This window comes from Paenibacillus sp. CB74, from assembly GCF_055687625.1.
The window spans coordinates 6,111,917-6,169,587 of record NZ_CM146009.1; the positions used below are offsets into that span (position 1 = coordinate 6,111,917).

Annotated in this window: 43 protein-coding genes (2 of these 43 running past the window's edge); 36 read left to right on the top strand and 7 right to left on the bottom strand. The window is 47.7% G+C overall.

Annotation, left to right across the window (positions count from 1 at the left end; all coding sequences use genetic code 11):
• From fliD to ACX9NY_RS26885, 8 genes are all read left to right on the top strand, one after another.
• On the top strand, positions 1–151 hold the 3' portion of the coding sequence (gene fliD / locus ACX9NY_RS26850) for a flagellar filament capping protein FliD (protein ID WP_472476118.1). The gene continues 1,331 nt to the left of window position 1, outside the view; only the last 151 of its 1,482 coding nucleotides appear in the window; its start codon lies beyond the left edge, outside the window; its stop codon occupies positions 149–151.
• A 23-nt stretch (positions 152–174) separates the two neighbouring features.
• Entirely contained in the window at positions 175–558 is a 384-nt protein-coding gene (gene fliS, locus ACX9NY_RS26855; RefSeq protein WP_472476120.1) for a flagellar export chaperone FliS, read from the top strand.
• The gene (locus ACX9NY_RS26860) at positions 555–914 is read left to right on the top strand and encodes a hypothetical protein (RefSeq protein WP_472476122.1); all 360 of its coding nucleotides are present in this window, start codon (positions 555–557) and stop codon (positions 912–914) included. The genes fliS and ACX9NY_RS26860 overlap by 4 nt, the downstream gene beginning before the upstream one ends.
• Before the next feature lie 292 nt (positions 915–1,206).
• Positions 1,207–1,404, top strand: a complete 198-nt coding sequence (locus ACX9NY_RS26865) for a cold shock domain-containing protein (protein WP_024631599.1) — start codon at positions 1,207–1,209, stop codon at positions 1,402–1,404.
• Positions 1,405–1,836: 432 nt separating this feature from the next.
• Complete coding sequence (gene hpf / locus ACX9NY_RS26870; RefSeq protein ID WP_124116500.1) at positions 1,837–2,400, top strand: ribosome hibernation-promoting factor, HPF/YfiA family; 564 nt, start codon at positions 1,837–1,839, stop codon at positions 2,398–2,400.
• Between the two features lie 786 nt (positions 2,401–3,186).
• Positions 3,187–5,691 (top strand): preprotein translocase subunit SecA, encoded by a 2,505-nt coding sequence (gene secA / locus ACX9NY_RS26875; RefSeq protein ID WP_339238115.1) that lies wholly within the window; start codon positions 3,187–3,189, stop codon positions 5,689–5,691.
• A 241-nt stretch (positions 5,692–5,932) separates the two neighbouring features.
• Positions 5,933–7,046, top strand: a protein-coding gene (prfB, locus tag ACX9NY_RS26880; RefSeq protein WP_339238113.1) for a peptide chain release factor 2 whose coding sequence is annotated in 2 segments (ribosomal slippage) — positions 5,933–6,004 and positions 6,006–7,046 — 1,113 coding nt in all. Because the reading frame shifts where the segments join, the coding sequence is not laid out codon by codon here.
• A 134-nt stretch (positions 7,047–7,180) separates the two neighbouring features.
• The gene (locus ACX9NY_RS26885; protein ID WP_339238111.1) at positions 7,181–8,089 is read left to right on the top strand and encodes a YitT family protein; all 909 of its coding nucleotides are present in this window, start codon (positions 7,181–7,183) and stop codon (positions 8,087–8,089) included.
• Between the two features lie 250 nt (positions 8,090–8,339).
• Here ACX9NY_RS26885 and cls read toward each other — a convergent pair whose 3' ends face one another.
• Complete coding sequence (gene cls, locus ACX9NY_RS26890; RefSeq protein WP_339238109.1) at positions 8,340–9,788, bottom strand: cardiolipin synthase; 1,449 nt, start codon at positions 9,786–9,788, stop codon at positions 8,340–8,342.
• Between the two features lie 330 nt (positions 9,789–10,118).
• Here cls and argC point away from each other — a divergent pair, with 330 nt between their 5' ends.
• From argC to argH, 8 genes are all read left to right on the top strand, one after another.
• Positions 10,119–11,168, top strand: a complete 1,050-nt coding sequence (gene argC / locus ACX9NY_RS26895) for an N-acetyl-gamma-glutamyl-phosphate reductase (protein WP_339257637.1) — start codon at positions 10,119–10,121, stop codon at positions 11,166–11,168.
• A 135-nt stretch (positions 11,169–11,303) separates the two neighbouring features.
• A complete protein-coding gene (gene argJ, locus ACX9NY_RS26900) occupies positions 11,304–12,542 on the top strand; it encodes a bifunctional glutamate N-acetyltransferase/amino-acid acetyltransferase ArgJ (RefSeq protein ID WP_342571166.1) in 1,239 nt (412 codons plus the stop codon).
• A 93-nt stretch (positions 12,543–12,635) separates the two neighbouring features.
• Complete coding sequence (locus ACX9NY_RS26905; protein WP_307541820.1) at positions 12,636–12,818, top strand: hypothetical protein; 183 nt, start codon at positions 12,636–12,638, stop codon at positions 12,816–12,818.
• A 44-nt stretch (positions 12,819–12,862) separates the two neighbouring features.
• Positions 12,863–13,702, top strand: coding sequence for an acetylglutamate kinase (gene argB, locus ACX9NY_RS26910; protein WP_472476127.1), 840 nt, complete (start codon positions 12,863–12,865; stop codon positions 13,700–13,702).
• A 396-nt stretch (positions 13,703–14,098) separates the two neighbouring features.
• Positions 14,099–15,352, top strand: coding sequence for an acetylornithine transaminase (locus ACX9NY_RS26915; protein WP_472476129.1), 1,254 nt, complete (start codon positions 14,099–14,101; stop codon positions 15,350–15,352).
• Positions 15,353–15,553: 201 nt separating this feature from the next.
• Entirely contained in the window at positions 15,554–16,519 is a 966-nt protein-coding gene (gene argF, locus ACX9NY_RS26920) for an ornithine carbamoyltransferase (RefSeq protein WP_472476131.1), read from the top strand.
• 158 nt (positions 16,520–16,677) lie between these two features.
• Positions 16,678–17,913 carry an argininosuccinate synthase gene (locus tag ACX9NY_RS26925; protein WP_145324334.1) on the top strand — a complete coding sequence of 412 codons (1,236 nt, stop codon included), beginning with the start codon at positions 16,678–16,680 and terminating at the stop codon, positions 17,911–17,913.
• 106 nt (positions 17,914–18,019) lie between these two features.
• On the top strand, positions 18,020–19,423 hold the full coding sequence (gene argH, locus ACX9NY_RS26930; protein ID WP_339261529.1) for an argininosuccinate lyase: 1,404 nt from the start codon (positions 18,020–18,022) through the stop codon (positions 19,421–19,423).
• 195 nt (positions 19,424–19,618) lie between these two features.
• Here the strand turns inward: argH and ACX9NY_RS26935 are convergent, their stop codons facing one another.
• On the bottom strand, positions 19,619–20,407 hold the full coding sequence (locus ACX9NY_RS26935) for an alpha/beta hydrolase (RefSeq protein ID WP_339238098.1): 789 nt from the start codon (positions 20,405–20,407) through the stop codon (positions 19,619–19,621).
• Positions 20,408–20,706: 299 nt separating this feature from the next.
• Here ACX9NY_RS26935 and ACX9NY_RS26940 point away from each other — a divergent pair, with 299 nt between their 5' ends.
• The 4 genes from ACX9NY_RS26940 to ACX9NY_RS26955 all read left to right on the top strand — a co-directional run bounded on the left by ACX9NY_RS26940 (position 20,707) and on the right by ACX9NY_RS26955 (position 24,416).
• Positions 20,707–21,330, top strand: a complete 624-nt coding sequence (locus tag ACX9NY_RS26940; RefSeq protein WP_339257623.1) for a YhbD family protein — start codon at positions 20,707–20,709, stop codon at positions 21,328–21,330.
• A gap of 13 nt (positions 21,331–21,343) precedes the next feature.
• Complete coding sequence (locus tag ACX9NY_RS26945) at positions 21,344–22,072, top strand: polymer-forming cytoskeletal protein (protein WP_339257622.1); 729 nt, start codon at positions 21,344–21,346, stop codon at positions 22,070–22,072.
• A gap of 34 nt (positions 22,073–22,106) precedes the next feature.
• Positions 22,107–22,790 carry a hypothetical protein gene (locus ACX9NY_RS26950; protein WP_472476134.1) on the top strand — a complete coding sequence of 228 codons (684 nt, stop codon included), beginning with the start codon at positions 22,107–22,109 and terminating at the stop codon, positions 22,788–22,790.
• Between the two features lie 72 nt (positions 22,791–22,862).
• Positions 22,863–24,416: an MFS transporter gene (locus ACX9NY_RS26955; RefSeq protein ID WP_339238090.1), complete on the top strand. Its 1,554-nt coding sequence runs from the start codon at positions 22,863–22,865 to the stop codon at positions 24,414–24,416.
• A gap of 231 nt (positions 24,417–24,647) precedes the next feature.
• On the opposite strand, the gene ACX9NY_RS26960 is transcribed toward ACX9NY_RS26955, so the two are convergent.
• Complete coding sequence (locus ACX9NY_RS26960) at positions 24,648–26,078, bottom strand: VanW family protein (RefSeq protein ID WP_472476136.1); 1,431 nt, start codon at positions 26,076–26,078, stop codon at positions 24,648–24,650.
• Between the two features lie 254 nt (positions 26,079–26,332).
• Between ACX9NY_RS26960 and ftsE the strand changes: the two genes are divergently transcribed.
• The 5 genes from ftsE (at position 26,333) to ACX9NY_RS26985 (ending at position 32,396) form a co-directional block, all read left to right on the top strand.
• Positions 26,333–27,019, top strand: coding sequence for a cell division ATP-binding protein FtsE (gene ftsE / locus ACX9NY_RS26965; RefSeq protein ID WP_024631580.1), 687 nt, complete (start codon positions 26,333–26,335; stop codon positions 27,017–27,019).
• A complete protein-coding gene (gene ftsX, locus ACX9NY_RS26970) occupies positions 27,009–27,926 on the top strand; it encodes a permease-like cell division protein FtsX (RefSeq protein ID WP_339238084.1) in 918 nt (305 codons plus the stop codon). The genes ftsE and ftsX overlap by 11 nt, the downstream gene beginning before the upstream one ends.
• A gap of 188 nt (positions 27,927–28,114) precedes the next feature.
• Complete coding sequence (locus ACX9NY_RS26975) at positions 28,115–29,395, top strand: murein hydrolase activator EnvC family protein (protein ID WP_339238082.1); 1,281 nt, start codon at positions 28,115–28,117, stop codon at positions 29,393–29,395.
• Positions 29,396–29,530: 135 nt separating this feature from the next.
• The gene (locus ACX9NY_RS26980) at positions 29,531–31,003 is read left to right on the top strand and encodes a S41 family peptidase (RefSeq protein WP_339238080.1); all 1,473 of its coding nucleotides are present in this window, start codon (positions 29,531–29,533) and stop codon (positions 31,001–31,003) included.
• A gap of 64 nt (positions 31,004–31,067) precedes the next feature.
• Entirely contained in the window at positions 31,068–32,396 is a 1,329-nt protein-coding gene (locus ACX9NY_RS26985; RefSeq protein ID WP_339257616.1) for a PDZ domain-containing protein, read from the top strand.
• Between the two features lie 89 nt (positions 32,397–32,485).
• Here ACX9NY_RS26985 and ACX9NY_RS26990 read toward each other — a convergent pair whose 3' ends face one another.
• Positions 32,486–33,175, bottom strand: coding sequence for a response regulator transcription factor (locus tag ACX9NY_RS26990; protein ID WP_472476139.1), 690 nt, complete (start codon positions 33,173–33,175; stop codon positions 32,486–32,488).
• A 21-nt stretch (positions 33,176–33,196) separates the two neighbouring features.
• Positions 33,197–34,408 carry a sensor histidine kinase gene (locus ACX9NY_RS26995; RefSeq protein ID WP_472476141.1) on the bottom strand — a complete coding sequence of 404 codons (1,212 nt, stop codon included), beginning with the start codon at positions 34,406–34,408 and terminating at the stop codon, positions 33,197–33,199.
• A 211-nt stretch (positions 34,409–34,619) separates the two neighbouring features.
• Here ACX9NY_RS26995 and ACX9NY_RS27000 point away from each other — a divergent pair, with 211 nt between their 5' ends.
• The 3 genes from ACX9NY_RS27000 to ACX9NY_RS27010 are packed head-to-tail and all read left to right on the top strand — an operon-like array spanning position 34,620 to position 37,935.
• A complete protein-coding gene (locus ACX9NY_RS27000) occupies positions 34,620–35,555 on the top strand; it encodes an ABC transporter ATP-binding protein (RefSeq protein WP_342571157.1) in 936 nt (311 codons plus the stop codon).
• Positions 35,556–35,567: 12 nt separating this feature from the next.
• Positions 35,568–36,764: an ABC transporter permease gene (locus ACX9NY_RS27005; RefSeq protein ID WP_472476143.1), complete on the top strand. Its 1,197-nt coding sequence runs from the start codon at positions 35,568–35,570 to the stop codon at positions 36,762–36,764.
• Entirely contained in the window at positions 36,757–37,935 is a 1,179-nt protein-coding gene (locus ACX9NY_RS27010; RefSeq protein ID WP_472476145.1) for an ABC transporter permease, read from the top strand. Before ACX9NY_RS27005 ends, ACX9NY_RS27010 begins: the two co-directional genes overlap by 8 nt.
• 174 nt (positions 37,936–38,109) lie before the next feature.
• Here the strand turns inward: ACX9NY_RS27010 and ACX9NY_RS27015 are convergent, their stop codons facing one another.
• Together ACX9NY_RS27015 and ACX9NY_RS27020 are read right to left on the bottom strand one after the other, a co-directional pair.
• Positions 38,110–38,952, bottom strand: coding sequence for a flagellar motor protein MotB (locus tag ACX9NY_RS27015; RefSeq protein ID WP_339257606.1), 843 nt, complete (start codon positions 38,950–38,952; stop codon positions 38,110–38,112).
• Positions 38,936–39,733: a flagellar motor protein gene (locus ACX9NY_RS27020; RefSeq protein ID WP_339238065.1), complete on the bottom strand. Its 798-nt coding sequence runs from the start codon at positions 39,731–39,733 to the stop codon at positions 38,936–38,938. Before ACX9NY_RS27020 ends, ACX9NY_RS27015 begins: the two co-directional genes overlap by 17 nt.
• Positions 39,734–39,902: 169 nt before the next feature.
• Here ACX9NY_RS27020 and uvrB point away from each other — a divergent pair, with 169 nt between their 5' ends.
• The 8 genes from uvrB to galU form a co-directional block, all read left to right on the top strand.
• On the top strand, positions 39,903–41,894 hold the full coding sequence (gene uvrB, locus ACX9NY_RS27025) for an excinuclease ABC subunit UvrB (RefSeq protein WP_342571153.1): 1,992 nt from the start codon (positions 39,903–39,905) through the stop codon (positions 41,892–41,894).
• 1,026 nt (positions 41,895–42,920) lie between these two features.
• Entirely contained in the window at positions 42,921–45,779 is a 2,859-nt protein-coding gene (uvrA, locus tag ACX9NY_RS27030; RefSeq protein WP_339257602.1) for an excinuclease ABC subunit UvrA, read from the top strand.
• Positions 45,780–46,116: 337 nt separating this feature from the next.
• A complete protein-coding gene (locus ACX9NY_RS27035; RefSeq protein ID WP_017692026.1) occupies positions 46,117–46,329 on the top strand; it encodes a hypothetical protein in 213 nt (70 codons plus the stop codon).
• 461 nt (positions 46,330–46,790) lie between these two features.
• On the top strand, positions 46,791–47,960 hold the full coding sequence (locus tag ACX9NY_RS27040) for a S1C family serine protease (RefSeq protein ID WP_472476149.1): 1,170 nt from the start codon (positions 46,791–46,793) through the stop codon (positions 47,958–47,960).
• A gap of 43 nt (positions 47,961–48,003) precedes the next feature.
• On the top strand, positions 48,004–49,899 hold the full coding sequence (locus ACX9NY_RS27045) for a stalk domain-containing protein (protein ID WP_472476151.1): 1,896 nt from the start codon (positions 48,004–48,006) through the stop codon (positions 49,897–49,899).
• A 502-nt stretch (positions 49,900–50,401) separates the two neighbouring features.
• Positions 50,402–52,915 (top strand): U32 family peptidase, encoded by a 2,514-nt coding sequence (locus tag ACX9NY_RS27050; protein WP_472476153.1) that lies wholly within the window; start codon positions 50,402–50,404, stop codon positions 52,913–52,915.
• 105 nt (positions 52,916–53,020) lie between these two features.
• On the top strand, positions 53,021–56,671 hold the full coding sequence (locus tag ACX9NY_RS27055; protein WP_472476155.1) for a DEAD/DEAH box helicase: 3,651 nt from the start codon (positions 53,021–53,023) through the stop codon (positions 56,669–56,671).
• Positions 56,672–57,006: 335 nt separating this feature from the next.
• Positions 57,007–57,671, top strand: partial view of a UTP--glucose-1-phosphate uridylyltransferase GalU gene (gene galU / locus ACX9NY_RS27060; RefSeq protein ID WP_472476157.1) — the 5' portion only. It continues 214 nt past the right edge of the window; 665 of the gene's 879 nt are visible here — the first part of the coding sequence; its start codon is at positions 57,007–57,009; the stop codon falls past the right edge of the window.

Here is a 57,671-nt window from a genome sequence, read left to right on the forward strand (position 1 = left end):
ACAATTGAAAAATTACAACAATAGAATTTCAGACTTGGATAGAAAAATGGTTACTTGGGAAACTCGATATTACAAACAGTTTGCCGCCATGGAAAAGGCAATGAGTCAATTTCAGTCACAGTCCTCGAGTCTAACAAGTTATTTCCAATAAAATAAAAGGGGGAATATTTTGGCATGATTACATCTCCTTATGACAAGTATAAGCAATCTTCAGTTCAAACATCTACTCCAGGGCAACTGGTAATAATGTTGTATGATGGTGCAATTCGATTTACAAAAATGGGCTTGGAAGGAATCAAAACCAAGGATTATGCTAAAGCGAATGTGAACCTCGGTAAAGCTCAAACGATTGTTAGCGAGCTAATGTCTACGTTGAATCTATCTTATCCCGTTTCTAAAGATTTGTTCTCGCTATACGAGTACATGAACCATTTGCTGATTCAAGCCAATATCAAAAAAGATATCAAGCATGGAGAAGAAGCTCTGGGATATTTCCAGGAACTGCGTGAGACCTGGGTTGTAGCGAGCAAACAAGCAATGGGAGCTTCAGCTCAATGATTAGTAGCAACAAGACTCTGATAGACATTCTTCTGAGCCAACTTTCTGAGCTTACGCAGAGTTTTATTAAAGACTTAGAAATTCAAGATTCTGATCATGTAGAACAATTTGTTCAAGAGCGTGAACTTCTAGTGCAGCAATTGCATGGTATTTTGGACGTTGAAGAGATGAATGATCTGCAAAAAGAAGCGCTGAAGAAAGTTTTGGCATACGACAAGATAATAGAGCAACGTATGTCATCACTTAAGAACGAAGCGCAGGAATGGTTGCTCCAACGCAATACTGCAAAAACACAACGCACGGTATATGAATCCAAATATGCTTCTGAAAGTTATCTTATGGATAAACGAAAGTAGTACCTATGTATCCTATAATTTTAACAAAACTCCGTACGGGTAAATACTTCGTACGGGGTTTTTCTTGCCATCATTAATACATCTAAAATAGACTTACCAACCTGCCAATTACCTGATATATTCAAGATATCCCACCATTCAACACAATCCCCAATTAATCTACAAAAAATTCCAAGAAAACATTTACTTTACCAATTGACAATGGATAACTTTGGATGGTATTATCTGAATTGTGGGCAGAGGTTAAGGCCGAAAGCTTCACTTCATTTGATGACGAAGGGAATGTTAGTGCATGCAAGGTAAAGTAAAATGGTTCAACGCAGAAAAAGGTTACGGTTTCATTGAGACTGAAGATGGCGGCGACGTATTCGTACATTTCTCCGCAATTCAATCCGAAGGATTCAAAACTTTGGAAGAAGGTCAATCCGTAGAATTCGACATCGTCGAAGGCGCGCGTGGACCGCAAGCAGCTAACGTAATCAAATTATAATCATCCGGACAATCCGACCTACATATATGGTTAGATGGTTACCAAATTGAATTATCGCTAGCATCAGACTCCGGTATGTTCCGGGGTCTTTTTTTGTTTCAATAGATTCGAGATTAAGATCATTCCGGGAACAGTATTTTTGTGAGTTTAATAGATTAAAGCAGTTGATCCAAGAGATAGATTAAAGTTCATTTTACATATTAGATTGAGGTGGCTCAAAAACGGTTAATTACATCATCAAGCGCCTAATAATTCATACCAACTAAATATTCGATTATGGCTGAATATGATGAAATATCGCGAAATATGGCGTTATGCCTATGTTGGCAGATGTGGCTTCAACAGATGTCATTATTCGGTCACCGGGAGTTTTTACATGGCGCTTACATTCGTGTTATAATGAAGTGGCAAAGGAAAAAGGAGGAGTGCCCTATGAATTTAAGTATTCGAGGTCAACAAATCGAGGTTACTGATGCTTTGAAGGATTATGTCGACAAAAAGTTGAGTAGACTCGAGAAGTATTTCGATGCACCCCTTAACTCTGACGGTGCTGTTACATTGAGCACGACGAGAGGTTTGCATACGGTAGAGGTGACGATCCCTTTGAAAGGCATTGTGCTCCGCGCTGAGGATGAGAGCGACGATATGTACGCATCCATTGACTCCGTGGTGGACAAGCTGGAACGTCAGATCCGCAAACACAAAACTAAAATTAACCGTAAGTTCCGCCAGGAAGGTAGCCTGAAAACACTCTTCGTTGAAGATCCAACAGGTACTGTAGCTACAGCTGAACTGGATGCGGACACGGATGAAGATGATTTGGAAGTTGTACGTACGAAACGCTTTATGCTGAAACCAATGGACGTGGAAGAGGCCATCCTCCAAATGAACATGGTTGGTCACAATTTCTTCGTATTCTCCAACATTGACAGTGAAGAAGTTAGCGTGGTTTATAAACGGAACGATGGTAAGTACGGTTTGATCGAACAAGGTTAATTTTAACGTACAGGATCATCGGAACAGAATAAGAATATCTAAATTTTAATAATGAACTCAGGAACTGTAGTTTCCTGGATTGAGTTAACAAGAGCTTCCATCCCTTAGGGGATGGGGCTCTTTTGTGCGTAGAGGGACGGGGAAATGACCTTTGGAAATAAAATGGTGAAACTATTCCCTATGCTGCTGCGTCTAATAGATAGTATGAAGAATCAATAATCGGTACAATTTAACCACCAGATTCCGATGCTTACGAAAATATTCGTACACCTAATATCGAGAACTTAATTTTGAGATTATCATCCAAATTTACCATCAACATTCGTTGACAGGGCAGTCTGCCTTGTAAAATGAAACAAGACAATCGAACGCTTCCGCTAACGACTATGATTTTTTGCACTTAAACTCCATTTGATATGTCTCAGAAGTTCAAAGAAGTGTGCCGTGGCGTGTTGCGGCGACCCTTACAAACTGTTACAATTTATGCAAAGAGAATCATTGTCCTGATGAGGAATTGTCAACGAATGATCGCTAATCATAATCAATGACAGGCACAGCACCATGAACATGATTCGCAAGGCGCGGGCTTCGGCTAGTTTCTAATAACCGAATCCGTCTGAACACCGAATCAGCTTCATGAGGAACCCTTGGCAAGCCTGGAGTTGATTCATCCATATTACTTTTTATATTGTTTGTCACCCCCGGGCAAGTGGAGCAACATCCATCCGATGGTGTCGCGTGGCGGCAACAGGGGGTCTATTCTGTTTTGCACGAAAGGGGTATACCATGCTAGGACTTGTCAAAAAGATCTTCGGCGACATGAATGAACGTGATGTTAAACGTCTGATGAAGACGGTCGATGTGATCAATAAACTGGAACCACAATTTCAGGCGTTGTCTGATGAACAACTGAAAGGTAAAACGGAGGAATACCGTGCTCGTATTGAAAAGGGAGAAACAACAGATGAGCTTCTTCCAGAGGCATTTGCAACTGTACGTGAGGCTTCACGCCGTGTGCTGGGCAAACGTCACTACGATGTACAAATGCTGGGCGGGATTGCGTTGCATGAAGGCCGTATTTCCGAGATGAAAACGGGTGAAGGTAAAACGCTGGTAGGAACACTTCCGGTATATCTGAACGCGTTGATGTCCAAAGGTGTCCACGTGGTCACGGTCAATGATTATTTGGCCCAGCGGGATAGCCAGGAAATGGGACAAATCTACGAATTCATGGGCATGACGGTAGGGGTTAACCTGAGCGGTATGGACCATGCGTTGAAACAGCATGCATATGCATGTGATATTACGTACGGAACGAACAATGAGTTTGGTTTTGACTATCTGCGTGACAACATGGTGCTATACAAAGAGCAAATGGTACAACGTCCATTGTTCTTCTGTATCATTGATGAGGTGGACTCCATCCTGGTCGATGAGGCGCGTACGCCACTCATTATCTCTGGACAAGCTCAGAAATCGACAGATCTGTATTATGCAGCTGACCGTTTTGTGAAGCGTTTGGTACCAGAGGAAGACTTTACGGTAGACATCAAGGTGAAATCCGTAGCGTTGACTGAGGCGGGTGTGGCCAAAGCAGAGAAAGCATTTGGGATCGAGAACTTGTATGATCATGCCAACGTTACGCTCAACCATCACATCGTACAGGGCTTGAAAGCGAACGTAATCATGCGTCGTGACGTGGATTATGTGGTCAGTGACGAAGAAGTTATGATCGTCGATGAATTCACAGGTCGTCTGATGTCTGGACGTCGTTACAGTGATGGATTGCACCAGGCGATTGAAGCCAAAGAAGGCATTGAAGTACAAAATGAGAGTATGACGCTTGCTACGATTACCTTCCAGAACTATTTCCGGATGTACCGTAAACTTGCGGGTATGACGGGTACAGCGAAAACCGAGGAAGAAGAGTTTAAAAAAATCTACGGTCTCGAAGTGCTACAGATTCCAACCAACCGTCCGAACAAACGGGATGACATGGCAGATGTCGTGTACAAGAGCATCGATGGCAAGTTCAAGGCGGTTGTAGAAGAAATCGTGGAGCGCCACAGCAAGAATCAACCGGTTCTGGTAGGTACAGTATCCATCGAGAACTCTGAACGCTTGTCTGATATGCTTAAGCGCCGTGGTGTAAAACACCAGGTACTGAACGCCAAGTACCACGCGGAAGAAGCAGAGATTATCTCAGGTGCTGGCCAAGCGGGTGCAGTAACGATTGCTACCAACATGGCAGGACGGGGTACAGATATTATCTTGGGTGAAGGTGTAGCTGAAGTAGGCGGCCTTCATATCATCGGTACAGAGCGTCACGAGTCACGCCGGATTGATAATCAGCTGCGTGGTCGTGCAGGACGTCAAGGTGACCCGGGTTCAACACAATTCTACCTTTCACTGGGTGATGAATTGATGAGACGTTTTGGTGCAGACAATGTATTGAACATGATGGAGCGCCTTGGTTTTGAAGAAGACCAACCGATTGAGAGCCGGATGATTACCCGTGCAGTAGAATCGGCGCAGAAGCGTGTTGAAGGTAACAACTTTGACGTGCGTAAAGTCGTTCTTCAATACGATGACGTCATGAACCAACAACGTGAGATTATCTATAAACAGCGCCGCGAGGTACTGGAGTCCGAGAATATCAAACAGATCGTCATGGATATGATCAAACCTTCCATTGAACGTATCGTTGAAGCACATTGTAGTGACGATATTCCGGAAAACTGGGAGTTGCAGGAAGTTGCCGATTACATGAACAGCAAATTGCTGGATGATGGTTCGGTAACGAAAGATGATCTGTGGGGCAAGGAAGCAGAAGAGATCATCGAGTACCTGTTCACGAAAGTTCAGAACAAGTACAATGCACGTGAAGAGCGAATTGGCGAAGAGATGGTTCGTGAGTTCGAGAAAGTGGTTGTGCTGCGTGCAGTAGACAGCAAGTGGATGGATCATATTGATGCAATGGATCAATTGCGTCAAGGTATCCACCTTCGCGCCTATGGCGGTACAGATCCACTGCGTGAGTACCAGTTCGAAGGCTTCGAGATGTTCCATCAGATGATCGCTTCAATTCAAGAAGAAGTAGCGACTTATGTGATGAGAGCACAGATCGAGAGCAATCAGGAGCGTCAAGCGGTTGTTGAGGAAAGTCAGATCTCGACAAGCGGTGAACCTGCTGAGAAACGTCCAGTGAAGGTTTCCGACCAAATCGGACGTAACGATCCATGTCCATGCGGTAGTGGCAAGAAGTTCAAACACTGCCACGGTCAAGAGTAGTACAACGATTTTTATATACACGATGACATGAACGGCTCCTCGCAGCCGGGTATTCCATAGGATGAAGTGAAGGATGCAAAACCGATGAATGGTGCATAGTTATAATAATATGACCATGATCACGGAGGAGAGATATACTGATACAACAGTAGTCTCAACACCAGGGTGGTGCATCTGATACCTGATCTGAAGGAATGCCCTGGATGCGGGGAGCTTATCTTAATGAAAAGAGGAATTGCACATGATCGATCCAAATGTGAAGCACGACCTGCGTGAAATAGGCAAGAAACTAACAAACCTTAGGGGGTCTCTTTGACTTAGATCTGAAGCAAGAGATGATTGGCAACTTCGAAGTGAAGATGTCTGCCCCGGATTTTTGGGACGACAGTGACAAGGCGCAATCTGTAATCGCTGAGCTGAATGCGGTAAAGGGATCTGTAGATCAATACACCAAACTTCAGCAGGATTATGATGATGCAGTGATGATGATAGAGCTGGCGGATGAAGAAGGCGACGAAGATCTCGCTACCGAGATTGGTAACAGTATTACAGCGATCGTGAATAAGGTTGCAGAGTTCGAGCTTCAGCTTCTCCTGAACCAGCCATACGATAAGATGAATGCGATCCTGGAGCTTCACCCGGGTGCGGGTGGTACTGAGTCTCAGGATTGGGGCCAGATGCTTCTTCGCATGTACACACGCTGGTCTGAGAAGCGAGGTTTCAAGGTGGAGGTACTGGATTATCTGCCAGGTGATGAGGCTGGGATCAAGAGTGTTACGTTGTCAATCAAGGGACATAACGCTTACGGTTATCTAAAAGCCGAGAAGGGTGTACACCGACTGGTGCGGATCTCTCCTTTTGACTCATCGGGCCGTAGACATACGTCCTTCGTATCCTGTGATGTGGTACCGGAGATTGATGACACGATTGAAGTCGATATCCGTACAGAGGATCTCAAGATCGATACGTACCGGGCAAGTGGCGCGGGTGGACAGCATATCAATACCACCGACTCTGCCGTACGGATTACTCACCTTCCAACAGGTGTAGTTGTAACGTGTCAGAATGAACGTTCACAGATCAAGAACCGTGAGCGAGCGATGACGATGCTTCGTTCGAAATTGTATGAGCGTAAAATTGAAGAGCAAAAACAACAGCTGGATGAAATCCGAGGAGATCAGTCGGATATTTCATGGGGTAGCCAGATTCGCTCCTATGTGTTCCATCCCTATAGTATGGTAAAGGATCACCGTACAAGTGTAGAGACAGGAAACACAGGGGCAGTAATGGACGGCGACCTCGATGCATTCATCGATGGTTATTTGCGTAGCCAGATTAAAGTAGAAACCGATTAATAGAAGTTCCTGTATGGACCCATACGTCTAGGCGTATGCTGGTGTATACAGGAGCTTTTTTTTGAATCATTTTATAAGATATAGAGAACATGAACGAACAACTGATCAGTCACAACAAAGGAGAGCACGAGAACATGCAACAACGATCACAATTTCATAATAATCGCAAAAAGAGGTTAACCAGCCTCATCCCCCTAAACGGACCATGGAGAAACGTCGTGGATACGTTATCCATTATTGTAGGTTCGTTTTTAATTGCAGTAGCCTTTAATTTGTTTTTATTACCGAATCAGATCGCTTCAGGCGGGGTGTCTGGTTTATCGATCCTGGGCAAGGAATGGCTTAATTGGGAACCGGCATATACCCAGTGGGCGATTAACATTCCACTTCTGATTGCAGGATTTTTGCTCATTGGTAAGCAGTATGGAATTCGCTCAGTCCTCGGCAGTATTGTCCTGCCATTATTAGTCTATCTGACGAAGGATTGGGCCATTCCAACAACAAATCCGTTGCTTGGTTCACTGTATGGCGGTATTGGCGTTGGTCTGGGGATCGGCATTGTATACCGCGGTCGAGGATCAACAGGGGGCATGAGCATTCTGGCCAGAATCGTGCAGAAATATAGTGGGCTGAGTTACTCAATCTGTGTGGTGATTATGGATGCTACCGTTATTATTATGGCTGCATTTGTATTGTCATTAGAGCAATCTCTCTATGCACTGATTGGATTGTATGTTACGGGGAAAGTGATCGATGCCGTTGAGATGGGGCTGGGTTTCTCCAAGGTGGCTTATATTATCTCCAACCAGACTGAAGCGATTAGCAAAGTGATTTTGGATGATCTGGATCGCGGTTTGACGAAGCTTGAAGCTAAAGGTGGTTACACCGATGATCAGCGAACCGTACTGATGGTGGTGGTTGGGCAAAATGAGGTGCCGAGGCTCAAAACGTTGATCCGGTCCGTAGACCCGGGAGCTTTTGTCATTATTAGTAACGCGCACGAAGTGCTCGGCGAAGGTTTTAAACGGGGAGAGCATGTGTGAACGGGTATGAGAATTAGGTGAGCGAGCTGTGTAGGACTCATACGTTTGGGAATGAGATTTCAGAAAAAAGCAGGTACATCCTTCTCTGCAATGGCAGAGAGGGAGTACCTGCTTTTCTACTATTAAAAGTTCAACTTAACATTTCACATAACGGAGAGGACAGAAATGTCCTGAAGAAGTGGAACGTTCGCCTGAAAGCTTTCTAAAGAAAGCTACTTCAGAAGGATATCCTGTCATCGGACTGCCACCACTACAGAATCGGAGATAACAGACGGGAAATCGCTTCTTTGAAGCGGATAATCAGACTGCGTTTTTGGTACTCCTCGAGTGTCATCTCGCGCGATACATGCAGGTCGTGCTCAAAGGTTTGTACAAGTGCTGTCGCAATCGTTTCATCGTACATAAAGGCATTCACCTCAAAGTTCAACCGGAAACTGCGGTAGTCAATATTGGCGGTTCCCACGGATGCAACCAAACTGTCAATGATAAGTGTTTTGGCATGAATGAAGCCATTGTCATATATAAATACCTTGGCGCCAACCTTTAACAACTCGCCAATATAAGATAACGTTGCCCAATAGACGAAAGCATGGTCTGGTTTATTCGGGATCATAATGCGAACATCGATACCGGACAGACACGCGAGACGAATGGCTTCGAATACGCTGGCATCCGGGATAAAATAAGGCGTTTGGATCAGAATCGAATGTTTGGCACCATTAATCATCTTGAGATAACTGTTCTTGATATGCTCAGTCTCTGCATCCGGTCCACTGGAGACAATCTGCATGGCCGTATTGCCCGTACCCTCAATATGAGGGAAATGTGCCGGAACATATGGTGTGTCGTGTTGTTTGGACGCTTCATTCCAATCCAGGAGGAAACGGGTCTGCAATGCATGAACGGCATTCCCCTGAATACGCAGATGTGTGTCACGCCAGTAACCGAATTTTGAGTTCAAGCCAAGATACTCATCTCCAACATTAAATCCGCCCGTGTACCCCAGGTTACCATCAATGATGACAATCTTACGGTGATTACGATAGTTCATACGCAAGTTGATCAGACTGAATTTGGATGGGAAAAAGACTTCAACCAATCCGCCTGCTTCGCGCAATTCTTTGAAAAAGCGTTTGGATACCCGCCGCGAGCCGAGCGCATCATACAGCAAACGAACTTTGATGCCTTCCCGCGCTTTGCGGATGAGTGCATCCCGAATTCTTTTGCCCAGTCGGTCGCCTCTATAAATGTAGTATTGCACGTGCACGTGATCCTTGGCCGCTTCGATGTCATCCAAGAGCCGCTGGAATTTGTCAGTTCCGTCCGTAATGATCTCAACCGCATTATCCTCGGTCAGCAGGGCACCGTTCTGCTTCAGGTTCATATAGATCATGTCTTGGCTACTCTCGGTTGCCTGGTTGCGGAAAGGGGTACGGTTATCATGCAACTGTGCGAGCTGAGCTTCAATACGTTCCTCCAGCCCGAGTTTTTTGCGTTCCTTCCATTGGAAAAGCCGGTATCGGGTCAGATTCTGACCGGTTAAAAGATAAAGTACAAACCCAAACACCGGAATAAAGTTCAAGACAAGCAGCCAAGCCCAGGAAGCACTAGCATCCTTCCGTTCGAAGAAAACAACGGCTGCCGCAAAAATAATATTCAGGCCCAGGAGTACAATAAGTAAAATGGATTCGATATGCACTATAGTCCCCCACGTCTCATAATGACCATCATGAATCTATTCATATGTCCTTGATTAGCAGGTTAGTTATGAATAAGACCCTGATTGTAATGTTTCCTACTAATACGTATTTTAACAGAAGTATACCTGTTCGTCCCGGATGTTAAAAAAGATATGTTCGGATTGGGTGGAAATCCATGTGAAATTGATGATAGAGTGTTGTATTTATATAACCAGAGTCGTATAATAATACACAAATATGCATATAAGCGACGGAATTGCTGTGTTCGAGCCTGATTCATGCAAGAACATAGCACAAGTAGCGCATACATCGAGATTGGGGGAGCGAGAGTGAATAACAAATTAAAAGTAGCAATCGTCGGTTCCACCGGCTACGGCGGGGTGGAGCTGATTCGTTTTTTCCAGAACCATCCGCAGGTTGAAATCACATCGGTGATCTCATCATCGAGCAGTGGTGAATCCATCGCAGATGGGTTTCCGCATTTGACGGACGTGATTCACAGGCCACTTGACGGCGTAGATCCGGCTGAGATTGCGAGTCGTGCGGATCTGGTATTCACAGCGACCCCGTCCGGCGTAAGTGCGAAGCTCGTACCAAGTTTGCTGGCAGCAGGGCTTAAGGTCATTGATCTGTCTGGCGATTTCAGACTCAAGGATGGAACGGTGTATGAAGAGTGGTACAAACATCCGGCGCCTTCATCTGATTTGCTGGAACAAGCGGTGTACGGCATGGCTGAGGTGTACGGTGATAAGGTGAAGGGACAGAATTTCATATCTAACCCAGGCTGTTATCCAACGGCTACACTTCTTGGACTGATTCCTGCAGTAGAGGCAGGCTGGATTGATCCTTCTACTATTATTATAGATGCCAAATCAGGTGTATCCGGAGCAGGACGCGGAACAAGTCTGACGAACCATTATGCAGAGATGAATGAGAATTTCAAAGCCTATAAACTGAACAAACACCAACATATTCCCGAGATCGAGCAAGTGCTTGGCAACATAACGGGAACGCCCGTTACGGTTACCTTCACCACACATCTGGTGCCAATGACACGTGGAATCATGAGTACGATGTATGCAAAACTCATTGGGGAACACAGCGACCGGGAGATCGTGGATTTATATCGCAAATATTATGAGAACAGACCTTTCGTACGTGTACGTGAACCGGGCATCTGGCCTTCTACCAAAGAAGTGTACGGATCCAACTATTGTGATATCGGATTTGCGGTAGATCCTCGCACAGGGCGTTTGACGATTATTTCGGTCATCGACAACCTGGTGAAGGGTGCATCCGGGCAAGCGATTCAAAATATGAACCTGATGATGGGATGGGAGGAGAACCTCGGGCTGAACATGACACCTGTATATCCATAAGGATTGGAATTCAGAAGGCACTGGAATATTCAAAGTTAAAGTAAGAGTGCATTCTTGGAGTGAACTTAGGGAGATCGGATCAGGTTAAGCAGGCGGATCATCGGCATATAGCTGAACGCATACGGGGGATATGATATGGGAACGAATGTGGAGCAACAGAGTTTTACCGTGATTGAGAACGGAACAATTGTAACCCCTGGGGGATTCACTGCTGGTGGACTTCACTGCGGATTGAAAAAAACTTCTCGTAATGACATCGGAGCGATCCGATGTGATGTACCGGCTACAGCTGCTGCTGTGTATACAACGAACGTGTTTCAGGCCGCGCCACTCAAAGTAACGCGCGAAAGCCTAAACAATGGACGTCTTCAGGCTGTTATCGTTAACAGCGGTAACGCTAATGCATGCACAGGGCAACAAGGGGAAGAAGATGCATATGCGATGCGCTCGGCTGCTGCGCGTGAGTTGGGTGTGGCAGAAGAGGACGTGGCGGTGGCTTCCACAGGTGTCATTGGGGAATTGCTCAAAATGGATGCCGTGCATTCAGGCATTACCGGCCTTCCGGCGCATATGGGCAAGGAGCCGAATGAGGCGGAACAATTTTCACAAGCGATTCTGACAACGGATTTGGTGAAAAAGGAAGCCTGCGTCTCCGTTCTGGTTAACGGCAAGACGGTTACGATTGCGGGAGCCGCCAAAGGCTCGGGAATGATTCATCCGAATATGGCGACGATGCTCGCTTTTATGACCTCTGACGCGGTAATTGGTGCAGAAGCATTGCAGCGCTTGCTGCGCCAGGCAACCAATCACACATTCAACATGATTACTGTAGATGGGGATACAAGTACAAACGACATGCTGGTAGCCATGTCCAGTGGATATGCAGGCAATGAAGAGCTGACAACAGAGCATCCGGATTGGGACGCTTTTGCAGCCGGCTTCACCTATGTATGCCAAGTGCTGGCCAAAGCCATTGCTCGCGATGGTGAAGGAGCAACCAAACTGGTTGAGGTAGAAGTTACGGGTGCGGTAAGTGATGAATCTGCGCAAGCGATTGCCAAAACGGTTATCGGGTCCAGTCTGGTGAAATCCGCCATGTTCGGCGCTGACGCCAACTGGGGACGGATTATTGCAGCCGTAGGACGTGCAGGGCAACCAGTGAACCCGGATACGGTAAATATTCGGTTGGGAGAGATCTCGGTACTCGAACAGTCCCGTCCAGTCGTTTTCGACGAAGAAGCGGCATTGGCCTATTTGCAGACCGATACAGTGCGCATTGTGGTGGATCTGCACCACGGCGAAGGAACGGCAACAGCCTGGGGCTGTGACCTGACGTATGACTACGTCCGAATTAACGCAGCATACCGCACGTAATACGTCTTAGCATTTATTCTATTGAAGCTAACAGCTTCCCTATGAGAAGCTGTTTCGTAAATATATAGAAAATCTTTAAGGATTGAACTTTATTTGGTCTTTGAGATAACTGGCGAAGGCAGTGGAGAAGACGGAATCGATTCTGTAGAAGCGAAGCGTTCGCCTTTGTCTCCGGGTTTCCCCTTTATAAAGGGAATCAAAAAACCTGGAGACAACAGCGATCAAAAGAACGATCCGGATTCGGAACGGTCAGCCAACGAATATCGCATCAATTAAGTGTTAAGCCTTTAAGAATATTTGAACGAAAGGAGCTTGCCCTCATGAATTCAACAATGCCAAACAACAGTACCGCAACGGAAGCGAGCACAGAGAAACAGATGTTTGTCATGAAATGTGGAGGCAGCACACTGGCGGCATTGCCAGAGTCCTTCTTCGCGGATCTGCGTGATTTGCAGTCTCAGGGCACACAGCCGGTAATCGTGCATGGTGGAGGCCCTGCGATTTCGGATAACCTGGCGAAGCTTGGTATCGAAACCGAATTCGTTAATGGCCTGCGCAAAACAACTGAACCTGTGCTGGATGTAGTGGAGATGGTGCTTGCGGGCAGTATCAACAAACAGATCGTGCGCCTGATCCAACGTGTGGGCGGTCGTGCACTAGGTTTATCCGGCGTGGACGGTGGTTTGATCCAGGCTAAACCTGTTACAAATCACGCAGAGATCGGCTGGGTAGGCGATGTCACGGGTGTGAACGCAGAAATTATCCAAGGCATTGTGAACATGGGTTACATGCCGGTTATCGCGCCAGTTGGTGTGAATGCCACCGGACAACGCTACAACATCAATGCAGATACAGCTGCGGGTGCTGTGGCGTCTCATCTTGGCGTAAGCCGGATGATTGTCGTAACCGACGTTCCTGGCATCATGAAGAACGTAGGCGGCGAGAAAAAAGTACTGCCATCCGTCTCTGTACAGGAGATCGAGGATATGATCCAAACCGGAGAAATCTATGGTGGCATGATTCCCAAAGTGCGTGCAGCAATCGCATGTATTCATGGTCAAGTACGTGAGGTCATCATCGTAGACGGAAGCGAACCCCAGATCCTAAGCCGAGTGCTCGGCGGAGAAATTATCGGAACAAAAATTATCCGTATGCAATAATTATTCTCAGTGCGCTAGGGTCTTCATGGTCTTATATTAAATAAAAAATATGTGCACGGCATTTTTGTGAATTTTGGCATAGCACGATAACGAAGAGCGCAGAACCAATCGGAAGAAGCAGAAACGCGAGAACGTAGAGGACAGAAATAACCTGAAGAAGCGAAGCGTGCGCCTAAAAGCTTTCTGAAAGAAAGCTACTTCGGAAGCATACACTATCTCCGGATTTCAACCTTTAAACAATTAATCAAGAAATCCGGGGATAACAGCGATCGGAAGGTTGTTCTGTCATCGAAGTGGAGTATGCGTACGTTCAAAAGATGGTACTGTACTCGGAGTGATCTAGTGCTATATTTTATTCACTTTAGGTGTGCACCAACCAATAGGAGTGATATGGTGATGGCAAAAGGCAACGAACAGCCAGGTTCTGGCACAGCGGTAGCGGGCGCAGCAGCAACAGGTGCAGCGGCACAGACGGAAAGCTCGCTTTTTCAAACATATGCGCGTTATCCAATCAGTCTGGTCAAAGGTAAAGGAAGTTGGTTGTGGGATGACCAAGGCAACCGTTATCTAGATTTCATGTGCGGACTCGCTGTAACCAGCCTGGGCCATGCACCAGAGAAAGTCGGTGCCAAGCTGAAAGCTCAGATTGATGAGCTGTGGCATGTGTCCAACCTGTTCCAGATTCCGGGCCAGGAGAAAGCAGCAGCACTGCTGACAGCCAATACATGTGCTGATGCCGTGTTCTTCTGTAACAGTGGTGCCGAAGCGAACGAAGCGGCAATCAAAGTAGCACGTCGTTATCACCAGAAAGTGAAAGGAACAGATCGCTATGAAGTGATCACCTTTGCCCAGTCCTTCCACGGACGGACACTTGCAACATTGACGGCAACTGGACAGGATAAGGTGAAAGAAGGATTTTTGCCATTGCCAGCCGGATTTGTAACTGTACCTTTGCATGATATTCCTGCACTTGAAGCGGCAATTGGACCTAAGACGGCAGCAATTATGCTGGAGATGGTTCAGGCCGAGGGTGGTGTATATCCAGTTGACCCGGAATTCGTCAAGCATGTACGGAAACTGTGTGACGAGCATGGATTGTTACTCATTGTGGATGAAGTGCAGACTGGAATGGGACGTACTGGTAAATTGTTTGCGCACGAACATTATGGCATTGAGCCAGACGTGTTCACCGTTGCCAAAGGTATCGGCAGTGGTTTCCCTGTAGGCGCGATGCTGGGTAAAGGCTTCCTGCGGGATGCGTTCACGCCAGGTAGTCATGCGACCACCTTTGGTGGAACACCACTTGCTTCATCCGTTGTGATTGCAACCATCGAAACGATGTTGGAAGATCGTTTGCCAGAGCGTGCAGCGGAGATGGGTGAATACCTGATGAGCTCCCTGCGGAATCGTTTGGCAGGCAATTCCTTTGTGAAGGAAGTACGTGGCATGGGATTGCTCGTAGGTATTGAATGTGCTGAGCCGGTAGGTGATATTGTACTTGCTGGGCAAAAACGCGGTATTTTGTTTGTCTCTGCAGGACCGAATGTGATTCGTTTGCTTCCAAACCTGTATGTGAGCAAAGAAGAGATCGACGAGGCCGTATCGCTGGTAGGCACATTGATCGAAGAGTACGTAGCGGCGAAAGCCTAATATAAAAATGAGAACCTTTCTGTCTCGGGGCCATTACCGGCCTCGAAGCAGAATGAGATGATGAATCCCTGTAGCCGCGTGGTGAACTTGCGGAAGGCGGCAATGATTACACAACTTTAGAGCACTCAGACAACTTGTCAACGTTGCTCTCTCTTCTGCCCATGCGGGTGCAGGGAACCGGAAATAAGGAGGACATTATAGATGACAGCACAACAGACGGAAAAGATTCAGAAGATTGATCTGAGAGGCCGGGATTTTATCGAATTCACGGACTACACAGCAGAGGAGATTCGTTATCTGCTTGATCTCGCGATCGAGATTAAAGGCAAGCAAAAAAGCGGTGTACCGTTTCAACCGTTGAAAGGCAAAACGATCGGACTTATTTTTGAAAAATCATCTACACGTACGCGTGTATCCTTTGAAGTAGGCATGTTCCAATTGGGTGGACACGCGCTCTTCCTGAGCAAAAATGATATCCAGCTGGGTCGCGGGGAAACCACACATGATACAGCCAAAGTTTTGTCCCGTTACTTGGACGGCATCATGATCCGTACCTTTGGACACCATAATGTAACTGAACTGGCAGAGCATGCTGATGTTCCAGTCATTAACGGCCTGAGCGATGCAGCGCATCCTTGTCAGGTACTGGCCGACTTCCAAACGGTGCTGGAGCACAAAGGCAAGCTCGCAGGTCTGAAAATGGCTTACATCGGAGATGGCAACAACATGGCACACTCCCTGATGCTCGGAGCAGCGAAGATGGGGATGCACGTCGCTGTAGCAACACCAGAAGGTTATGAGCCGGATAGCGCAGTAGTGGATCAGGCGCGTATTATCGCACAGGAGAGCGGTTCTGAAGTGACTGTAACGTACAGTGCACAAGAAGCTGCGAAAGATGCAGATATCGTGTATACGGATGTATGGGCAAGCATGGGCTTTGAAGAAGAGCAGAAGATTCGTGAGAAGGCGTTTGCGGCATACCAAGTGGACGAGGAACTGATGAAAGGTGCGAAGCCGGACTACATGTTCTTGCACTGTCTGCCAGCACACCGCGGTGAAGAAGTGAGTGCCGGTGTAATTGACGGACCAAACTCTCTGATCTTTGATCAGGCGGAGAATCGCTTGCATGCACAGAAAGCATTAATGGCTGCGTTAATGAGCGAATAGATGCTGTTTGCCTTTATGGGTTGATTTTAGGCGCAGATTTCGCGATGATAGATTCATCTATAATGTACTTTAAAAAGTTAATTAAACAAGAAGCTCGTAGGATTCAGTGTATGAAGGCTCTTTTTTAACTTAACTGATCTTGGGGAGGACCATCGAACATGGCTAAGGAAAAAATTGTACTCGCGTATTCAGGCGGGTTGGACACATCTGTAATTTTGAAATGGTTGAAAGAAACATATGATGCTGAGATTATCGCCTTCACAGCGGATATCGGACAAAAGGACGAACTGGATGGCTTGGAGGAAAAAGCACTCGCTACTGGCGCTTCCAAAGTATACATCGACGATCTGCGCGATGAATTCGCCAAAGATTTCATCTATCCAATGTTCCAGGCAGGTGCCCTTTATGAAGGACAATACCTGCTTGGCACAAGTATCGCTCGTCCACTGATCGCTAAACGCATGGTGGATATTGCTCGTGCAGAAGGCGCTACAGCCATCGCTCACGGCGCTACGGGTAAAGGGAATGACCAAGTTCGCTTTGAGTTGAACGCGGCTGCGCTGACACCAGACATTAACGTCATTGCACCTTGGCGTCTGGAAGAATTCCGCAACCAATTCCCGGGACGTGCCGAGATGATTGCTTACGCTGAGAAACATGGTATTCCGGTAACCGCATCTGCGGCTAAACCATACTCCACAGACCGCAACCTGCTTCATATCAGCTATGAGAGCGGTGTGCTCGAAGATCCTTGGTTCGATCCAAGTGCGGACGAGAACAAAGACATGTTCCTGCTGAGCAGTGCGCCTGAAGATGCACCGGATCAAGCGGAATATGTCGAGCTTGAATTCGAAAAAGGCGACTGTGTTGCACTGAACGGTGAGCGTTTGAGCCCATTGCAAGTGATGGAGCAACTGAACGAGCTGGGTGGCAAACATGGTATTGGCCGTGTAGATATGGTTGAGAACCGTTTTGTTGGTATGAAGAGCCGTGGCGTATATGAAACACCGGGTGGAACAATCTTGTTCACAGCACATCGCAAAATGGAATCCATCACGATGGACCGTGAAGTGATGAACCTGCGTGATAGCCTGATCACACGTTACAGTACATTGGTGTACAACGGTTTCTGGTTCGCACCGGAACGTCTTGCATTGCAAGCGCTGGTAACTGAGAGCCAGAAGAACGTAACAGGTACGGTACGTGTGAAACTGTACAAAGGCAACATCATCGGCGCAGGTGTGAAAAGTCCTGTCAGCCTCTACAACCCGGACATCGCAACGATGGAAGCTGATCCAACGCAAGCTTACGATCAAGGGGATGCAACAGGCTTTATTCGCCTGAATGCACTGCGTTTGAAAGTAAACTCCGGCGTTGAGCAAAACAAAAACTAAGTTCAACCTGCATACTAGAGCTACATTAATATAATTGACAAGGCAGGCCGTTCTTGCACATCTGGCAGGAGCGGCTTTGTCCATGAGCGAAAGGGGAGTACTCACTGTGAGCAAGCTGTGGGGAGGACGTTTTACGAAACAAACCAATCATTTGGTTGAGGAATATACGGCATCAATCAATTTTGACAAAGCTTTGGCTGAGGAAGACATTCAGGGTAGTCTGGCCCATGTAACGATGCTGGGCAAATGCGGTATTCTGCCTGCGGAAGATGTGGAAACGATCAAAGAAGGTCTGATCACTGTTCTGCACAAAATCCGTGCGGGCGAAGTGGAATTCTCCGTATCGGACGAAGATATCCACATGAATATTGAGAAAAACTTGATCGATACGATTGGCCCTGTAGGCGGTAAATTACATACAGGCCGTAGCCGGAACGACCAGGTTGCAACGGATATGCACTTGTATCTGCGTGAGCGCGTGGTTGGTTTTGTAGGCATGCTGCATTCCTTGCAGGAAGCATTGATTGGACAAGCAAAAGATAACCTCGATACCATCGTACCGGGTTATACGCATCTTCAGCGGGCACAGCCAATCTTGTTCGCCCATCACCTGATGGCGTATGTATCCATGTTCCAACGTGATGCGGAGCGTTTAATGGACAGCTACAAACGAATTAACATCCTGCCACTGGGTGCAGGTGCGCTCGCGGGCACAACATTCCCGATTGACCGTCATTTTGTGGCGGAACAACTGGGCTTCGATGGCGTGTACGAGAACAGTCTGGACGCAGTAAGCGACCGTGACTTTATCGTTGAGTTCCTGGCGGCAGCTTCGCTGATTATGACTCACTTGTCCCGTCTGAGTGAAGAGCTGGTATTGTGGAGCAGTACAGAGTTTGGATTTGTTGAATTGGACGATGCGTTCTGCACAGGCAGCAGCATTATGCCTCAGAAGAAAAACCCGGACGTTCCTGAACTCGTTCGTGGTAAAACAGGACGTGTGTATGGCAACCTGATTGGTTTGCTGACTGTACTGAAATCTCTTCCACTGGCATACAACAAAGATATGCAGGAAGACAAAGAAGGCATGTTCGATACTGTAGCAACGCTGGAAGGTGCACTTCAACTGTTTGCTCCAATGATCGCAACAATGACTGTGAACAAGGATCGGATGCGTCAAGCGGTCAACCAGGATTTCTCGAACGCTACGGATATTGCCGATTTCCTCGTAGGGGAAGGCTTGCCTTTCCGTCAGGCGCATGAAGTGATTGGCAAAACGGTGCTTTACTGCATCCAGAACAGCAAGTATTTGCTGGATCTGACGATCGATGAATTCAAGCAGTTCTCACCACTGTTCGATGACCGGATCTATGATGTACTTCAACCGGAAGCGGTAGTGAACGCTCGTAACGTTTACGGAGGAACAGCTTCGGGTCAAGTTGCCGAAGCCATCGCACGCAGTGAGAAGGTATTGGAAATTACCGAGCAATGGATTACGAACCGCGGTTAATACCACGGTCATTATAGGGATTTGTACAGATACGACAGGACAATAAAGAAGCAGGCCAGAGAACTTTGTTCTCAACGGCCTGCTTTTTTGTGTTTTACAGCGATTTGATGTGGATCATTCCAGCTCCATAGCAACAGAAGGTTGTTGCCATCTGAATGCCAGTCTTCATTGTCTGCAGCGGTTATTAATGCTCTACTAATCTCGCTTGGGCAAAGGCAACCATTTCAATACATCCTGGATCTTGGCATCCCAGTAGCCCCATTCATGTTCACCAGGCCCTTCCTCGTACGTCAATTCGAAGTTTGTTTGTTCGCAGGCTTGACGGAAAGTTTGATTATCCTCATACAGGAAATCTTCCGTTCCGCAACATTGGTAGAGCAAAGGTCGTGGGCTTTCGCCAGATTGATTTTCTTTTAACAGATGGATTAGATCGTTCTCTGTACCTGTCACATCGGGTCCGAAAATCCGCTGTAACTCCGTTTGTTGTAAGGCCGAGGATGCGTTTCTATCCATATGTGCAGACATATCGAGAGCTCCAGACAAACTGGCAGCAGCCGCATACTGCTCTGGTTTACGAAGGGCCAGCTTGAACGCTCCATAACCACCCATGGATAATCCAGCAACGAAGTTATCCTCACGCTTTGGTGACAGAGGGAAGAAAGAACGAGCAAGTTTAGGCAGTTCTTCGCTGATAAACGTCCAGTATTTTCCGCCTTCGACCATATCTGTATAGAAACTGCGATGTACTTGCGGCATAACAACGGCGATTCCTAGGTTGGCTACATAACGTTCAATCGATGTGCGGCGCAGCCAGATGGAATCATCATCCGATAGACCGTGTAACAGGTACAGGGTTGGATGAAGTCCTTTGCCAGTCACGTTCTCCATACCGATCTGATTGTGGGTTTGTTGCGGCAGAATGACATGCATACTGGTACTCAGCCCAAGTGTATCGGAGTAAAAATCACATTTAATAAGTGCCATGAGTATAAGAAACCCCTTTCATAAGTTCGTTAACCACGTGTTTTTGACTTGAGAGGATGAGCCGGGATTGCTCCCTATTAGCTTTTAAGTATCCATATTTAACAGGTTATACGCATTGCTGGTGCAATGCAATAACAAAGATGCACATTAAAAAATTATGCAGAAGTATCTCTAAATTGTAAGGTTTCAACAGGCTAAGCCAGATGAGTGGCGTGGAGGGAAGATCAACATTGTTACGACGTTATTTACAACGTAACAATGTTATGTTACACTGATTTCACGATAAAGGGGGACCATATATGACGGATGATTTGATCTCCAAAAAAGAACTGCTGGACCTGACAGGAATCTCCTACGGCCAGTTATACCGCTGGAAGCGGAAAAATCTCATTCCGGAAGAATGGTTTATTCGGAAGTCGTCCTACACCGGACAAGAGACCTTTTTTCCCAAACAACAGATTTTACTGCGCATTGACAAGATTCTCAATATGAAAGACGGATTATCGCTGGATGAGCTGGCGGACGTGTTCTCACCTACGTTGGGTGAAGTGGAGATGTCCGCACAACAGTTGTTAGAGCGAAACATTGTTTCGCAAATCTCGCTGGATTTGTTGAAAGAAGCAGGTCGGGAACAATCGCTATATGCTTTGGAGCAGATCATGATGCTCTACGTCCTTGATAAGCTGTTAATGAGCGGAGATATTACTCGGCAAGAGGGTGTGTTGCTAATCGATGTGATGTCCGAACATTATTATCGTTTTACAGGCAAACCTAGCGAACTGGTGCTTATTCGTAAGATGGGTGTTCCTTCATTCATGCTGGTAACAGCAGGAACGGAGTTTTATTTTGACAATGGTGTGAAGGTGGTTGTTAGGCAGCCGATGGGAACATTTATGGAAGAATTAAAACTCAAATTGGGATAAGGAGAGGGATTGCATGGAAGAACGGAATAAGCGGAATGATCTGAATGTATCGGGTATGAGTCAAACGGCAGGTGGGGAGTTTCACCGTGTATCGATTGATGGCATGGCTAAGGTGAATGGTAATCTGGACTGTACCTCTATGGAAGTGAATGGAACATTGAAGATGCACGGCGCTTTAAGCTCCGAGAGTGCGACGATTAACGGCATGTGTACGTTGAACGGCCCTTTAACCAGTTCGCGTGTTCGTGTGGATGGCATGACAACAATTAACGGAGATCTTCATAGCCCTGAGCTTGAAGTGAACGGGAAATGCACCGTACGGGGACGAGTGGATGCGGAACGAATTGATATTGGCGGTGTGATTGATATTGAAGGTGATGTGCAATGTGAGTCCCTGAACGTACAGGGAAATATCAAGATCAGCGGCTTCCTGAATGCGGGAACAGTGGAGATCAGGCTTCACACCTCTTCTTCGGCTAAAGAGATTGGCGGAGAGCGTATTGATATTCGTCGCAAGGAACAACAAAACGGGTTCTGGAAAAGTATTGGTCTGGGCGGAACTCCATCATTTAAGACATCCTTGATTGAGGGCGATGAGATTGTGCTGGAAGATACCGAAGCTGATATTGTTCGGGGGAGTAACATTTTCATCGGTCGCGGCTGTAACATCCGGCTGGTCGAATATTCAGGTGAACTTGAGGTAGATCAGGATGCCAAGGTGGGCAGCAGTCAGCGAATTTAAATTTTGGATATGGAGAGAAAGGGATGAGATCGACATGAATAACAATCCTGGGCGTTCATTGGACAACAAAATGGATATCAGCATCGTTGGTGATGGCAGTTCTGCTGGGGGCGTGTATGGCAAGGTTAAGGTCATAGGGGATGCGTCCTTTAACGACAATCTATCTTGTGATCGTTTCAAATGTACGGGTACATCGGTCATATACGGATCGCTTGAAGCCACAGAGATTAAAATTACGGGAACCCTTACTTTAACAGATCGAGCTGTCAGCAACGATGGTGAGGATGGAATTCAGGCATCTGGCCTGCATGCCAAAGCTGAGCATATCAAAGTGGTTGGTGAGCTTCATTTGTCAGGGGATTGTCAGGCAGAAAATATCAAGCTGAACGGACGGTTGACGATAGCGGGGATGCTCAGCGCTGAACACATGACACTCAAGATCATGGGTCCATCCGAGGTCAAGGAAATGGGCGGTTCCATCATCTCGGTGAAGAGTGGCCGGTTGAATGACTTGTTCACGGGGAATAAGTCAATTCTCAAGGCACAGATTATCGAAGGTGACGATATTGAATTAGAAAATACCGAGGCCGAGATTGTGCGTGGCGATAAAATAAAAATCGGTCCTGGCTGCCGGATCGGTAAAGTGGAATACTGTTCATCTCTGCAAATTCATCCGCAATCGGAAGTTTTACTGCAAAGCAATCGGTCCTTGGACTGATTAACGAAAACTTCTTTTCGGATATACTAATGCAGTCATATGAATAGAGCGTGAATGGAGAGATTGAGTACAATGGTTGCACGTAAAAACAGTATTGGATTGGTGCTGGCAGGGTTACTGCTCAGCATACTAATGGCTTCGATGGATAATACCATCGTGGCAACAGCTATGGGGGATATTGTCGGGAAGCTGGGTGGGCTCGACAAGTTCGTCTGGGTTACCTCCGCGTACATGGTGGCTGAGATGGCGGGGATGCCAATCTTCGGTAAGTTATCCGATATGTATGGACGGAAGAAGTTTTTTGTCTTTGGTATTATTGTATTTATGCTTGGCTCAGCACTGTGCGGAACGGCAACGTCTATTGTGGAATTGACGATGTACAGAGCAATTCAAGGTATTGGTGCAGGTGCTTTGGTACCGATTGCCTTTACGATCATGTTTGATGTCGTAGCACCAGAATCTCGTGGTAAATTGGGTGGATTGTTTGGAGCGGTCTTCGGTCTGTCCAGCGTCTTTGGACCACTGCTGGGTGCTTACATTACTCAGTATGCGACATGGGAATGGGTATTCTATATCAACCTGCCGCTCGGCTTGATTGCATTTGTGTTTATTGCCTTCTTCTACAAGGAGTCTCATCAGCATCAATCCCAACAGATCGACTGGCTGGGTGCTGTAACACTGATTGGCGCTGTCGTGTGCCTGATCTTTGGTCTGGAATTGGGCGGCAAGACGTTTGCCTGGGGTTCATGGCAGATTCTTGGCCTGTTTGCCGGATTTGTAGCACTAGCGCTGCTGTTCCTGTTTGCAGAAACAAAAGCGAAGGAACCGATCATCTCTTTCGGCATGTTCCGCAACCGGGTCTACTGGTCCAGTAATGTTATTGGGATGTTCAGTGGTGCGGCGTTCATTACAGCATCCGTGTACATTCCGATCTTCATACAGGGAGTACTCGGTGGCAAAGCGACCAACTCCGGTCTCGTACTTTTACCGATGATGCTAGGGTCCGTTGTGACGGCATCCCTGGGCGGGGTGCTCATGACCAAAATCAAATATCGCAATATCATGATTCCTACGTTGGCCTTACTTGTCATTGGACTTGGATTGCTGACTACGTTGGATGAGAGTTCTTCCCTCTGGACGATACGTATTTACATGGTGATGGTTGGTCTGGGTGTCGGGGCTTCGTTCTCGGTACTCAGCAATGCAGCCATGAACGCATTTGAACCGCGAAGACGCGGAGCAGCAAGCTCCACGCTTAACTTTTTGCGGTCCCTCGGCATGACGATGGGTATTACGATCTTTGGTATCGTGCAGAGCCAGGTATTTACGCGTAAAATGAATGATGCTCTCGCAGGAGCAGCTGCGGAGACAGGTGGTGCTTCCGCGGGTGGTATGCCTCAGGGAATGGATCTGACCGATCCACATGCGTTGCTCTCACCAGAACTCAGACAGGCGATTCCGCCTCAGGTGCTGGATAGCATCACACATGCTCTATCTTCTTCCATCGTGCAGTTGTTTGCTTGGGCCGTGATTCCGGCTGCACTCGCGTTGGTTGCTTCTTTCTTCATGGGAAAAGAGAAGATGGTCGTAGGCGAAGAGCAAGGCGAATACACAGGCGGTCACTAAACCGTAATGCAGTAAATTGTAAGTTACGGTAGTAAAGCTAATCTTAGCTTGGTAAAACTCGAATAACTTATCTTGAAAATGTAGAGACACACTTCTCGCTTATCCTCAAAAGGGACGTGAAGTGTGTCTTTTTGTTTTCGTGTGATCAGCTTATGCTTATCCATGAATTACGGCAGGAACTTGTTTGTACCATTCCGTGATCTGTAAGTTGTCGGTTGCTTTGAAAAAAAATTATGGCCGTTTCGTATCGCTGATTCCATCTTCAACCACAGAAGGTTCTTGTGGATCGGGCAGGCTGCTATGACCTGAGCGGGCAATCAGACGATTCTGGGCTTTGTACGTATCCCGTGTAATCGTTTTGGATTCGACCACCTTACCGTCTATACTCTTGGTTCGTACCGTCTCGACAATATAACCAGGCTGTCCGTCTTGCAGCACCTGCTGAGCGCCATCAGGCAGTACCGCACTGGACACATATTTCACCGGAACACTTAATGTTTCAATGGTGCGAGATTCAAGTGCATAACTGACATTCTCCGGGAATGTGCCGAAAAATTTCACTATCAATTGGTGGTTCTTCACTTCTGCATGAATGAGTAAGGATTTTCCAGTATTGTTCTTGAAGCGAAAGTTAATGGCTCCGGAGGCAAAGGTGGCATCCAGTCCTTTCGGCAAATATTTGACCGGCAGGGAGTGGTTGCGACGCTCAATAATATCAAGACCCGTCAATAGCGCTGCGTTATACACCGTACTTGATACCTGGCAGATTCCCCCGCCAATCCCGGGGGTCAGTCTTCCATTGACAATGACCGGGGCCTCACGAAACCCATAATCCTTCTCCGCTTTTCGGATGACCTTCTCATAATCGAATGTGGCATTCGGTGGCAGAATCATGCCGTTAATCGCTTCCGCCGCTGCGCTGACATTATGTATCCGGCCTTCACTACTATTGCCCAGACCTGTGGAGAACTGGATGATCTTTCGGTCAATGCCTTCCTGACGTAGCGAATCAAGGGTTACTTCCGGCTTCAGCGTATACAGTGGTACCTGGATCAGCAATGGGGTGGGTTTCTCATCCGGGCTCAGTACACTGAAATCCCTGTGAAGCTTCGCCTGAATAAGACTTGCGAGTGTTTCCCAATCAATTCGGCGGACACCCTTTTCCGGGATATACTGCACTTTGTCATTTGCGGTAATGCGCCGAACAGCGTTCGCGGGTGTGCCGAAGGTTTCTTTTTCCCAAGCAGGGCTTAGATGTTCTTTAAGTGGTTCTAAGTTGTAACTCATATGAAGGGAGAACTCTTTCGGGAAATGATAACGTGCATATGCGCGTTCCCACAGGTTACCTTCCTCCAGTTGCTGTATGGCGGATTCCAGGCTTTTAACGTTGTAGCTCACCCCCACCTGACCTGCGGTATACGTCATCATCTGGGGATCGGGTTCAAGCACTTCAAAGGTGACAGGCCAGTCCTCCAGCTTTTGAATCTGTTCGTTCAATTCATGCAATACGTTCTTACGATTGCCTTCCACCAGCATGCCGCCAACATGCACATTCTTGGGCAGCGCAGGCTGGTTCACATACATATACAGCAATCCATATGACGCGGAGCCGATCAAGAGGATGGAGAATAGAACAATGACCGTTAAATGTATTTTTTTCATAACCGTACGCTCCTTTATACTTCTGTTGTTCCCGATTTTGTAACACTTTCTATATATATGATCCAATGCAGGAAAACTTTCGGGTACTCAATAGGTAACAAATTTGTTACAATAAACTTCATATGAATCCATGCTTCACCATCGAAACAGGAACGAAGTGGATTTTTTCCTGATGAAATTCAGGTCTTTTTAAAGGAAATGCCGGGATTGTGTCGAAATGATAATGGCTAACTATGCGAGCAGGAAGTGATGATGTGATAGAAATGCAGGACGTGTGGAAGACCTACGCCAATGGGACCCACGCATTACAAGGGGTGTCGGTGAAGATCGACCGCAATGAATTTGTCTATATCGTCGGTCCGTCCGGCGCAGGCAAATCGACATTTATGAAATTGATGTACAGAGAAGAAGTTCCGACAAAAGGACAAATATCCATTAACGGATTTAATATTGGTAAGTTGAAGCCAAGAAAGATTCCTTATGTGCGCCGCAACATCGGCGTTGTGTTCCAAGACTTCCGTCTATTGCCGAGAATGACGGCTTTTGAGAATGTGGCATTTGCCATGGAAGTCATTGAGGCGCCTAAGCGGCACATCAAGAAACGGGTCATGGAAGTACTCGACTTGGTGGGACTACGCAGCAAAGCGAATCGTGAACCTTCTCAGCTCTCAGGCGGGGAACAGCAACGTATTGCCATTGCGCGGGCTATCGTCAATAACCCATCGGTTATTATCGCGGATGAGCCTACAGGTAACCTCGATCCGGAGACGTCGTGGGGCATTATGCAGCTGCTGGATGAGATTAATTTCCGGGGAACAACCATTGTTATGGCAACCCACAACAAAGATATCGTGAATACGATGCGTAAACGGGTTATCGCCATTGAACGTGGACAGATTGTACGGGATCAGATGAGAGGGGAATACGGTTATGAATTTTAGTACTCTCTTGCGCCATCTGCGGGAGGGATTCAAAAACGTATTCCGCAACGGCTGGATGTCTGTGGCCTCCATCATGTCCATCATTGTGTCGCTATTGATTCTTGGTGTGTTTATGCTACTGGTGCTTAATGTGAACTCCATGGCGAATCAAGTGGATAGCCAGGTGGAGATCAGCACATTTCTCGAACTGAATGTGGACGAGAACCTGCGTAACACATTGGAACAAGAAATCAGCGCGATGCCTGAAGTAAGTGAGATTCGTTTTGTTTCCAAGGAAGAAGGACTCAAGGAGTTCCGTGATCGTCTTGGAGAGAGTGCAGATAACGTGCTTAGCGGTTTCGATGTGGACAACAACCCACTGCCGGAGACCATTGAAGTTGAGGTCATTGAACCGGAAACCGTCACTTTTGTGGCGCAAAAAATCGAAGCTTTGAACGAAAAACACCCGGAGAAGCCAATCATGAAAGTGAATTACGGCAAGGAAACGGTGGAAGTGTTGTTCAAATTTACGAAGCTTGTTCGTAACATCGGATTTATTTTTGTTGGGGGACTGGGTCTCATGTCCATGTTCCTGATCTCGAATACGATTCGCGTAACGATTCTGGCCCGTCGCCGGGAGATTGGTATTATGAAGCTGGTTGGTGCAACCAACACCTTTATCCGTTGGCCTTTCTTTATTGAAGGTGCACTCATTGGATTTATTGGCTCTGTGATTACGGTTGCGGTACTGTTCGTCGGATACAGCCAGTTGATGTCCACGATTGGTCAGGATGTCTTCATGCAGATGCTTAACTTGATTCCGCTCAGCGATATCTGGCTGCTGTTTGGAACCCTGTTGATCGGGCTCGGTGTGCTGGTAGGTATTTTGGGAAGTACACTGTCCATTCGAAAATCACTTAACGTTTAAATTTTGTTTTGAAACGATCAAATTGCAGAATATGTCGAAAAGAATGGTAAAGCAGGTTCATTAATGGGCGCTGTTTGACGATATGTAGGAAAGACGGAGTCTTTAAGATGGAAGAAAGCAAAGAACATGCTGTTCGCCACCTGTGCAGGTTGCTTTCTTGTGAAATCATAGGATGGGGGATCATCATTTTGAAAAAAACTGCTTCGCTGCTGGCCTTTACGTTATTGGCCAGTTTGACGCTTCAACCTTCTGACGGATATGCCAAGAGCAGCATCAGCGATATTGACCAACAGATTCAGCAACTGGAGAGCAAGGCAGCTTCTGCCAAGCAGGAGCAAAAAAAAGCGGCTTCCAACAAAAAGGAAGCGCAGCATTACAAGAACAAAACCAACGCTTATCTGAAGGTTGTCATGGAACAGATTAATGTCGTTAGTGATGAACTGGCTAGTGTATCCTTGCAAATCGAGAACACGGAGGAAGATCTCCGTACAACGAAGAAAGATCTGCAAGCGGCAGAAGAACGCATCGTTGCAAGGGAGAAATTGTTGGAGTCACGTGTACGCCTGATGTATACAGACGGTGCTGTATCCTATCTGGATGTATTGTTGTCCTCCACCAGCTTCACTGACTTTCTGACCCGTGCGGATTCACTCAAAACGATCGTGGATCAGGATCAGCATCTGCTGGATGAGCACAAAGCGGACAAGCAACTTGTCGTGGACAAAAAGGCAGAATTGGATGTGCAATATGCGGAAGCCAAGAGCCTGTATGCACAGAAGAAACAGCGCAAGTCCCAATTGAATGAAAAAGAAGCGGAAAAGCAAGTGCTTCTCGCTTCATATGATGCTAAAATCGAAGAGTCAGAAGAGTTGACACAAGAGCAGGAAGACGTATTGATGCAGATTGCCAGCAAACGTTCGGCCCTTCTTCAAGAGAAAAATAAATTGCGTGAACAGCAAGCAGCCGCAGCGGCCAAAGCCAAAGCAGCAGCTGCTGCCCGGGCGAAAGCTGCTGCCAAGGCACCAACCAGAGTCAGCGCGGATAGCAGCAGTGAGGTTACCTATTCATCCGGTAATGGTATCTTCTCAAAACCGGTATCTGGAGGACGTATTTCTTCTGGATTCGGTCCCCGTACCCATCCAATTACGGGTGTAGTGGGTAAAATGCATGCCGGTGTCGATTTTGCTGTTCCTCAGGGAACTTCAGTTCACGCGGCCTCTGGCGGAATCGTGATCATGGCTGAATGGTATAGCGGTTATGGTTATACGGTTATTGTGGACCATGGCGGTGGTCTTTGGACGTTATATGGTCACTTGCGCGAAGGTGGATTTAAAGTCAGCAAGGGAGACACTGTAAGCAAAGGGGATACCATTGCTGAGTCAGGTAATACAGGAAACTCCACGGGACCTCACTTGCACTTTGAAGTAAGAGATAACGGTACCGCGGTAAATCCGATGAACTATTTGTAATTATTGCTCCATAGAACGAATGGAAAAAACATATTCCGTACAAGCTAGACATATACTAAGCTGGCATGTTCAGGGAATGGGTCCAAACAACAATGGAATCGGACACGCTTTAAAACGAAAGGCGGTGACAAACGGATGATGAAAAAAAGATCGGCGCTACTGCTTGTCATTTTGGGTCTTCTGGGTGGTAGTTTGCTAACCCTGGTACTTATGACTTACCCGGGAATAGCGAACCAGACCACAGCTGGCGAGGGTTTGCTAGCCAGTGTAACCGGCAGTACGCAGCAGAAGAACGATTTGAAGAAGATTGAAACCGCGATGGATTTGATCTCAAGCAACTATTATAAAGACGTGGATCAGACCAAATTGATTGACGGTGCGATCAACGGCATGATGGAATCCCTTGGTGATCCGTACTCCAACTATATGGGGCAGGAAACGGCTGCTCAGTTTGAAGAGTCGATCGAAGGTTCATTTACCGGTATTGGCGCAGAGGTATCCTCACAGGATGGAAATGTCGTTGTTGTTTCCCCAATCAAAGGATCACCTGCCGAAAAAGCGGGTATTCGTGCGAAAGACATGATTATGTCAGTCAACGGCGAATCTCTGCAAGGGTTGGAACTGAACAAGGCTGTCAACAAAATCAGAGGTCCTAAGGGTAGTGAAGCGAAGGTACAGGTCAAACGTGCCGGATCTACCGAACTGATTGAGTTTGTTATTGTGCGGGATGACATTGATCTGGAGACCGTATATGCTCACATGGAGGATGGCGGAATTGGCGTCATTGCCATTACTCAATTCTCTTTGAATACAGGCGATCGCTTCAAGGAAGAGTTGGCGAAGCTTGAGAAGCAGAACATGAAAGGTCTGGTCATCGACGTACGGAATGACCCAGGCGGTGTATTGCAAGTCGTGATTGATATTGCTGAACAGTTTGTTCCTAAAGGCAAGGTTATTGTGCAAGTCGAAGACAAGAACGGCAAAAAGGAACAAAGCAAATCCAATGGATCAGCCAAAGCTTATCCAGTCACAGTCCTGATGAACAAAGGCAGTGCCAGTGCGTCGGAGATTTTGGCCGGTGCATTACAACAGTCAGCAGGTGCGAAGTTGATTGGTGAAAATTCCTTTGGTAAAGGAACCGTGCAGACGAGTTATGACAAGCAAATGGGTGACGGCAGCTTGCTGAAGATTACCATTGCCAAATGGCTCACGCCGAACGGGGACTGGATTCATGAAAAAGGAATCAAACCGGATATTGCGGTAGACCAGCCGGATTATTTCTCGGTGGCACCGATTAATAAAGAGAAGTTACCACTGAAATATGACAGCAATAGCACGGATGTGAAAAGTGCGCAGACGATGCTGAGAGGACTCGATTTCAAACCGGATCGTGTGGATGGATACTACGACCAGAAGACGGAAGAAGCGGTCAAGGCATTCCAGAAGCAAAAAGGCATTCAGGCCACAGGCCAGATTGACGAGAAAACCGCTGAATCACTGGAAGCGGCTCTGATTGAACGTATTGCCAATCCTCAATATGATGCACAGCTGAAACGCGCGATCGAAAATGTCTCAAAGGATATTTCGTCCGCTGTGTCGAAGCCATAAAGAAGGCTGATTTTCAGCCTTCTTTTTTTCTGAACCGGCTGAAAGAGAGGGGTGAAGAACCACGATGGAATGGGTATGGCCGTGGTTAACTACATTAGGCGAAGCAGTGTTGCAGTTGTTTATTCAGCCGTTTTATTATATTGCGGTGATCCTGATTGCGCTCATCTATCATCGTCAATTACTGCAGGAGCGTAAATTGTTTCATGTTCGTTTGCAAAGCTCAATTACACAGACGATTCGTGCCGTACTGGGAGGCATACTCATTGGTACCATCGTCTCGATTGTATCCCTATTCCTCGGTGCACATCTTACACTGGGAAGCCTGATATGCATATGGGCTGCAACGTTAATTCTATCCTTGTTTCGTATCCGGTATCTGTGTTTTGCCTACGCGGCCGGGTTACTGGGTGTGCTGCAATTTGGTTTGAATCTGGCTTCAGGCTGGCAACCTTCAGGTTGGATAGGGAGTATAACGGAAACGTTACGTACCTTGGATATGCCTGCACTGCTTGTCCTGGCGGCCCTTCTACATATGGGTGAAGCCCTGTTGGTACGCATGCAGGGAGTATCCATGGCATCACCGCTTCTCTTCGAGGGAAAACGCGGGAAACTGGTTGGGGGATATCAACTGCAACAGTTCTGGGCCATTCCCTTACTGATACTTGTACCAGTCACAGGAGGTGGCGCGGAGCTGGCATGGAATCCATTTATGAATGCCGGTCAGAGCTATATGCTGTTTGCGTTGCCCATCATGCTCGGATTTGGTGAGATAACGCAGAGTATGCTTCCGGGACAAAAGGTGCAGATCTCATCCAAGCGATTGATGATGTATGGAGCAACTTTGCTCGTGTTCAGTTTACTTGCTGCATGGTGGTCTCCACTCATGGTGGTTGCGGCGCTGATTGCATTTATTGGACATGAATTTCTGGTATGGTATAGCGCATTTGAAGAGCAAAACCGCAGCCCGGTATTTGTCCATCCGCAGCATGGGTTGAAGGTATTGGCTGTTATACCGGAGAGTCCTGCTGCAGATTTGGGGATCGAAGCAGGAGAGACATTGTACAAGGTGAATGGCAAGTTGGTTCATTCACCGGAAGAGTTGCATCGCGCCCTGCGGATGAACCCGGCTTTTTGCAAGCTTGAGGTACGAAATCACCAGGGAGAAAGCAAATTCATGCAGCGAGCAATCTATGAAGGGGAACATCATCAGCTTGGGGTCATTATGGCACCGGACAATCACGAGGTCTGGGCGATTCGGTTGCGTCCACTGACGCTGTTCCATATCATCAACCTCAAGTTGCTTGCCCGTCTGAAAAAACCACACAGGGACGAAGCTCCCTTGGCATTACCGCCAGCTCCTGTGGCCAGTGATAAAGGGTCCGTGGAGATGTAACTAGCATACGTGATGAAGTATGTTGCATACATCAAGCAATGAAAAAGGTATTTCCGAGCGCCGTCGCAGGCAAGGGAAATACCTTTTTGTTATTTTTTTAACATGAAGATAGCGATTTGGGTCCGATCACGCAAGTTCAGCTTGCCCAGAATATCGGTGACGTAGTTCTTGACTGTGCCTTCACTGAGGAACAGTTTGGCGGCAATTTCCTTGTTGGACAACCCCTCCGATATGGCCTCGGCAACCGCCAGCTCCATACGGGTCAGTCCATAGGCTTCGATTGGGTGATGAGTCAGGGAAGTTGGAGAAGGACGAAGAAGGCCTGTTAGCTTGCGGGCAATATCCGGATGGATTAACATATCGCCGTTATGTACGGTCTTGATGCCTTGAATAATCCGTTCAGGCGGCACATTTTTAAGCAAATAACCGCTTGCTCCATTCTGTAATGCCTGAATGATATACTCATCGTCGTCAAACGTAGTCAGCATGAGCACCTGAATTTCAGGAAAGCGTGCCTTGATCAGCCCAGTACCTTCAACTCCGTCACATTCCGGCATCCGAATATCCATCAACACCACATCCGCAGGTGTGCCTGCTTCAAGTAATTCCAACGCTTCCTGTCCATTTGAGGCCGTACCTGTAACGCGAATGCCAGAGTCGAGTCCAAGCAGCACTTTCAGGCTCTCACGGATGAAGTAGTCATCATCGGCGAGAAGCAGCCGAATAAGTGGGTGCTGGGCTGAATCCTTTTTGTTGTTCATATCATTCCGTTCGGACATGAGCACATTCACTTCCTTTTTTCAGAGTAGATCCATCTGGTTCGTTATTGGAATGCGTGTAATCACGGTATACGGATAAGCTGATTGGATCTCCAAGGTTCCTCCCACCATTTGTGTACGTATACGCATGCTTTCCTGTCCTATGCCACTTGATTTAGACGAATGCGGATTAATTTTGCCATCATTACTTACGCTCATACAGATTTCCTGATCCGCGAATACCAACTCCAATGTGATAGAAGAGGCATTTCCGTGTCGTAGTGCATTCGTTACGGCTTCTTTGACATTTTTGTATAAAACGATTTGTATGCTGGGGTACAGCACATGGGATGCGCCTTGAACTTCAAAATGTGTCTTCACCCCGGTATCTCTGCCCACTTCCTCCAGAAGACGATCCAGTGCATAGGTATTGGAACCATAGGAATCCGGTCGCAGTTTGTGAAGTGTACTTCGCATATCATCCATACTGGTGGCCAATTGATCACGAATCTGTCTCACCATTTCCGTTCCTTTTTCCGGATCTCGGGGGAGAGTCATCAGAGCGGCTTCCGACATCATTTTGGTGCGAATCAGTCGATGTCCGATATCATCATGAAGCTGTCTGGAGATACGTGTGCGTTCCTCTGCCTGAGCTACTCCTTCAAGTTGCTTTGTAAATAACAGGAGCTGTGCACGTGCTTCTTGAAGCTCGTAATGTTTACTGCGGAGCTCGTCATAGACTTGTTCCAGTTGTCCGCGGCTGGTAGCTGTTCTTGATCCCTGCCAGGAGAGAGCCGCTGTGATGAGCAGAAGCAGGTTGCCAAGGACCATCGTTGTTGCCTCTGCGGAGAATAATGTGGTGGTGATTGTATTTAGTGTGGTTAACCCTGGCTGCGTTACCTGTGGCACAGAATAATACCATCCCAAAGCGACATTGCTTGTGGCAAGCTGAATGGCAAACATCAACCATCTCCGGTTTCCCTCGAGTCTGTATATATACACGTAGAGCACGGATAGAGAGAGGAATAGCAGGATGGGTCCATACGAAGCAATCAGCCAACAGCTCCAGAGTATTTCGGCCAAAAGCAACAGCCACTGCTGTGTACTTGAACGGTTGAAATCTTTCCACACGGAGAGTCCGAGCGCGATGATGATATATAGGGTGTAGACAGCTTCGTTTTCCAAGGGCAGCATCAACATGTACAGTACGGCTGGAATGATAATTAATCCGTATTGCAGAAACCGCATCGGCATAGGGTTGTGACATCCTTTATATAAAAAGTGGAGTAGAAAATCTCTCGGTAATGCGCCCTTGATTATACCATAAGCAGCATTTGAAGCAGGAGATGACCTAAGTCACCTTCGATTCATGACTTTTCGTACCTTCGCTAAAGAGTGCGATCCGTTACAATACAAATATGAAATCCAGCGGCAGAGGCCGAAACGGAAGAGGGGCGTAAAAGGGATGGGTATACTTGAAGTACATCATGTTGTGAAACGATACGGCAGCAGGTTGTCCGTGGATCATTTGAACCTTAGTGTTGGCAAAGGCGAAATTTTTGGATTACTCGGTCCCAATGGAGCAGGAAAAAGTACCACCATCAGCATGATAGCCGGGCTCCTGAACATGGATCAGGGGGAGATCAGATTAGATGGTATATCGGTTAAGGAGCAGCCACTTGAGGTAAAGCGCAAGATTGGACTGGTTCCGCAGGATCTGGCTTTGTACGAAACGATGACGGCTGCCGAGAATGTAACCTTTTTCGCCCGCCTGTATGGATTGCGTGGGAAATTGCTGAAGGAAAGAGTGCAGGAGTCCCTTGAATTTGTAGGGTTACAGGATAAAGCTAAGGATGCTCCCTCGACCTTCTCCGGCGGTATGAAACGCAGGTTAAACATCGCATGTGCGATTACACATCGCCCGGATCTCATTATTATGGATGAACCAACAGTAGGCATTGATCCACAATCGCGGAATCATATCCTTGAATCGGTACGCACACTCAACAAGATGGGTTCAACGATTATATATACAAGTCATTACATGGAGGAAGTGGCGGCGATTAGTCACCGGGTTGCGATTATGGATCAAGGGCGAATCATTGCCTGTGGCACGGAAGCAGAGCTGAGAGAACGGGTGGCATCGGAGGAAAAAGTAGTGCTCTCCACTTCCGGTATCGGTCCGGGCGTCGTGGAAGAATTGAAACTTCACCCTCGCGTGCGATCGGTAGACGTTTCAGAGAATACATTGACCATTACGCTGCCTTCGGCACAGCAGGATCTCCAGGATCTGCTCTTCATTTGCAGCAAACATGAAATATCCATTCAATCACTTAAGGTTGAAGAACCGGATTTGGAAACATTGTTCCTCAATCTGACCGGGCGTACGCTTCGAGACTAGGGGGAGCAAGAGATGAATATATGGCATATTTGCATCTTTGAGTTAAGACGTATTCTTAAGATTCGATCTGTGGTATTGAACCTGTTCATCCTGCCGTTGTTACTGATTTTTATATTGGGCACGGCTCTTTCCAGTACGATGGGGACGGCGGATGATGTTATTCCAGATAGTGTACGTGTGGGAATTATCCATTTGAGTACTGAATCTGGTGGAGGATCAGATACGCTTAATCAAGCGCTGGATACATTCGTTGCATCCCCGGGAGTGGCTGAGATGGTCAAGGTGCAGAACTTTAAAACAGAGGAAGAGGCTGTCCATTCGCTGCGTACCGGCAAGCTGGACTTTGCTGTAATGATTCCTTCGGATTTTGAGGAAAACGTGATGACGGGGAAAGAGGCCAGGTTACAATGGATACGAGGAAAGGATAATACGCTCAATATCTTGGGCGAAACTTTGTTCACGCGATTTACGGATGAATGGAACCGACAGATGGCGATGACCAGAGTGCTTGGTCCGGAAGTGATTGCTGTCATGTCCTCTTCTTCGAAGTCTGGTGCGGAGAGTTCCACGTCCATAACTGTCGTCAATCCCGGAAAAACAGGCACAGCCTACAGCGCTTCTCAATACTATGCCGCATCCATGCTGGCCATGTTCATGTTGTACTCCGGTATGACGACAAGTACCAGCCTTTTTGGAGAGCGGGATAACCGAACGTTGATTCGCCTTCAGGCTGCGCCGATTGGTAACGGAGTTATTTTCGCTGGCAAAATTGCAGGCAATAGTCTGCTCGCTTTCTTGCAGGCAACGACGATTATCCTTATGACGTCTTGGTTCTACGGTGTAGATTGGGGAACCCATCCCTGGTATATTGTGCTGACTTGTGTAGGAATCACATTGGCATCCATGACCCTTGGCGTGATCGTGGCATTAATATGCAAAACCACGGCATCGGCCAGCGCAACCATCCAAGGTATCATCATAGCTATGACATTCATTAGTGGCGGGTTTAGACCCATTCCGATTGATTTTGTACAACGGCTTAGCGAATTCACGGTTAACCACTGGGCGCTCCAGAGTTTTCTGAGAATGATGCTGGATGCACCAGTAGGCGAGATTGTATATAGCATTCTGATGCTAGGCGTGGTATGCGCTGTATTACTGTTGATCTCGGGATTAATCTATAGAAAGGCAGGATACCGATATGAATAGTCTACACATCGCCTGGTTGATGATTAGACGTACACTAGGTCGTAAAATGGGCTTCATTACGTTTCTACTTCTGCCTTGCCTGGTGGTTACAGGGGCGGTTGCTCTTTTTGGAAACGAGCAGAGTGCACGTACTGTTATCCCCTATGTCAATGAGGGTGGAGGGGCAGCAGGAGCGTGGATGATTCAAGAACTTGCTGGCAGAGAGGAGTACCTGCTCAAGCCGATGACTAACGAAGCAGAAGTGAAGGAAGCCATCGCTCAGCAAAAAGGAAGTTCTGGCATCATTATTCCAAAGCGATATACGGAAGATCTCTTACAAGGCAAGGCAACTGAAATTCAACTGGTGGAGCTGCGGATAAGCGAAGCTTCCTACACACTGCGAGCAGCTGTTGAAGGTTTGGCGAGTGGATTGCAACAATCTGCTTCAGCTATTACGTTGGCCGCAGGTCCTGTCTCAAGTGAGACTGATAAACTATCGAGTATACAGAAGCGATTTGAACAGCTTTTACAGGAGATAGGAAAGCATCGGGTTGCTGGTGAAGTCACCGCTCTGCAGATCTATCCCAAGCCAGGCCTGAACAATGTGACTGGATTTACAATCATGTTTATGATGGGGCTGCTGACCAGTGCAGTGGCTGTGATCATGGAAGATCGCAGGAAACGTACGATGGCGAGAGTATATACGGCACCCGTTCGTGCATATGAGATTGCGCTTGGCAATTTCCTGGGTAGCTTTGTCATTGGTATGATTCAGATTGTAATCGTTTTGGGAGTCAGCAGGTGGCTGATTCATTATGATGCCGGTATTCCTTTTGGCATTCATTTCCTGATCTTGGCAGCATTCATGTTGGTCTCCATGGGGCTCGCAAGTACCGTGGCAGGATTAATCCGTAATCCCAAAAATGCGAATATGCTGAATTCACTTGTCATTATGCCTACCTGTATGATAGGCGGTTGTTTCTGGCCCATCTCGTTCATGCCTGACTATATGCAAAAGCTCGCCAACTTTGTTCCGCAGAAATGGGCGATTCAGGCGGTGGAGACGATCTCTGCTGGTGGTACACTGTCGGATATTACACTGCCACTATTGATTTTGTTTGGCATGGCTGCCATTTTGCTGACTGTAGGCTCGGCTATTCTGCGTCCTAGCCAGCCAGGAGTAGAGGCATAGGCATAAGGTGTAGATCAAGATCAAGACGAGTTTTGGAGAGCTAATGTCAACCGAAAAAGATATCAAACAAAAAGCACGTTCTGCCTGAACTTGATTCAGCAGAACGTGCTTTTTGTTTGATATAAGAATGAAGATTAAAGAATGTTAATGATGCATTAAACGAGATATAGATGATTAAGGTTGGAGTTGACGCAAGACAGTGATTTCGACCCGACGGTTCTTTTGTCTTCCGGCCGCTGTGGTGTTGTCACCCGTTGGGCGAGTATCCGCATATCCGGCATACTGGAATCCGTCCGGGTTAAGTTTCTCTGTATCCAGAAAAAAGCGTAATACAGACAGTGCGCGTTCCCCGGAAAGCTGCCAGTTATCAGTATAGGCCGAGTTTGCTCCGACAGGAACGTTATCGGTATGACCCTCAATGCTGACAACGGTATTTAGATCCCGGAACAGGCTGGCAAGCTTACTGAGCGTTGGTGCTGCACCGTCCTTCAGAGCGGCCTGTCCCTGATCAAACAGGAAGCGGTCACTAAGTGTAATGGATAGGCCCTGTGGCTTGTCCGCAACAAAAATCTGATTTTCCAGTTTATTATCCTCGATATATTGGGTAATCACATTGAACAGATTTTGCAGTTCCTGCTCCTGTGATCTGAATTGTTCTTCCCGTTCTGTGAGGGGCTTGTCATCATCATCTGGCGTTGCCGTTCCGGAATCGGAAGGGTTTCCTTCACCTTTTGAAGAATCTTCCCCTTGAATTCCGGATGGTGGAGTCTCAGTAATCGTCTGTCCGGGTTTCTCGCCGAGTCCTTCACCAAGTTCAAGGATCGAGTCGGACGCATTGAATGTATTTTGTAACGACTGAGTAACGACGTCATATTTACCGGAATCCAGATTGCTCATGGCGTACATGATGACAAAAAAGATCAGAAGCAAGGTTATGAGATCGGCATAAGTTATCATCCAGCGATCCCGATGATCAACTGTTTCACGTTTTCCGCGCCGTTTACTGCGCCGACTCATCCAATCCCTCCTTTGCTAGGGGGCGTATAGGCTGACGATGCGTAAGGGTGAAAGACTCCAGTCTTTTGCGTACAAGCTGGGGATTCTCACCGTTCTGAATGGCAAGTACACCCTCAAGAAGCATTTCCATGGTCTGCACTTCGTCAGCACCTCTGGATTTGATTTTGGATGCAATGGGCAAAAAGATAAGATTGGCACTGGCGACCCCATACAGGGTTGCGGTAAAGGCAACAGCAATAGCAGGTCCGAGTCCGGTGGGATCGGTCAAACTGCCAAGGACCTGAATAAGTCCCATCACGGTTCCGATGATACCCATGGTTGGGGCATAACCGCCAGCAGATTCGAAAATTTTGGCGTAGCCCTCATGTTTTTGTTCAATAGAGTCAATCTCCATCTCAAGGATCTGGCGAACCACATCCTGATCCGTACCATCGACAACCATCTGAATACCGTCTTGCAAAAATGGATGCGGATGATCCATAACCTTGCGTTCCAATGCAAGCACACCTGAGCGGCGTGCGATCGAAGACATCTCGACCAATTCTTCAACCCACAAGCCTGAATCATTATTGTGACGTCCAAAAGCCATACGCAGGGCAGCTGGAATCGTACGAAGACGATGCGCTGGGAAACTGGCAACCACAGCAGCAATCGTTCCACCGAATACAATTAAAGCAGCCGTTTTTTGCAGAAGACCGGACAACTGGCCGCCTTCCCACAAAAAACCGCTAATGACTGCGGCAATTCCGGCAATAATACCGATAAGTGTCGCAATATCCATAAATTAACCCACTCCTATCTTCATTTCACGTTTGCATCACTAAAACGAACGAGGTATAATTAAAAGGGAACAAATATTCCTATTACTATAAGTTTTCCCATATGAAAATTCGGGGAACTTCGACAATATATAGTGACTATTATTTTAGACGATAGGGTGAGATACGGCAATGAGCGATATTATAATGAGCGACAAAACGTTCGAAATCGAGTCAGAGTTTTCTCCCCAAGGTGATCAACCTGCTGCCATTAAAGAATTGGTGAAGGGTGTTCAGGAGGGGAAGAGGTACCAGACACTGCTGGGTGCAACCGGTACGGGTAAGACGTTTACGATCGCCCAGACGATAGCCCAACTGCAACGTCCTACGCTGATTATTGCACACAACAAGACGTTGGCAGCGCAGCTTGCAAGTGAGTTCAAAGACTTTTTTCCTAATAACATGGTTGAGTATTTTGTCAGTTATTACGATTATTTTCAGCCAGAAGCATATATTCCGTCCTCCGATACGTATATCGAGAAGGATTCAAGTATTAATGAAGAGATCGACAAACTGCGGCATGCAGCGACAAGTTCGTTGTTTGAGCGTAGGGACGTCATCATTGTAGCGAGTGTTTCTTGCATCTATGGTTTGGGTTCACCGCACTCGTATTCAAGCATGTTGCTGTCACTTCGGGTAGGCATGGAGAAACCGCGCAATCAGATTTTGTCCCGTCTGGTAGAGATTCAGTATCAGCGGAACGATATTAACTTTGTACGGGGTACGTTCCGTGTTCGTGGGGATGTTGTTGAGATTTTCCCTGCTTCCAAGGGTGAACATGCAATTCGTGTTGAATTGTTTGGTGATGAGATCGAGAAGATTACGGAGATTGATGTGTTGACCGGAGAACTGATTGGCGAACGTGAACATATTGCCATCTTCCCGGCGTCTCACTTCGTAACGCAAGAAGAGACGATGAAGGTTGCGCTGGTGAACATTGAGCGTGAACTGGAGGAGCGTCTTGAAGTGTTGCGTGAACAGGGGAAACTGTTGGAGGCTCAGCGACTGGAGCAGCGCACACGGTATGATATCGAGATGATGAAGGAAGTCGGATTCTGTTCGGGGATTGAGAACTATTCCGGTCCCCTGACTTTCCGCGAACGCGGCGATACTCCATATACATTGATGGACTATTTCCCGGATGACATGTTGATCGTGGTCGATGAGTCTCACGTGACTCTGCCACAGATCCGTGCGATGTACAATGGTGACCAAGCGCGGAAGACAGTACTGGTTGAACATGGTTTCCGCCTGCCGTCAGCGCTGGATAATCGTCCGCTCAAATTCGAAGAGTTTGAAGGCAAAATGGATCAGATTATCTATGTATCAGCAACACCAGGCCCGTATGAGATTGAGCATACCGATACGATGGTGCAACAGATTATCCGTCCAACCGGATTGCTTGATCCAATTATTGAACTGCGTCCAACAAAGGGACAGATTGATGATTTGATTGGTGAGATTAATGACCGGATTGCCAAAGACGAGCGTGTGTTGATTACAACATTAACGAAGAAGATGTCTGAGGACCTGACGGATTATCTGAAGGAAATTGGAATTAAGGTACGTTACTTGCACTCCGAGATTAAGACGTTGGAACGGATGGCCATTTTACGTGATTTAAGGTTGGGTGTTTTCCATGTCCTGATCGGGATCAACTTGTTACGGGAAGGTCTCGATCTGCCCGAAGTATCCTTGGTAGCCATTTTGGATGCTGATAAGGAAGGATTCTTGCGTTCTGAACGCTCACTGATCCAAACGATTGGGCGGGCGGCACGGAACAGCGACGGTCGCGTTATTCTATACGGTGACAAAGTGACCGATTCGATGGATAAGGCGATAAAGGAGACCGAACGTCGTCGTGCAATCCAGATCGAGTACAACGAGAAGCATGGAATCACACCACAGACGATTCGCAAAAAAGTGCGTGATGTGATTGAGGCAACCAAAGTTGCCGAATCTAAGAAAGACTATCTCACCGGCGCTGCCGAGAAGATGTCGAAGAAAGACCGTCAGGCGCTTATTCAGCGCCTAGAGGTAGAGATGAAAGATGCAGCCAAAAACCTGCAGTTTGAGCGTGCTGCCGAGCTTCGTGATGCGTTGCTGGAACTTCGCGCTGAATAAGATACAGCTCATTCATATGCTCCAGTAAAGATGGATCTGTAACAAGAGAACGGCCAATTGGCCGTTCTCTTGTTGAGTAAGGAAATCGTTGATATGTACCGATAATAAGAGATGTTGAAATCTTGAATTCGGGTCTATACTGATAAAAATGTTGAAATTGGTTAAAAGGTTTATAGGAAAGCAATTGGGAGTCGTGTCCCCCTGATAGCCAAGAGGTACGATGTTATTGACCTTGGAGCCGAGCCAAAGGCAATGGCGACCTTGTCGCGACCAAGGCGAAGCCGAGAGCGTCCCCGGTGTTGACCTTGGAACCGAGCCCGAAGGCAATGGCGACCTGGCGCGAACGAGGCGAAGCCGAGAGCGTCTCGCTCTTGACCTTGGAGCCGAGCCGAAGGCAATGGCGACCTGACGCGACCAAGGCGAAGCCGAGAGCGTCCCGCTCTTGACCTTGGAGCCGAGCCAAAGGCAATGGCGACCTGACGCGATCAAGGCGAAGCCGAGAGCGTCCGGCTCTTGACCTTGGAGCCGAGCCGAAGGCAATGGCGACCTGTCGCGACCAAGGCGAAGCCAAGAGCGTCCCGTTCTTGACCTTGGAGCCGAGCCGAAGGCAATGGCGACCTGTCGCGACCAAGGCGAAGCCAAGAGCGTCCCGCTCTTGACCTTGGAGCCGAGCCAAAGGCAATGGCGACCTGTCGCGACCAAGGCGGAGCCGAGAGCGTCCCGCTCTTGACCTTGGAGCCGAGCCAGAGGCAATGGCGACCTGTCGCGACCAAGGCGAAGCCGAGAGCGTCCCCTCGCAGTAGAGCGGTCTGATAAGGTTCCGGCAATAGGCCGGAACCTTATCAGAAACTGCGGGCACACGGCAACCCTTCACATAGCAAGACCCGACCCCTCACCGTTGCACCGCTTGTTTCGGGTGTCCAGAGGGCTGCGCCCTCTGGGGCCCTCCCTTGGAAGGGAGGGTTTGGGAGGGATCGAAAAGCCTTTTAAAAGGTTTGGATAGTAAATTTGAGAGGATGAATACTATTGGCGAGCGATAACATTGTCATTAAAGGCGCACGAGCGCATAACCTGAAAAATATCGACATTACCATCCCGCGTGACCGCTTTGTTGTATTGACCGGCCTGAGTGGCTCAGGCAAGTCCTCGCTGGCTTTTGACACCATATACGCAGAAGGACAGCGACGGTATGTCGAATCATTGTCAGCTTACGCACGGCAGTTTCTGGGACAGATGGAGAAACCGGATGTGGATTCCATCGAAGGATTGTCTCCTGCGATTTCAATAGATCAAAAAACAACAAGTCGTAACCCGCGTTCCACGGTAGGAACCGTGACGGAAATTTATGATTACCTGCGTCTGTTATTTGCACGTGTGGGTCATCCACATTGTCCAGACCACGGCGTAGAGATCAGTTCCCAGACCGTAGAACAAATGGTTGACCGTATTATGCAATATCCAGAGCGTACTCGGTTGCAGATTTTGGCACCTATTATCTCAGGACGTAAGGGTGAGCACAAAAGTGTATTCGCTGATGTGTCCAAACAGGGTTTTGTACGTGTACGGGTGAACGGGGAATTGCGTGACCTGTCAGAAGATATCCAATTGGAGAAAAACAAAAAGCATACGATTGAAGTCGTTGTTGACCGGATCGTTGTTAAAGATGATGTACAGGCGCGTCTGGCCGACTCTATTGAAACAGCACTTAATTTGTCCGGTGGACAACTCCTAGTGGACATTATGGGTGAAGAAGAGTTGCGCTTCAGTTCCAACTTTGCCTGCCCGGTGTGTGGATTCAGTATTGAAGAGCTTGCACCACGGATGTTCTCATTTAACAGTCCCTTCGGCGCTTGCCCGGATTGTGATGGGTTAGGTGTCAAAATGATCGTTGACCCTGATCTGCTCGTACCGGATCGCAGCAAGACGATTGAAGACGGTGCTTTTGATGCCTGGACAGGTGGCACATCTACTTATTATCCGCAGTTTTTGAAGTCGGTATGTGAGCACTTTAACATTCCGCAAAATGTACCTGTCGAAGATCTACCCGCTGAGCAGATGAACAAGTTGCTGCAGGGTACGGGTTCGGAGAAAATCCGTTTCCGATATGAGAACGATTTTGGACAACGCAAGGAAGCACTGGTTACCTTTGAAGGTATCGTGAACAATCTGGAGCGTCGTTACCGTGATACAGCATCGGAAGGTATCCGTGAATTCATTGAGGGTTACATGAGTGCAAAGCCTTGTGGTACGTGTAAAGGTCAGCGTCTGAAACGCGAGAGCCTTGCAGTTACAATCAATGATCACAACATGGCCTATGTGACTAGTTTGTCCATTGGTGAAGCCGGCCGATTCTTCGAAACATTGGATTTGACGGAGAAGGAGCGGACGATTGCCAAGCTTATTTTAAAAGAAATCAACAGCCGTCTCGGCTTCCTGGTGAATGTTGGTCTGGATTACCTTACACTGAGTCGTGCTGCCGGAACCTTGTCTGGTGGAGAAGCCCAGCGGATCAGACTGGCTACACAGATCGGTTCCAGCCTGATGGGTGTACTGTATATTCTGGATGAGCCGAGTATTGGTCTGCATCAACGGGATAATGACCGTCTGATCTCAACGCTTGCGCATATGCGTGATATTGGTAACACGTTGATCGTGGTTGAACATGATGAGGATACGATGATGGCTGCGGACTATATTATTGATATTGGGCCGGGTGCAGGTATCCACGGAGGCACCATTATGTCACAGGGTACACCGGAGGAGATCATGAACGATGAGAACTCCTTAACCGGTCAATATTTGAGTGGTCGCAAGTTCATTCCTGTACGTACAGAGCGCCGTAGTGTAGGAGACCGTTGGTTGGAAGTGCGCGGAGCCAAAGAGAATAACCTCAAGAATCTGAACGTGAAGATTCCGGTAGGTGTATTTACGGCGGTAACAGGTGTGTCTGGCTCAGGTAAATCCACATTGATTAATGAGATTTTGTACAAAACGTTGGCACGTGATCTGAACCGTGCCCGGGTACGTCCGGGTCAGCATAAAGAAATTCGTGGTCTCGAACATATTGATAAAGTTATCGATATTGACCAGTCGCCAATCGGGCGGACACCACGTTCCAACCCAGCTACGTATACAGGCGTCTTTGATGATATCCGGGATCTGTTTGCCCAGACGAACGAAGCCAAGGTACGTGGATACAAGAAAGGCCGATTCAGCTTTAATATCAAAGGTGGACGTTGTGAAGCCTGCCGTGGAGACGGTATAATCAAAATCGAGATGCACTTCTTGCCGGACGTTTATGTGCCTTGTGAAGTCTGCAAAGGCAAACGATACAATCGGGAAACGCTTGAAGTGAAATATAAAAACAGAAATATTTCCGATGTGCTGGAAATGACGGTGGAAGATGCAACCCAATTCTTCGAGAACATTCCGAAGATCCATCGTAAAATGCAGACACTGATGGATGTGGGCTTGGGTTATATCAACCTGGGACAACCTGCAACCACATTGTCTGGTGGTGAAGCCCAGCGTGTGAAGCTCGCTTCCGAGCTGTATCGCCGCAGTACAGGGAAAACCATCTACATCCTCGATGAACCGACGACCGGTTTGCATGTCGATGATATCGACCGTTTGCTCAACGTATTGCACCGTCTCGTTGATTCAGGTGAATCAGTCTTGGTGATCGAGCATAACCTGGATGTAATCAAAACAGCTGACTATGTTGTTGATCTGGGTCCGGAAGGCGGTAGCGGTGGAGGAACCATCGTCGCAACGGGAACCCCTGAGGATATCATCAAAGTGGAAGCTTCCTATACGGGCAAGTACTTGAAGCCAGTTCTGGAACGGGATACCGAGCGGAGCAAAGCACTGCAATTGGTGGACTAAGATTCTCTAACCAGTAGTTAGAACCATATGAATGACAGTATTGGCCCTTCTTTTCGAAATGGTTGAGACGTTGGATTACGATCTAACGTGCTCTGCTTCCGGGAAGAAGGGCTTTTTTAAGTTTGAATGATGCACAGTTTTGATCGGTCTAAGGTTATTGCGTGAAAGTGTTTACATATGCATTATGACGAGCATTACAGGAATATTCGGCCAATTTGGATTTTTTTCATTTTTATGGATGATAGGGCTTGCATTACAAGCAGGGTACAGATAACATAGAGGAAGATATTAGGGTATGCGTTAGCTGTTCAACTATGGTAAGGAGGTCTGTCTATCCATGCTGTTTGCAGAAGCTGCCACGGCGAGTACATCGAATTTTAATGCATTTGATATTTTTGTCATCTTATTTACGATCCTGATTTTCATCGGAGTCGTTCGGCTTCTTCGGGCACCGAAGAAGAATCTGTTTGCGATCGGATTTGCAGTAGTCAGTCTACTTGTATTTTTGATGACGGATTATGCAATGATAACCGGTTGGTTTGCTCAGTAGAAAGGCCACTGAAGTGAAGGATCTATAAGCGATTAGTGCATGTTCAAAAAGATCGGTTTTCAGTGCCGAGAAGATGGAATGAAGCTAGAAATGGAGTAGCGGAGCGTAGGCAAACTACGTGAGCAACGGACATTTCGGCTGAATTTCAACTTCGATGCTGATGATGCCACTAGGCATCCTTCGTAATCAAAAGCGAACTTATTGAACAACCTCTAAAAGAGGTATGAAGGAACACTTTCCACGGGAGACATGGAGGGTGTTTTTTTTCGTTTATACTGAGCTGTTAATCAAGATTCTATCTTCTCTACTAAAATAGGACTTAAAACAATTGTATATCCAGATTTTGTATGATACATTGAAGGATACCGGAATTGCAGATGAGAGAAAGAGAAAATAGATTCAGCGATGAATCCGATGTCGAGTCGCGCAAGAAGGATGTATAGAGAGGGTCAGGTGAGAATATGAGCGTGTTGGGTAAAAAGGGAATAGCCATACTGATGGCTGCTGTACTCTCGATTAGTGTAGCGGCAACGGCCGGTGCGGCTGAATCCAAAGCGGCAATGCAAGCGAAAGTGGTGGACGGTCAAGTCTATGTGAACACCAAGGATCTGCTCAAGGCAGTTGGTGGAAGTGGACAATATGATGCCAAATCAGGAACGTACACGTACAAGGGAAGTGAAGCCATCCCCAAAGTGATCGAAAAGGTATCTCCTTCGGTTGTAGGCATTATTGGGAAATCTACCGAAGTGCAAGAAGGTGCATCATCAGACAACCGCTATAATCTTGCGCATGGTACAGGTGTCATTATCCGATCCAATGGATGGATCGTAACGAATGCCCATGTGGTGGATGGATTAACAAACCCTGTGGTCGTAACGACGGATGGCAATACATACAAAATTACGAAAACATACAGTGATGCACTCAGTGATCTGGCGCTAATCAAAATCAATGCCAAATCACTCCAACCGGCGAGCTTCGCCAAAGCTTCACAAACCTCTGTTGGTGAAACGGTGATCGCCTTGGGTACGCCGATTTCCTTTTCCTTGCGCAACTCGGCAACGGTAGGGGTCATTAGCGGTTTGAATCGTGGTGTTGAGGCGACCTATCGGTTAATTCAGACCGACACGGCCATTAACCCAGGAAATAGCGGAGGACCGCTGGTCAACCTGAAGGGTGAGGTCGTCGGTATCAATTCCATGAAATTTTCTGCGGTCGGCGTAGAGAGTTTGGGATTTTCGATTCCGGTGGATACCGTTCAATACATCATCGATCAGTTTTTTAAATATGGCAAAATAAAACGTGCAAGTCTGGGACTACAGCTGGAAGAAAGCTGGTCTGCGATTGTGGGCCTTCCTACAGATGATCCTTTAACGATCACGGGTGTACTGTCTCCTGAAGCGAAGAAAGCCAAAATCAAAGAGGGCGACTTCATCTATAGTGTGGCAGGTACACGTGTCTCCTCTGTAGTAGATATCAATGAGCTGCTCAAAACGTATCTGCCTGGGCAAAAGGTAAAGCTATTGATGCAATCGGATGGCGATATCGTCACCCGCACGTTGGTACTTGCTGATCGCGCAGACATCGTAGACGAGGAAGATGAAGCGTTCCTTGCAGATGAAGAACAATAAAGCCCGGCGATCAGCCCGGATGGAGAGAGGACGAAAGAACGGAATGAAAAAGTCATGGATACGTGTGCTAAGCACAGGTGTATTAACCGGGATGCTGACCATTGGAGCGGCATTACCTGTATGGGCATCTGATCTGACGACAAGTGAATTACGGGTCAAAGCGGGCAGCACGAGCGCTTATATTAACGGTGATAAGCAGGCCATAGCCAAACCTTACAAGGTCAAGGGTGTGACGATGGTACCTGTCGGTGTATTCAAAAAAGCATTTGGCAGTGAAATCCGGCTGGAGAAAAATGATATTGTCAAAATCAAGGAAGGTCCGCACACGGTTACCCTAACGATTGGCAGTTCAATTGCCTGGGTAGATGGTGTAAAGCATGAGATGGGTGCCGCTCCGAAGATGGTGAATGGCGTACTTATGGTTCCACTTCGTCCGGTTGCCGCCGGGATTGGAGCAACGCTAGCTCCGAACAGTTCCGGAGAAATGGTGATTCGTCTGTTGCAAACCGATGATTCGGTAGACGATGAGGACGGCCTTCATCCGGATGAAGGCAAAACCAGAATTGGCAACAGCTTTTACGGCTGGTCCATTAACTATCCGGCAGACCTTATGGTTTTCCAGACCGGTGAGCAGGAGCGCATGATGACTTTTGGTGCTGCGGACAACAGTTATTATCTTGAGGTGTACGTCAGCGATCAGGACGTGGCTCTGGATGCGGATGATTTGTTGCAGCAACTTGTCCAGGAGGCCAAACAATCGGGAGATACGGTGCTGGATCGTGAAGCGGTGTCGAAAGGTAAAACGCCTTATGCACGCATCATTGTGAAAGATGTAGATGGCATGTTGTGGGAGATGCGTCAGTATCTGAACGAGGGCCGTCAATATGATGTGTACCTCGCAGATTACGAAGCCCTGAATTATAAAGATCTGGGCAAGCGTGCGGCGCTGCTCAATTCATTCCAGCCAACCTATGCCGAATCGGATCGAACGATCAAGGATCTCTCCACTGTAGATAACGGCATGCGCTCCGCATGGAATGATGACTATGGTATTGAATTGAAGATTCCTGCCGGCTGGTCGATGGACAACAATCAGATGATCTATGAAGCCAAAGATGGTGCATATCTGCAATGGCGTGTCACTTCGGCGAAAGCAGGTACAACGGTCAAAGACTGGAGCGGCCAACTGGATAAGTGGATGCGCGAGACATTTACACCAGAGAGTTATGAGCCAATTGGCTCATATACGATGGATATCTCGGGAGAGACTGCCGAGGTGAACGAATTCCGTTATAACTTTGGCGGCGGCTGGCAGACCGAGTTCGATGTTCTTTTGCAGAAGAATGGGTATCGATATTATGCAGAGTATACATTCCCGGAAGAGCAAAGTGCAGATCGGGCATGGTTTGAACGGATTATGAAGAGTGTCGAGATTGATTTTGATACGGTTGCCGATAATTTCGGTCAGCTGGATGAAGATCCGTATTTGACAGACAAAACGAAGACACTTACACGTACGTCCAAACGTTATAAATACAGTGTGGATATCCCCCGTTACTGGATGCCTTACAGTGATCGATTCGAGTATTCACCTGTGGTGTACACCTTCACGGGCGGAGAATTCTCCATTGCGGCGAGTGAAGACAAGTCGATCGAGATGACGGTCAGTCAACTGAGAGAAGCTTATGCCGAAGCCACCAAAACGCGGAAAAACTTTCAGCTGCTTCGCAGTGAGGAGTTGACGTTTGCGGGTGTGCCTGCATTTTCCTTCACGTATCATGAGCTGGACAAAGGCGTGCCATATGCGGGTCGCCAGATCGTGTTTGAAAAGGACGGAACGACCTATACGATCACAAGTGGTCTGAATGATGCCAACAAGACAGAAGTTCAGGCGGCAGCCTTGGAAAAAGCAGTGAACTCATTTACTTTTATTAAATAAAATTGATGCATGCCGGAGGGTCAGTGACCTTCCGGCTTATTTGTTTCCTTTATAAGATAAATTAAATATTTACACTGGGACGAAGAGTGCAGAACCGATCTGAAGAAGCGAAGCGTGCGCGTTTATCACCAGATTATTTCCTTTAGAAAAGGAAATAAAAAAAATCTGGGGGTAACAGCGATCGGAAGATGGTACTGCAATCGGAGTGCCTAGTGTAAATCTTAATGGAAATGAAAATGGTAAACGGTTTTTTCAGGAAAACGTAGAAGAGTCGGTGCAGAAGTGGTACACTATACTAGTTCAGGAGTTATGACTGCTGATCTGGTAAATATGAATGACTGTAAGCTTGGAGTTCAGGCAATACAGACATAATAGATAGATATGGTAATACTTTGACAATGCAGGTGTACCCGATAAGGTGCAGTCTCAAGCTTAGTATGTTCAGGCGCTTAAGGATATAGGGATGAAATCCGGCGGATAGCCGGCTATGGGGAGGATCTACATGAAAACAGCAACAATACGAAGAGAAGACGTTGAACTTCTGGCACCTGCTGGTGACTGGGATTGTATGCGTTCGGCGGTAGCCAATGGCGCAGATGCAATTTTCTTCGGAGTCGAAAAGTTTAATGCACGGGCACGGGCGAACAATTTCCGCATGGACGAGCTGCCGGAGATTATGGCGTTTTTGCACAGTTATGGCGTAAAAGGTTTCTTGACCTTTAATATATTGATTTTTGAAAATGAATTGACGGATGCCAAAGAACTTATTGATGCATGTGTCGATGCAGGTGTAGACGCTGTAATTGTTCAGGATTTGGGTCTGGTGAAGATGATCCGCGAGATCTCGCCGGATTTCCCGATTCACGGTTCAACACAGATGACGATTACGTCACCGGAAGCGGTCGAGTTTACGAAGCCGTTTGATATGGAACGTGTCGTTCTGGGACGGGAGAACAACCTGAAGCAGATCCAGAAAATCGGCGAACAAGCGAAGCTTCCCATGGAAGTATTCGTTCACGGTGCGCTGTGTGTCTCATACTCGGGGCAATGTCTGACTTCCGAAATGTGGGGAGGACGTTCGGCGAACCGCGGGGAGTGCGCACAAGCTTGTCGTCTTCCATACGACCTAATGGTGGATGGAGTGCACAAGCCGATGGGTGATGTAGCCTATCTGTTGTCTCCGAAGGATCTGGCAGCGATTGATCTGATGCCGGAACTGATCGAAGCAGGAGTGACTTCTTTCAAAATTGAAGGACGTCTCAAAACGCCGGAATACGTTGCAAACGTGGTAAGCAAATATCGTAAAGCGATTGACCGTTATTTTGATGGAGATAACACACCGCCAAGCAAGGAAGAAGTACGCGAATTGCAGCAAAGCTTCTCCCGTGGATTCACGCATGGTTTCCTGAGCGGTACAAACAACAAAGAACTGGTGGATGGAACGTTTCCGAAAAGCCGTGGTGTCTACCTTGGTCGTGTAGATCAAGTGTTGCGCGATGGTGTGGTCCTGAAGCTGGATGCACCCGTGAAACGTGGAGACGGGATCGTATTTGACGCTGGAGACCCAACGAAGAAGGAAGAAGGCGGACGGGTATACGATGTGCGTCGCAAAGGTGTAAAACTCGAAGGCGAAGCCGAAGAGGGCTGGATCGTTGACGTTGTGCCAGGCCGTAGTGACGTGGATCTGCGCCGCGTGAAAGTTGGCGACAAAGTGTGGAAAACGAATGACCCGGCGCTGGACAAACGTCTGCGTCAAAGCTTTGAGACCGAGAAACCGTTCCGTGTATTCCCCGTGAAGGTGAAGGTCATCGGCAGCCCAGGCCAGCCGCTTAGCACCTGGTGGACAGACGTGCAGAAAGGTACGACTGTCCGGATTGATTCCGCGATGGAACTGGACATTGCACAGAAGCGTCCAATGACACATGAATTGCTCGAAGAGCAGTTCGGACGTCTGGGAGGCACCGTGTTCCAGTTGGAGGGAATGGACGTCAACTTGCACGGTGATGTCATCATCCCGATGCGCGAGTTGAATAACATTCGCCGTCAGGCTGTAGAACAACTTGCGGGTGAACGTCCTAAACCACCTGTCTACGTGAAACGGGCGGTCGATGTGTACGGCGATTCGGTTAAACCGGCATCGCCAGTCGCTCGCGGTCAAGCCGAGTTGACCGCGCTCTGTCGCAGCCTGCCACAAGTGGAGGCAGCGATTGAAGCCGGAATCGGCATGATCTATGCCGACTTCGAGTTTATCAAGCAGTTCCCGGCAGCTGTGGAAGCTGTGCATGCCGCTGGTCGCAAGATCGCGCTGGCAACACCGCGTATTCACATGCCTGGGGAGAACGGTTATCACAACAACATCCTGCGTCTGAAGCCGGATGCGGTATTGGTACGTAATACAGGTGCACTGTACTTCTACCTTCGCCACCGGATGGAAAACCCGGATGCAACGCACCCGGAGCTGATCGGCGACTTCTCATTGAACATCGCCAATCACAAAGCCGTTGAATTGTTCCTGGAAGCCGGATGTGACTGGATTACGCCATCCTATGACCTGAACATTCAACAAATGGTTGATTTGCTGGGCCACTCCCGTACAAGTCAGACCGAAGTGGTTATCCATCAGCATTTGCCGATGTTCCACACCGAGCACTGTGTATATTGTACGTTTATGAGTGAGGGAACGGACTATACGAACTGTGGACGTCCTTGTGAGGAACAACGTGCATCCCTGCAAGACCGAATTGGTATGTCTCACCCGGTACGTGTGGATGAAGGCTGCCGTAATACGGTATACAATGCAGTGGAGCAGTCAGGTGCCGAGTATCTGACCAACTTTATGGATCTGGGTGTATCGCGCTACCGTGTGGAATTCCTCGAAGAGACACCGGAGCAGGTACGCGAAGTCATTGATCTGTACAACCGTGCACTGCGCGGTGAGATCAGTGGTACACAAGTGTGGAAAACACTCAAAGCAACGAACCAACTGGGCGTTACACGTGGTCAATTGGTGAAATAATTAGATTGTATGGTACAACAACAGTTACAGCATGAAGGAACCCCAATCTCTGCTTCAAGGAGCTCTTGGGGTTTTTTTACATCATGACACAGGAGGCGAAGAAGCGTGGCGCCATTCACAATTATGGATATCAAATTGCTGTGCGGGGTCACGGCATTCAAGCGCGGAGAAGATTATAACCAATCTGGCAGGGTGACCAATCTGGTGGTCAGTAAGGATCAGCTCCATTATGAAGCACAGGTGCGTGGATCGGAGCGCTATCAGGTGACCGTGGATATAGATGGAACGGGTGAGGTTGTGGCAGGCTGCAGTTGTCCAGGTGACGGCAGGCATTATGACTATTGCAAACATGTGGCTGCTGTCCTATTGGCTATTCACGAATGGGGTGAGCAGCAGGAGCGCAATGCCACAGTTGCCTCGGGGAAGACTCCTCAACCTGCTACAGGCCAAGGGGCCAATACCCATTCCAGCACATTTTCCAAGTCCAGGGTCGGGACGCTGGTCGAAGAGAGCAAGTGGGAGCGCCCCCAGCCTGATTCACAACGTGAGCAACTGAATGTTGCTCCAGAGCGTGCTCCGGTTCATTTTGCCCAAGCAGGTCGGCCAAGCTCAGCTTCGGGGTGGGGCCGCTCGGCAGATAAACCTTCTTATCGTACGGCGGATCAGATTCTGTCCATGTTTGCCAAGGACCGGAGACCGCTGCATGGAAATGACCGTAAATACACTGCCCCAGTTAACCGATCCTCCCTGCGGGAAGAGTTACAGGTTCAGTTTATATGCAAGCTGATACAGGTTCATAAGGGTGGGGGGAAACTTGCTCTTGAACTGAAAGTGGGAAACAAACGTCTGTATGTGGTGCAAAAAGTGAAGCAGTTCCTGAATTGCATTGAAAAGGGCGAGCCAATGTCATTTACCAAGCTATTTCACTATGATCCATTGATGCATGTGTTTACTCCGCAGGATCAGGCCATACTCTCGATGCTTATTCGAATGAGGCAGAGTGAAGAGGCCTATCGCGAATCCATTTCCGGTTATTTGGGGGCTTCGGACGGACGGGACATACTGATTGCGCCACTCGTATGGAAGCCGCTGCTGGAATTGCTACTACAGGCCGACAGTCGGATGGAGGGTACAGGATTTGCTAATGGACCACTCACGCTCGGTGAGGGTGTATTACCTTTGTTTTACCGGATCGCCCAGGGAACGAATGAAGGGTATCAGCTTGAGATTTCCGGACTGCGTGAGCTGATTCTTCTCCCTGCTTATGATGCTGCTGTGGTGGAAGGACAGTTGCACATGTTGGAGCCGATGCAGATGCGAAGTCTCGAGGACTTGAGTGCCGCACTCACTTCATATGGGATCAAGGAAAGCATTGATATTTCGACCCAGCAGGTGGATGAGTTTGTACAGCATGTCGTGCCAGAACTGCGTACGCTTGGACATCTGTCCATTGATTCGCAGGTGCGTGAACAGATCGCGGAACCGGAACTTTCACCGAAGTTATACATCGACTTTTACCGTGAACGTATTACAGCGCGTCTGGAATTCGACTATGAGGTCATGGTTATTAATCCGCTGGCAGAGTACTTGATAGATGAAGAAGAGAAAAAGGTTATTTTGGTGCGTGATCGATACAAAGAGCGAAACTTGATTGAACGACTTGATCGATCCTTTCTCGAAAGAGACGGTAGTGTTTGGGCGAGCGAACGGGAAGATGCCATCTATGATGTCATGTACCATCTGCTGCCTGAGCTTGAGAAACAGGTCGAGATCTATATGCCAAACGCCGTGAAGGCAATGGTGCAATCCTATCCGACGCCGCCGAAAGTACGAGCAGATTTGGGAAGAGGATTGGACTGGCTGGAGATTTCATTTGAGATGGAAGGTGTGAACGAGCAGGAGCTTCAGGAACTTATGCGCCGCATTGTGGAAAAGAAACCATATTTCCGTCTCAAGAGCGGAGTCTTTCTCTCGCTTGAAAATGAAGGTGCAGACAGCTTCGCCCACATGGCTGATTCGCTTGGACTTGGAGCAGATGACATCAAGAGCAGCCATATCCGGCTGCCAGCTGTTCGGGCGTTGCAATTGCCAGGCAGGGATGAGGTTTCAGGACATGTGAAGTGGGGAGGTTCTCTGAAACGTTTCCTCGATGATCTCCGAGATCCCGAGCGGATGGATTTTGCATTACCGGGGCCTCTGACCCCCATACTGCGGGACTATCAGAACAGCGGATACCAGTGGCTGCGTACCCTCGCTTATTATCGGTTTGGTGGCATTCTGGCGGATGATATGGGACTTGGCAAAACGTTGCAAAGTATCGCCTATATCACAGCGGTACTTCAAGAGAAGCCCGAGTACAATACGGACAATGCGGACGTTGATAAATACCGGGAGAGTGGCTCATTATGGGGCGGTGAAACGTTGGCGACTGCCGGCATTGATCCCGAAACTGGGCTCCCTTTGGATAAGATGACTTCAGAGAATACGGATGGCTCATGGTCCACGATGCAGCAGGATGGATTGACGGTCCGAACGAAGGTTATTCATCCTCCGGTACTTGTCGTGGCCCCTGCTTCGCTGACCTATAACTGGGCGAATGAGTTTGCGAGGTTTGCCCCGCATCTGAACGTCTTGATCGCAGCCGGGCAGAAAGAAGAACGAGCCAATATGCTTTCAGGCATGGATGAGGTAGATGTGATTGTTACATCGTATCCTTTGTTACGTCGGGATCTGGACACCTACCTTGGCCGAACATTTCATACACTCATTCTGGATGAAGCTCAGGCGATTAAAAATGCTTCTTCCCAGACTGCACAGGCAGTGAAACAAATTCAGGCACCGCGCCGTTTTGCACTCACAGGCACACCTGTGGAGAACTCGCTGGATGAATTGTGGTCCATTTTCGAAGCGGTATTCCCTGGACTGTTTCCAAGCTACAGAAGATTCCGCGACCTTCCTCCGGAACGGATCTCGCGGATGGTACGTCCGTTTATTCTGCGCCGCCTGAAAAAGGATGTGCTGGAAGAATTGCCTGATCGAATTGAAACGGTACAGCGGTCAGAGCTTACGGTTGAACAGAAGAAACTGTACGCCGCATACCTTTCCCAGCTTCAGGATGAAGCATCGAAGGACATGGAGGATAATGGATTCCAGAAGAATCGTATCAAAATTCTAGCAGGCATCACCCGTTTGCGTCAGTTGTGCTGCCATCCGGCCCTCTTTGTCGAAGGCTATCAAGGCGATTCTGGGAAAATGGAGCAGTTGCTTGAAACGGTCGAGGATTGTTTGGCCGCAGGCAAACGTATTCTTATTTTCTCCCAATTCGCGAGCATGTTGAACCTGATTCGTCAGACGCTCACGGCACAGGGAAGAAACCTGTTTTACCTCGATGGTCAGACCCCTGCGCAGAGCCGTGTCGAGATGTGCCACAGATTTAATGAGGGTGAAGCTGAACTGTTCTTAATCTCCCTGAAAGCAGGCGGTACCGGACTAAACTTAACGGGGGCAGATACCGTTATATTATATGATCTGTGGTGGAATCCCGCGGTGGAAGAGCAGGCGATTGGCCGTGCCCATCGTATGGGACAGAAACAGGTGGTGCAAGTCATCCGCTTGGTTACCGAAGGTACAATCGAAGAGAAGATTCTGGAACTCCAGCAACGGAAGAAGGACTTGATTGCCGAAGTGATCGAGCCAGGAGATGGCGGATCAACGACCCTATCCGAACAGGATATCCGCGAATTGTTGATGGTATAATGAAGTCCAAGCATCGTAGCAATAAGAATCATTAAATATATGAAACTATACAAGATGGACTAATGATTTACGCGAGAAACGTAGAGGACAGAAAAAAACTGGAGAAGCGGAGCTACAAGCTTTCTGCAAGAAAGCTACTTCGAAAGCGTACACTTCGCCTAAAAGCTTTCTGAAAGAAAGCTGCATCGGAAGCATATGTTACCACCAGATTTTAACCTTTGTAAAAGTGAATTAAAAAATCGGGGGATAACAGCGATCGGAAGGTTGTTCTGTTATCGTAGTGTCAGTGTAAATAACTTTTAGTTCAACTTGTTTAGCAAAAGGAGTAGGTTCGTGTGCGTATTCGCAAAGCGATTATTCCAGCCGCAGGGCTGGGTACCCGGTTTCTGCCTGCCACCAAGGCGATGCCTAAGGAAATGCTGCCCATCGTGGACAAGCCAACGATCCAGTACATTATTGAAGAAGCCGTTGCTTCAGGTATTGAAGATATCATTATTGTGACAGGTAAAGGGAAGCGGGCCATCGAAGATCACTTCGACTATTCTTTTGAGCTGGAACAGAATCTGGCGGACAAACAGAAGTGGGACTTGCTTAACGAAGTACGCAGACCCTCCGAGATGGCAGATATCCATTATATCCGTCAAAAGGAACCGAAGGGACTTGGTCACGCCATCTGGTGCGCCCGCAAGTTTATCGGCAACGAGCCTTTTGCCGTCCTGCTAGGGGACGACATCGTGGAATCGGACCATCCCTGTCTGAAGCAGATGATCGAGGTCTACGATGAATTGCAATCTCCGATTGTTGGTGTACAGCCAGTTGATTGGAATGAGGTATCTCGCTACGGGATTGTGGACGGAGAGTTGTTGACCCCTACCGATGATCGTGTCTTTCGTGCTCGCCGCCTAATTGAGAAACCAAAAACTGAAGATTCTCCATCCAACCTGGCTATTATGGGACGTTACATTCTTACACCGGATATTTTTGAAATACTAGGTCAACA

Coding starts and splice junctions, on each gene's coding strand:
- uvrB (WP_342571153.1), top strand. CDS start 39,903: ATGAGCGATATTATAATGAGCGACAAAACGTTCGAAATCGAGTCAGAG.
- argB (WP_472476127.1), top strand. CDS start 12,863: ATGAATTCAACAATGCCAAACAACAGTACCGCAACGGAAGCGAGCACA.
- ACX9NY_RS27000 (WP_342571157.1), top strand. CDS start 34,620: ATGGGTATACTTGAAGTACATCATGTTGTGAAACGATACGGCAGCAGG.
- ACX9NY_RS26980 (WP_339238080.1), top strand. CDS start 29,531: ATGATGAAAAAAAGATCGGCGCTACTGCTTGTCATTTTGGGTCTTCTG.
- ACX9NY_RS27040 (WP_472476149.1), top strand. CDS start 46,791: ATGAGCGTGTTGGGTAAAAAGGGAATAGCCATACTGATGGCTGCTGTA.
- hpf (WP_124116500.1), top strand. CDS start 1,837: ATGAATTTAAGTATTCGAGGTCAACAAATCGAGGTTACTGATGCTTTG.
- ACX9NY_RS26885 (WP_339238111.1), top strand. CDS start 7,181: ATGCAACAACGATCACAATTTCATAATAATCGCAAAAAGAGGTTAACC.
- ACX9NY_RS26935 (WP_339238098.1), bottom strand. CDS start 20,407: ATGGCACTTATTAAATGTGATTTTTACTCCGATACACTTGGGCTGAGT.
- argF (WP_472476131.1), top strand. CDS start 15,554: ATGACAGCACAACAGACGGAAAAGATTCAGAAGATTGATCTGAGAGGC.
- ACX9NY_RS27020 (WP_339238065.1), bottom strand. CDS start 39,733: ATGGATATTGCGACACTTATCGGTATTATTGCCGGAATTGCCGCAGTC.
- ACX9NY_RS26995 (WP_472476141.1), bottom strand. CDS start 34,408: ATGCCGATGCGGTTTCTGCAATACGGATTAATTATCATTCCAGCCGTA.
- ACX9NY_RS27010 (WP_472476145.1), top strand. CDS start 36,757: ATGAATAGTCTACACATCGCCTGGTTGATGATTAGACGTACACTAGGT.
- ACX9NY_RS26950 (WP_472476134.1), top strand. CDS start 22,107: ATGAATAACAATCCTGGGCGTTCATTGGACAACAAAATGGATATCAGC.
- ACX9NY_RS26940 (WP_339257623.1), top strand. CDS start 20,707: ATGACGGATGATTTGATCTCCAAAAAAGAACTGCTGGACCTGACAGGA.
- ACX9NY_RS26915 (WP_472476129.1), top strand. CDS start 14,099: ATGGCAAAAGGCAACGAACAGCCAGGTTCTGGCACAGCGGTAGCGGGC.
- ACX9NY_RS26945 (WP_339257622.1), top strand. CDS start 21,344: ATGGAAGAACGGAATAAGCGGAATGATCTGAATGTATCGGGTATGAGT.
- ACX9NY_RS26985 (WP_339257616.1), top strand. CDS start 31,068: ATGGAATGGGTATGGCCGTGGTTAACTACATTAGGCGAAGCAGTGTTG.
- ftsX (WP_339238084.1), top strand. CDS start 27,009: ATGAATTTTAGTACTCTCTTGCGCCATCTGCGGGAGGGATTCAAAAAC.
- ACX9NY_RS27035 (WP_017692026.1), top strand. CDS start 46,117: ATGCTGTTTGCAGAAGCTGCCACGGCGAGTACATCGAATTTTAATGCA.
- ACX9NY_RS27050 (WP_472476153.1), top strand. CDS start 50,402: ATGAAAACAGCAACAATACGAAGAGAAGACGTTGAACTTCTGGCACCT.
- argJ (WP_342571166.1), top strand. CDS start 11,304: ATGGGAACGAATGTGGAGCAACAGAGTTTTACCGTGATTGAGAACGGA.
- ACX9NY_RS26860 (WP_472476122.1), top strand. CDS start 555: ATGATTAGTAGCAACAAGACTCTGATAGACATTCTTCTGAGCCAACTT.
- ACX9NY_RS26865 (WP_024631599.1), top strand. CDS start 1,207: ATGCAAGGTAAAGTAAAATGGTTCAACGCAGAAAAAGGTTACGGTTTC.
- ACX9NY_RS26960 (WP_472476136.1), bottom strand. CDS start 26,078: ATGAAAAAAATACATTTAACGGTCATTGTTCTATTCTCCATCCTCTTG.
- ACX9NY_RS26955 (WP_339238090.1), top strand. CDS start 22,863: ATGGTTGCACGTAAAAACAGTATTGGATTGGTGCTGGCAGGGTTACTG.
- ACX9NY_RS27045 (WP_472476151.1), top strand. CDS start 48,004: ATGAAAAAGTCATGGATACGTGTGCTAAGCACAGGTGTATTAACCGGG.
- ACX9NY_RS27015 (WP_339257606.1), bottom strand. CDS start 38,952: ATGAGTCGGCGCAGTAAACGGCGCGGAAAACGTGAAACAGTTGATCAT.
- ACX9NY_RS26990 (WP_472476139.1), bottom strand. CDS start 33,175: ATGTCCGAACGGAATGATATGAACAACAAAAAGGATTCAGCCCAGCAC.
- fliS (WP_472476120.1), top strand. CDS start 175: ATGATTACATCTCCTTATGACAAGTATAAGCAATCTTCAGTTCAAACA.
- secA (WP_339238115.1), top strand. CDS start 3,187: ATGCTAGGACTTGTCAAAAAGATCTTCGGCGACATGAATGAACGTGAT.
- ACX9NY_RS26925 (WP_145324334.1), top strand. CDS start 16,678: ATGGCTAAGGAAAAAATTGTACTCGCGTATTCAGGCGGGTTGGACACA.
- ACX9NY_RS27005 (WP_472476143.1), top strand. CDS start 35,568: ATGAATATATGGCATATTTGCATCTTTGAGTTAAGACGTATTCTTAAG.